At 72.0% G+C, this 54913-nt stretch carries 55 protein-coding genes and 1 pseudogene (2 of these 56 cut by a window edge); 25 read left to right on the top strand and 31 right to left on the bottom strand.

Translation table 11 applies throughout. From position 1 onward, the window contains the following. The 3 genes and pseudogenes from ACZ7PG_RS01905 to ACZ7PG_RS01895 all read left to right on the top strand — a co-directional run. Positions 1-691, top strand: the 3' portion of a protein-coding gene (locus ACZ7PG_RS01905) for an anti-sigma factor RsbA family regulatory protein (protein WP_470237201.1). Its footprint begins 263 nt before the window's first position; 691 of the gene's 954 nt are visible here — the last part of the coding sequence; its start codon lies off the left edge, out of view; the stop codon is at positions 689-691. A gap of 217 nt (positions 692-908) precedes the next feature. Further along, positions 909-1172 (top strand): annotated as a pseudogene (locus ACZ7PG_RS01900) (IS5/IS1182 family transposase); the annotation flags it as partial. Between the two features lie 132 nt (positions 1173-1304). Beyond that, positions 1305-2762 (top strand): NF041680 family putative transposase, encoded by a 1458-nt coding sequence (locus tag ACZ7PG_RS01895; protein WP_470238981.1) that lies wholly within the window; start codon positions 1305-1307, stop codon positions 2760-2762. 8 nt (positions 2763-2770) lie between these two features. Here ACZ7PG_RS01895 and ACZ7PG_RS01890 read toward each other — a convergent pair whose 3' ends face one another. Beyond that, positions 2771-3289: a helix-turn-helix domain-containing protein gene (locus ACZ7PG_RS01890; RefSeq protein ID WP_470238980.1), complete on the bottom strand. Its 519-nt coding sequence runs from the start codon at positions 3287-3289 to the stop codon at positions 2771-2773. A gap of 168 nt (positions 3290-3457) precedes the next feature. Here ACZ7PG_RS01890 and ACZ7PG_RS01885 point away from each other — a divergent pair, with 168 nt between their 5' ends. The 4 genes from ACZ7PG_RS01885 to ACZ7PG_RS01870 are packed head-to-tail and all read left to right on the top strand — an operon-like array spanning position 3458 to position 5976. Continuing rightward, complete coding sequence (locus ACZ7PG_RS01885) at positions 3458-4459, top strand: NADH-quinone oxidoreductase subunit B family protein (RefSeq protein WP_470237200.1); 1002 nt, start codon at positions 3458-3460, stop codon at positions 4457-4459. Further along, positions 4456-4914, top strand: coding sequence for a NifU family protein (locus ACZ7PG_RS01880; protein WP_470237199.1), 459 nt, complete (start codon positions 4456-4458; stop codon positions 4912-4914). The genes ACZ7PG_RS01885 and ACZ7PG_RS01880 overlap by 4 nt, the downstream gene beginning before the upstream one ends. Beyond that, on the top strand, positions 4911-5519 hold the full coding sequence (locus ACZ7PG_RS01875) for a DUF5947 family protein (protein WP_470237198.1): 609 nt from the start codon (positions 4911-4913) through the stop codon (positions 5517-5519). Before ACZ7PG_RS01880 ends, ACZ7PG_RS01875 begins: the two co-directional genes overlap by 4 nt. Positions 5520-5523: 4 nt before the next feature. Continuing rightward, the gene (locus ACZ7PG_RS01870) at positions 5524-5976 is read left to right on the top strand and encodes a mycothiol transferase (RefSeq protein ID WP_470237197.1); all 453 of its coding nucleotides are present in this window, start codon (positions 5524-5526) and stop codon (positions 5974-5976) included. On the opposite strand, the gene ACZ7PG_RS01865 is transcribed toward ACZ7PG_RS01870, so the two are convergent. From ACZ7PG_RS01865 to ACZ7PG_RS01855, 3 genes are read right to left on the bottom strand one after another with little or no spacing between them, the layout of a single operon-like run. Next, positions 5973-6563 (bottom strand): hypothetical protein, encoded by a 591-nt coding sequence (locus tag ACZ7PG_RS01865; RefSeq protein WP_470237196.1) that lies wholly within the window; start codon positions 6561-6563, stop codon positions 5973-5975. The two genes, ACZ7PG_RS01870 and ACZ7PG_RS01865, sit on opposite strands and share 4 nt — an antisense overlap. A 25-nt stretch (positions 6564-6588) precedes the next feature. Then, positions 6589-7512 (bottom strand): MFS transporter, encoded by a 924-nt coding sequence (locus tag ACZ7PG_RS01860; RefSeq protein WP_470237195.1) that lies wholly within the window; start codon positions 7510-7512, stop codon positions 6589-6591. Between the two features lie 34 nt (positions 7513-7546). Continuing rightward, entirely contained in the window at positions 7547-8815 is a 1269-nt protein-coding gene (locus tag ACZ7PG_RS01855) for an alpha/beta fold hydrolase (RefSeq protein ID WP_470237194.1), read from the bottom strand. Between the two features lie 107 nt (positions 8816-8922). Here ACZ7PG_RS01855 and ACZ7PG_RS01850 point away from each other — a divergent pair, with 107 nt between their 5' ends. Both ACZ7PG_RS01850 and ACZ7PG_RS01845 read left to right on the top strand, forming a co-directional pair. After that, positions 8923-9516, top strand: a complete 594-nt coding sequence (locus tag ACZ7PG_RS01850; protein ID WP_470237193.1) for a TetR/AcrR family transcriptional regulator — start codon at positions 8923-8925, stop codon at positions 9514-9516. A gap of 238 nt (positions 9517-9754) precedes the next feature. After that, a complete protein-coding gene (locus ACZ7PG_RS01845; protein WP_470237192.1) occupies positions 9755-10693 on the top strand; it encodes an anti-sigma factor RsbA family regulatory protein in 939 nt (312 codons plus the stop codon). A 2-nt stretch (positions 10694-10695) separates the two neighbouring features. On the opposite strand, the gene ACZ7PG_RS01840 is transcribed toward ACZ7PG_RS01845, so the two are convergent. From ACZ7PG_RS01840 to ACZ7PG_RS01830, 3 genes are all read right to left on the bottom strand, one after another. Continuing rightward, positions 10696-11388 (bottom strand): signal peptidase II, encoded by a 693-nt coding sequence (locus tag ACZ7PG_RS01840; RefSeq protein ID WP_470237191.1) that lies wholly within the window; start codon positions 11386-11388, stop codon positions 10696-10698. Positions 11389-11547: 159 nt separating this feature from the next. Beyond that, positions 11548-12495, bottom strand: a complete 948-nt coding sequence (locus ACZ7PG_RS01835) for a GNAT family N-acetyltransferase (RefSeq protein ID WP_470237190.1) — start codon at positions 12493-12495, stop codon at positions 11548-11550. 55 nt (positions 12496-12550) lie between these two features. Continuing rightward, positions 12551-13018 (bottom strand): glycogen operon protein GlgX, encoded by a 468-nt coding sequence (locus ACZ7PG_RS01830; RefSeq protein WP_470237189.1) that lies wholly within the window; start codon positions 13016-13018, stop codon positions 12551-12553. Positions 13019-13107: 89 nt separating this feature from the next. Here ACZ7PG_RS01830 and ACZ7PG_RS01825 point away from each other — a divergent pair, with 89 nt between their 5' ends. Together ACZ7PG_RS01825 and ACZ7PG_RS01820 are read left to right on the top strand one after the other, a co-directional pair. Beyond that, on the top strand, positions 13108-13827 hold the full coding sequence (locus tag ACZ7PG_RS01825; protein ID WP_470237188.1) for a TetR family transcriptional regulator: 720 nt from the start codon (positions 13108-13110) through the stop codon (positions 13825-13827). Positions 13828-13879: 52 nt separating this feature from the next. After that, positions 13880-14767, top strand: coding sequence for a hypothetical protein (locus ACZ7PG_RS01820; protein ID WP_470237187.1), 888 nt, complete (start codon positions 13880-13882; stop codon positions 14765-14767). On the opposite strand, the gene ACZ7PG_RS01815 is transcribed toward ACZ7PG_RS01820, so the two are convergent. Both ACZ7PG_RS01815 and ACZ7PG_RS01810 read right to left on the bottom strand, forming a co-directional pair. Beyond that, the gene (locus tag ACZ7PG_RS01815; RefSeq protein WP_470237186.1) at positions 14760-16391 is read right to left on the bottom strand and encodes a CotH kinase family protein; all 1632 of its coding nucleotides are present in this window, start codon (positions 16389-16391) and stop codon (positions 14760-14762) included. The two genes, ACZ7PG_RS01820 and ACZ7PG_RS01815, sit on opposite strands and share 8 nt — an antisense overlap. Positions 16392-16479: 88 nt before the next feature. Further along, positions 16480-17154, bottom strand: a complete 675-nt coding sequence (locus ACZ7PG_RS01810; RefSeq protein ID WP_470237185.1) for a TetR/AcrR family transcriptional regulator — start codon at positions 17152-17154, stop codon at positions 16480-16482. A 69-nt stretch (positions 17155-17223) separates the two neighbouring features. Between ACZ7PG_RS01810 and ACZ7PG_RS01805 the strand changes: the two genes are divergently transcribed. Further along, a complete protein-coding gene (locus tag ACZ7PG_RS01805; protein WP_470237184.1) occupies positions 17224-18330 on the top strand; it encodes an FAD-dependent oxidoreductase in 1107 nt (368 codons plus the stop codon). A 15-nt stretch (positions 18331-18345) separates the two neighbouring features. Here the strand turns inward: ACZ7PG_RS01805 and ACZ7PG_RS01800 are convergent, their stop codons facing one another. The 4 genes from ACZ7PG_RS01800 to ACZ7PG_RS01785 are packed head-to-tail and all read right to left on the bottom strand — an operon-like array spanning position 18346 to position 21874. Next, positions 18346-19266 carry a VOC family protein gene (locus ACZ7PG_RS01800; RefSeq protein ID WP_470237183.1) on the bottom strand — a complete coding sequence of 307 codons (921 nt, stop codon included), beginning with the start codon at positions 19264-19266 and terminating at the stop codon, positions 18346-18348. Between the two features lie 16 nt (positions 19267-19282). Further along, the gene (locus ACZ7PG_RS01795; RefSeq protein WP_470237182.1) at positions 19283-20476 is read right to left on the bottom strand and encodes an acyl-CoA dehydrogenase family protein; all 1194 of its coding nucleotides are present in this window, start codon (positions 20474-20476) and stop codon (positions 19283-19285) included. 25 nt (positions 20477-20501) lie between these two features. Next, positions 20502-21035 carry a flavin reductase family protein gene (locus tag ACZ7PG_RS01790; RefSeq protein ID WP_470237181.1) on the bottom strand — a complete coding sequence of 178 codons (534 nt, stop codon included), beginning with the start codon at positions 21033-21035 and terminating at the stop codon, positions 20502-20504. Further along, positions 21032-21874: a fumarylacetoacetate hydrolase family protein gene (locus tag ACZ7PG_RS01785; RefSeq protein ID WP_470237180.1), complete on the bottom strand. Its 843-nt coding sequence runs from the start codon at positions 21872-21874 to the stop codon at positions 21032-21034. Before ACZ7PG_RS01785 ends, ACZ7PG_RS01790 begins: the two co-directional genes overlap by 4 nt. Before the next feature lie 109 nt (positions 21875-21983). Between ACZ7PG_RS01785 and ACZ7PG_RS01780 the strand changes: the two genes are divergently transcribed. Next, positions 21984-22673, top strand: a complete 690-nt coding sequence (locus ACZ7PG_RS01780) for a GntR family transcriptional regulator (protein ID WP_470237179.1) — start codon at positions 21984-21986, stop codon at positions 22671-22673. Beyond that, positions 22670-23710 (top strand): amidohydrolase family protein, encoded by a 1041-nt coding sequence (locus ACZ7PG_RS01775; RefSeq protein WP_470237178.1) that lies wholly within the window; start codon positions 22670-22672, stop codon positions 23708-23710. Before ACZ7PG_RS01780 ends, ACZ7PG_RS01775 begins: the two co-directional genes overlap by 4 nt. A gap of 169 nt (positions 23711-23879) precedes the next feature. Here ACZ7PG_RS01775 and ACZ7PG_RS01770 read toward each other — a convergent pair whose 3' ends face one another. Together ACZ7PG_RS01770 and ACZ7PG_RS01765 are read right to left on the bottom strand one after the other, a co-directional pair. After that, a complete protein-coding gene (locus ACZ7PG_RS01770; RefSeq protein ID WP_470237177.1) occupies positions 23880-24482 on the bottom strand; it encodes a hypothetical protein in 603 nt (200 codons plus the stop codon). A gap of 10 nt (positions 24483-24492) precedes the next feature. Continuing rightward, a complete protein-coding gene (locus ACZ7PG_RS01765; RefSeq protein WP_470237176.1) occupies positions 24493-24918 on the bottom strand; it encodes a DUF6069 family protein in 426 nt (141 codons plus the stop codon). Positions 24919-24980: 62 nt separating this feature from the next. Between ACZ7PG_RS01765 and ACZ7PG_RS01760 the strand changes: the two genes are divergently transcribed. Beyond that, positions 24981-25484, top strand: coding sequence for a MarR family winged helix-turn-helix transcriptional regulator (locus ACZ7PG_RS01760; RefSeq protein WP_470237175.1), 504 nt, complete (start codon positions 24981-24983; stop codon positions 25482-25484). Positions 25485-25505: 21 nt separating this feature from the next. On the opposite strand, the gene ACZ7PG_RS01755 is transcribed toward ACZ7PG_RS01760, so the two are convergent. Next, on the bottom strand, positions 25506-26783 hold the full coding sequence (locus tag ACZ7PG_RS01755) for a vanadium-dependent haloperoxidase (RefSeq protein WP_470237174.1): 1278 nt from the start codon (positions 26781-26783) through the stop codon (positions 25506-25508). A gap of 115 nt (positions 26784-26898) precedes the next feature. Between ACZ7PG_RS01755 and ACZ7PG_RS01750 the strand changes: the two genes are divergently transcribed. After that, the gene (locus ACZ7PG_RS01750; protein ID WP_470237173.1) at positions 26899-27489 is read left to right on the top strand and encodes an RNA polymerase sigma factor; all 591 of its coding nucleotides are present in this window, start codon (positions 26899-26901) and stop codon (positions 27487-27489) included. Next, the gene (locus tag ACZ7PG_RS01745) at positions 27486-28163 is read left to right on the top strand and encodes a QcrA and Rieske domain-containing protein (RefSeq protein ID WP_470237172.1); all 678 of its coding nucleotides are present in this window, start codon (positions 27486-27488) and stop codon (positions 28161-28163) included. The genes ACZ7PG_RS01750 and ACZ7PG_RS01745 overlap by 4 nt, the downstream gene beginning before the upstream one ends. A 4-nt stretch (positions 28164-28167) precedes the next feature. Here the strand turns inward: ACZ7PG_RS01745 and ACZ7PG_RS01740 are convergent, their stop codons facing one another. Together ACZ7PG_RS01740 and ACZ7PG_RS01735 are read right to left on the bottom strand one after the other, a co-directional pair. Continuing rightward, positions 28168-28935 carry an SDR family NAD(P)-dependent oxidoreductase gene (locus tag ACZ7PG_RS01740; protein ID WP_470237171.1) on the bottom strand — a complete coding sequence of 256 codons (768 nt, stop codon included), beginning with the start codon at positions 28933-28935 and terminating at the stop codon, positions 28168-28170. Then, a complete protein-coding gene (locus ACZ7PG_RS01735) occupies positions 28932-29501 on the bottom strand; it encodes a TetR/AcrR family transcriptional regulator (protein WP_470237170.1) in 570 nt (189 codons plus the stop codon). Before ACZ7PG_RS01735 ends, ACZ7PG_RS01740 begins: the two co-directional genes overlap by 4 nt. 120 nt (positions 29502-29621) lie before the next feature. Between ACZ7PG_RS01735 and ACZ7PG_RS01730 the strand changes: the two genes are divergently transcribed. After that, a complete protein-coding gene (locus tag ACZ7PG_RS01730) occupies positions 29622-30503 on the top strand; it encodes an SDR family oxidoreductase (RefSeq protein WP_470237169.1) in 882 nt (293 codons plus the stop codon). Here ACZ7PG_RS01730 and ACZ7PG_RS01725 read toward each other — a convergent pair. From ACZ7PG_RS01725 to ACZ7PG_RS01715, 3 genes are all read right to left on the bottom strand, one after another. Then, positions 30500-31234, bottom strand: a complete 735-nt coding sequence (locus ACZ7PG_RS01725) for a cupin domain-containing protein (protein WP_470237168.1) — start codon at positions 31232-31234, stop codon at positions 30500-30502. The two genes, ACZ7PG_RS01730 and ACZ7PG_RS01725, sit on opposite strands and share 4 nt — an antisense overlap. A gap of 11 nt (positions 31235-31245) precedes the next feature. Continuing rightward, a complete protein-coding gene (locus ACZ7PG_RS01720; RefSeq protein WP_470237167.1) occupies positions 31246-31803 on the bottom strand; it encodes a TetR/AcrR family transcriptional regulator in 558 nt (185 codons plus the stop codon). Between the two features lie 68 nt (positions 31804-31871). Then, positions 31872-32390: a winged helix-turn-helix transcriptional regulator gene (locus tag ACZ7PG_RS01715; protein WP_470237166.1), complete on the bottom strand. Its 519-nt coding sequence runs from the start codon at positions 32388-32390 to the stop codon at positions 31872-31874. 93 nt (positions 32391-32483) lie between these two features. Here ACZ7PG_RS01715 and ACZ7PG_RS01710 point away from each other — a divergent pair, with 93 nt between their 5' ends. After that, positions 32484-33845, top strand: coding sequence for an MFS transporter (locus tag ACZ7PG_RS01710; protein WP_470237165.1), 1362 nt, complete (start codon positions 32484-32486; stop codon positions 33843-33845). A gap of 199 nt (positions 33846-34044) precedes the next feature. Here the strand turns inward: ACZ7PG_RS01710 and ACZ7PG_RS01705 are convergent, their stop codons facing one another. Genes ACZ7PG_RS01705 through ACZ7PG_RS01695 form a run of 3 tightly spaced genes read right to left on the bottom strand, consistent with a single transcriptional unit; the run spans position 34045 to position 36774 of the window. Beyond that, a complete protein-coding gene (locus ACZ7PG_RS01705; RefSeq protein WP_470237164.1) occupies positions 34045-34683 on the bottom strand; it encodes an NADPH-dependent F420 reductase in 639 nt (212 codons plus the stop codon). Then, a complete protein-coding gene (locus ACZ7PG_RS01700) occupies positions 34680-35717 on the bottom strand; it encodes an LLM class flavin-dependent oxidoreductase (protein WP_470238979.1) in 1038 nt (345 codons plus the stop codon). The genes ACZ7PG_RS01705 and ACZ7PG_RS01700 overlap by 4 nt, the downstream gene beginning before the upstream one ends. A gap of 19 nt (positions 35718-35736) precedes the next feature. Next, positions 35737-36774 carry an LLM class flavin-dependent oxidoreductase gene (locus tag ACZ7PG_RS01695; RefSeq protein WP_470237163.1) on the bottom strand — a complete coding sequence of 346 codons (1038 nt, stop codon included), beginning with the start codon at positions 36772-36774 and terminating at the stop codon, positions 35737-35739. Between the two features lie 67 nt (positions 36775-36841). On the opposite strand from ACZ7PG_RS01695, the gene ACZ7PG_RS01690 reads away from it, so the two are divergent. Further along, complete coding sequence (locus ACZ7PG_RS01690) at positions 36842-37309, top strand: MarR family winged helix-turn-helix transcriptional regulator (RefSeq protein ID WP_470237162.1); 468 nt, start codon at positions 36842-36844, stop codon at positions 37307-37309. Here the strand turns inward: ACZ7PG_RS01690 and ACZ7PG_RS01685 are convergent. Then, on the bottom strand, positions 37306-38412 hold the full coding sequence (locus ACZ7PG_RS01685; protein WP_470237161.1) for an acyl-CoA dehydrogenase family protein: 1107 nt from the start codon (positions 38410-38412) through the stop codon (positions 37306-37308). The genes ACZ7PG_RS01690 and ACZ7PG_RS01685 overlap by 4 nt on opposite strands. A gap of 28 nt (positions 38413-38440) precedes the next feature. Continuing rightward, positions 38441-39103 (bottom strand): TetR/AcrR family transcriptional regulator, encoded by a 663-nt coding sequence (locus tag ACZ7PG_RS01680; RefSeq protein ID WP_470237160.1) that lies wholly within the window; start codon positions 39101-39103, stop codon positions 38441-38443. A 129-nt stretch (positions 39104-39232) separates the two neighbouring features. Here ACZ7PG_RS01680 and ACZ7PG_RS01675 point away from each other — a divergent pair, with 129 nt between their 5' ends. From ACZ7PG_RS01675 to ACZ7PG_RS01665, 3 genes are all read left to right on the top strand, one after another. Beyond that, complete coding sequence (locus ACZ7PG_RS01675) at positions 39233-40450, top strand: oxygenase MpaB family protein (RefSeq protein WP_470237159.1); 1218 nt, start codon at positions 39233-39235, stop codon at positions 40448-40450. Positions 40451-40612: 162 nt separating this feature from the next. Beyond that, positions 40613-40789 (top strand): hypothetical protein, encoded by a 177-nt coding sequence (locus ACZ7PG_RS01670; RefSeq protein WP_470237158.1) that lies wholly within the window; start codon positions 40613-40615, stop codon positions 40787-40789. A gap of 26 nt (positions 40790-40815) precedes the next feature. Continuing rightward, positions 40816-42600, top strand: coding sequence for an HEXXH motif domain-containing protein (locus ACZ7PG_RS01665; protein WP_470237157.1), 1785 nt, complete (start codon positions 40816-40818; stop codon positions 42598-42600). Here ACZ7PG_RS01665 and fxsT read toward each other — a convergent pair. The 5 genes from fxsT to ACZ7PG_RS01640 form a co-directional block, all read right to left on the bottom strand. Then, the gene (gene fxsT, locus ACZ7PG_RS01660; protein ID WP_470237156.1) at positions 42597-46808 is read right to left on the bottom strand and encodes an FxSxx-COOH system tetratricopeptide repeat protein; all 4212 of its coding nucleotides are present in this window, start codon (positions 46806-46808) and stop codon (positions 42597-42599) included. The two genes, ACZ7PG_RS01665 and fxsT, sit on opposite strands and share 4 nt — an antisense overlap. Before the next feature lie 4 nt (positions 46809-46812). Then, positions 46813-47829, bottom strand: coding sequence for an AAA family ATPase (locus tag ACZ7PG_RS01655; RefSeq protein WP_470237155.1), 1017 nt, complete (start codon positions 47827-47829; stop codon positions 46813-46815). Beyond that, complete coding sequence (locus ACZ7PG_RS01650) at positions 47829-49262, bottom strand: VMAP-C domain-containing protein (RefSeq protein ID WP_470237154.1); 1434 nt, start codon at positions 49260-49262, stop codon at positions 47829-47831. The genes ACZ7PG_RS01655 and ACZ7PG_RS01650 overlap by 1 nt, the downstream gene beginning before the upstream one ends. 236 nt (positions 49263-49498) lie before the next feature. Next, positions 49499-50833: an MFS transporter gene (locus tag ACZ7PG_RS01645; RefSeq protein ID WP_470237153.1), complete on the bottom strand. Its 1335-nt coding sequence runs from the start codon at positions 50831-50833 to the stop codon at positions 49499-49501. Further along, on the bottom strand, positions 50799-51623 hold the full coding sequence (locus ACZ7PG_RS01640) for a MurR/RpiR family transcriptional regulator (protein ID WP_470237152.1): 825 nt from the start codon (positions 51621-51623) through the stop codon (positions 50799-50801). The genes ACZ7PG_RS01645 and ACZ7PG_RS01640 overlap by 35 nt, the downstream gene beginning before the upstream one ends. Positions 51624-51701: 78 nt before the next feature. Here ACZ7PG_RS01640 and ACZ7PG_RS01635 point away from each other — a divergent pair, with 78 nt between their 5' ends. After that, entirely contained in the window at positions 51702-53153 is a 1452-nt protein-coding gene (locus ACZ7PG_RS01635; RefSeq protein ID WP_470237151.1) for an aromatic amino acid ammonia-lyase, read from the top strand. A gap of 144 nt (positions 53154-53297) precedes the next feature. After that, on the top strand, positions 53298-54913 hold the 5' portion of the coding sequence (locus tag ACZ7PG_RS01630; protein WP_470237150.1) for a N,N-dimethylformamidase beta subunit family domain-containing protein. Its footprint extends 517 nt past the window's final position; the window shows 1616 of its 2133 coding nt (coding positions 1-1616); the start codon lies at positions 53298-53300; the stop codon falls past the right edge of the window.

Here is a 54913-nt window from a genome sequence, read left to right as displayed (position 1 = left end):
GCTGGCCGACGCCCTGCACCGCTACTGGCGGCGGCACCGGTCCACGGCGCCGACCGGCGCGGTCCGCGTCCTCGCCGAGCCCACGCGGGCCGGCAACCCCCGTGACGAGGCGGCGTGGCGGCGGGCCGAAGCGGAGTTCAACGTGACCCTGGTGAGCACCCGCATCTGGATGATCTGCCCGTACGACACCCGGATCCACGACGCCGGCGCGGTCGAGCACGCCCGGCGCACCCACCCCGAATGCGTCGTGGGTCAGGAAGTCCGGCCGTCCGCCGAGTTCACCGCGCTCGGGGAGCCCGGCGAATCCGGTGTCCCAGCGCCGGCGGTGACGTCCGCCGATCTCTTCCGCTTCGAGGGCGATCTGGTCGCCGTCCGGCGGCACGTGCTGGACCGGGCGAGCGCTCTGCTGGGTTCCGAGGACACGGCGACGTTGTTCGGCGTGGCGGTCGGCGAAGCGATCGCCTACCTGCTCGAGCACGGCATCGACCGGGCGGCCGTCTGGGTGCGGCCGGCGGCCGGCCGGGTGGTGTGCACGCTGCACAGCGACCGGCCGGTCGACGGCCCGGCGTTCTACGGCCTCCGGCCCGCCGGCACCGGCCTGTGGATGACCGACCGGATCTGCGAATGGCTCGACGTCAGCTCCGACGCCGCGGGCTGCACCATCGAGCTGGCGATGCCCGCCGAGCCCTAGCGCCGCGAGCCGGAAGCGCCCAGGCGCTGTCCTCGAAGCGGGTGCGGGTGATCTGTTTTGATCTTCGGTTGTGGCGCGTAGGCATGAGCTGACCGATGAGCAGTGGCAGGTGATCCAGCCGTTGCTTCCGGTGTCGGGGAGCGAAGGGGCGTCCGCGGGTGGATGACCGTCTACAACCGGTTCTGGCGCTGGTCGCGCATCAGCACGCCGCCGGCGCAAGGGCTACTCCAGCCGCGCCATCCGCACATACCTGCGCCGACGCCGCATCCCGGCGACCATCCCCGAACGCCGGGACCAACGAGCCAACCGGCTGTGCCGTGGTCGAGCCGGGGGCCGCCCACCGGTCTTCGATCGTGTCGCCTACCGGCGCCGCAACATCGTCGAACGCCGCTTGAACCGACTCAAGCAATTCCGTGCCATCGCCACCCGCTTTGACAAGGCCGCTACCTCTTACCGAGGGTTGATCGACTTCTGGCTTTGAGGACAGGCCCTAGCTTGAGTTTTAACGTCTGCGTGGTCAGCGGAGACCCCTGCTGATCATGAGTGAAGCCCTTGGTCGATCATTCCTCCTGCGACAGAGTGAAGATCGAACCAAGGGCTTCAGTTGACCAGTGTGCATCACGCCGGCGACACCGGCGCGGCCGGGGAGTTATCCGCGCTCCGGCAGGAGTTCTACCGATGCCTGCCCCGGCGGGCGGACGCGTTGTTCGAGCTGACCAAGGCGGTGCTGTGCGCGGACGGCCCGGTGCGCTCGATCGCGGAGTTGTCGCTGGCCGACGAGCACCGCCGCGGCCACGGCAGCGGCTACGCCGTACTCGCCCGCGGACGTATCGACATCGACCGGCTACGCACTGCACTGAGCGCGGTGTCGCTGCCGCGCGCCGCGGACGGGCGGCTGGTTCTGGCGGTGGACGTGACCTGCTGGCTACGTCCCGAAGCCCACACCAGCGGGCAGCGGATCCTGTGTCACACCTACGGCCGTGGCAAGGACCAGCACATGATGGTGCCGGGCTGGCCCTACTCCGTCGTGGTCGCGCTCGAGTCCGGGCGCGGTTCGTGGACCGCGCCGCTGGACGCGGTCCGGCTCACCCCCGGCGACACCGCCGCGAGCGTGACCGCCCAGCAGATCCGCGGCGTCGTGGACCGCATCGTCGCGGCCGGGCATTGGCGGCCGGGAGACCCGGAGATTCTGCTGGTCGCCGACGCCGGCTACGACGGTCCCCGGTTGGCCCACGTGCTGGCCGATCTCCCGATCACTGTGCTGGTGCGGATGCGCACCGACCGGGTCCTGCACCGCCCGGTCCCACCACAGCCGCCCGCCACCTTGGGCAGACCGCGGCGCCACGGCGACGAGTTCGCCTTCGGCGACCCGAATACTTGGGGGCAACCCGATGTCGTCACCGACACCACGACCCGGCTTTATGGTCCCGCGCTGATCCGGGCCTGGGACCGGCTGCATCCACGGCTAACCCACCGCATCGCCTGGGCCGGCCACGACGGTGCTCTGCCGATCATCGAGGGCACTGTGATCCGGTTGCAGGTCGAGCGTCTGCCTTCCGGCGTGATCCCGAAACCTGTGTGGCTCTGGCACTCCCGCAACGGCCTTGACCACGCCGAGGTCGATCTGGCCTGGCAGGCCTTCCTGCGCCGGTTCGACATCGAGCACACCTTCCGCATGCTCAAGCAAACCCTCGGCTGGACCACCCCGAAACTCCGCTCACCCGAGGCGGCCGACCGCTGGACCTGGTTGTTGCTGACCGCCTACACCCAGCTGCGTCTCGCCCGTGATCTCACGGCGGATCTGCGCCGGCCGTGGGAGAAACCCCGACCGGCCACCCGGCTCACCCCGGCCAGGGTCCGCCGCGGGTTTCGGAACCTGCGTCCACATCTCGCGTGTCCGGCGGGTGTCCCGAAACCGTCGCGGCCTGGCCCCGGACGTCCCGCCGGAACACCCAACCACCGGCCTGCGTCACGCCACGACGTCCATACCGTCACCAGCACGAACACCCGAAAACCCAAGCACAGCAAGAACACCAAGTCGAGCAACCCACGACCCTGCCGAACAGGTTAAAACTCAAGCTAGGACACTTCTGTCCCGCGCCGCAGCCGCACGTCGCCGAACCGGTCTTCGATGCGGCGCAGGTCGCGCAGCCGGGGCTCGGTCTGGCCGCCGAGCCAGCGGGTCAGCGTCTTGGCGGACACGTCCAGCTGCTCGGCGGCGGTCTCCTTGGTGATCCCGCGGCGGTGCAGCGCCTCGGCCAGCCACTCGGCGAAGCTGGCGGCCGGCTCCGGCGGCGGGGCGGCGGGACCGGCCGGCCGGTCGTGGGAGGGGAGCACGTCGAACTCGACGCGCCCGGGGTATTTCCGGCAGGAGACCTCCAGCACCCCCGACGGTCCGGCGGCGGTCAGCAGGGCCCGGAGGATCGTGTTGCCGATTTCGCGGTCTTCCGCGTCGGCGAGCGGCGCGTCCCCGAGGCACCGCTGGACGAATTCCCGGATTCGCGGAACCGCGGACGGGCGGGCCGGAAAGATCTTCGTGACGATTTCGACCGGCACCACCTCGATCGACTCGCCCTGCGACCGGCCGGCCGATTCCATTTCGATCAAAGCCCCTTCCGACGACGTCTTCAGTGTAGTCGTCGAAACGCGAAGCGCGGACGCCCGGTTTTGTCCCGCCGCTCGATCAGGAGTGTCCGGCACCCTTGCCGCCCCTGTCCGACGGGACTACGGTAACGGCTTCTCGCGCGCGCGGCGAAGGGGTCAACGATGGTCAGCGCCACGGAGGCCGGTTCCGGAAATCCACCGCCGGCGGTCCATATTCTGTGGATGAATGGCGGGCTGAGCTGCGACGGCGAATCGGTGGCGCTCACCGCGGCCACCCAGCCCAGTATCGAAGAGATCGTTCTCGGCGGCCTTCCCGGTCTGCCGGAGATCGAGATGCACTGGCCGTTCCTCGATTTCCAGAGCGGGCCCGACGGCGGCCGGGACAGCTTCATCGAATGGTGGCACCGCGCGGCCCGCGGCGAACTCGACCCGTTCATCCTGATCGTCGAAGGATCGATCGCCGACGAGACGAACAAGGCCGAAGGCTACTGGAGCGGGTTCGGCACCGATCCCGAAACCGGCCAGCCCGTGACGGCGAGCGAATGGCTCGACCGGCTGGCACCCCGGGCGATGGCGGTCCTGGCGGTCGGCACCTGCGCCAGCTACGGGGGAGTGCACGCCATGGCGGGCAACCCCACCGGCGCGATGGGCGTGCCCGAGTACCTCGGCCGGGACTGGCGGTCGTGGGCCGGGCTGCCGATCGTGTGCGTCCCCGGCTGCCCGGTCCAGCCGGACAACCTCTCCGAGACCATCCTGCACCTGCTGTTCCAGGTGTCCGGCAGCGCGCCGGAGATCGACGTCGACGAAGCGCTGCGGCCGAAGTGGCTGTTCGGGAACACCGTCCACGAAGGCTGCGACCGCGCCGGGTACTACGAACAGGACGAGTTCGCCGACCGGCACGACTCCCCGCGCTGCCTGGTGAAGCTGGGGTGCTGGGGACAGGTGGTCAAGTGCAACGTGCCGAAGCGGGGCTGGATCAACGGCGTCGGCGGCTGCCCGAACGTCGGTGGCATCTGCATCGGCTGCACCATGCCCGGGTTCCCCGACAAGTTCATGCCGTTCATGGAGGACCCGGCCGACGCCGGTGTCCCGACGGCGACGACCAGCGTGGCCGGGTCGGCGATCCGCATCCTGCGGGAGATCCGGATGGCGGGGGACCGGTGACGCCCGCTGTCCGGGCCCGCCTCGGGACACTTCTGGGTGCCCTGCTCGCCGGGCCGCACCGGCGGCCGGCCGAGGAGCTCGTCCGGCAGCTGACGGACCTGTACGGCGACGGCCTGACCCGGGTCGTCGAGATCCTGCGCGAGAACGCCCCGGCGCTGCTCGGCCCGATCGCCGCCGACGACGTCGTCACGGACCTGCTGGTGCTGCACGACCTGCACCCCCTCGACGCGGCCGCCCGGGTCCGGCGGGCCCTGGACCGGCTCGGGGGCGACGTCGGATATCTCGGCCTGCACGACGGGGTCGTGCGCGTGTGGCTCGGCGGCGGGTGTTCGTCCGTGCCCCGGGCGACGGTGGAGGCGGCCGTCCGGGACGCCGCGCCGGAGGTCGCCGGCGTCGAGTTCGTGACGGCTCTGTACGAGATCGGCGTGGGACCGCCGGCGGGGCGGGCGTCATGAGCGTCCACAGTGGATCGTTCCCGGCCGTGCGGGCGCCGCGGGCGGTGCGGCCGGAACGGTGCGAGCTGTGCGGGACGCCGGTGGCCGGCCGCCACGGCCACGTCGTCGACACCGGCCGCCGCGGCCTGCTGTGCTCCTGCCGCGCGTGCTTCCTGCTGTTCACCCGGTGCGCGAGCGAGGAGACCCGCTACCGCGCGGTGCCGGAGCGCTACCTGTGGGACCCCGGGCACCCGGTCGCCTGCCTCGACTGGCGCCGGCTCGGTGCCCCCGCCGGGTTCGCGTTCGTCCTGCGGCGCGGCACGCGCGTCACGGCGTTCCATCCCGGCCCGGCCGGTGCCACCGAGACCGTCCTGCCCGTGGAGCTCTGGGCGGACCTCACCGCGGGCCACCCGCTGCTGGCGGCGGCGGAGCCGGAGGTCGAGGCGATCGTGTTCCGCGGGACGGAACGGCTCACGGAGTGCTTCCTCGTCCCGATCGACGCGTGCTACCGCCTCATCGGCGCGGTCCGCCGGTTCTGGACGGGCGGCGACGGCGGGCCGGAGATGCGCGCTCGCGTCGGCGAGCTGTTCGCGGAGATCGCTTTCCGGGCGAGGCCGCTAACCTGACCGCGTGATCAGCGACGAGGACTACCTGTGGTTCGCCGGCCGGGCCCTGGACGGGATGGCGGCGATCCTGGCGGAGCTGGGCGACGAGCGGGCCAACCGGCGTCCGCCCCTGCCCGGGGCGAACACGCCCTACGCGATCGTCACGCACTGCCTCGGCGTGCTCGAGTTCTGGGCCGGCTCACTGGTCGCCGGTCGCACTGTGGAGCGTGACCGGGAGGCGGAGTTCACCGCGTCCGGCCCGGTGAGCGCGTTGATCGAGCGGGTCGCCGCCGCCAAGGAGCAGCTGCGCGCCGACCTCGCGGTGGCCGAGCCGGCCGCGCCGCTGCGCGGTCCCGCGCCCGTGAAGTACGCGGGCACCCCGGCGGGGCGCACGCAAGGTGGTGCGCTGCAGCACGTTTACGAAGAGCTGGCGCAGCACCACGGCCACCTCGAGCTGACCCGCGACGTCCTGGGCTAGAGCCGGCCGGTGATGACCTTCGCCAGGAGGGTGTAGACCTCGTCGCGGTGCTTGCGCACCTGGAGGTACATGATCCGGTTCTGGTCTTGGCTCCGCTTGCCGGTCACGACCAGTTGCCGGTCGTTGCCCACGTCGCAGAAGAACGCGCCGTCGCCGATCCCGGGCACCGCCGTCGCCGGGCCGGTGCAATCCTTCTCGAAGCTCTCGATCGCCTCGGCCGGGCGGAGGGCCCCGCCCGAGGCGATGATCCACAGGTCGAGCAACCACGGCGACACGTACTTGCCCTCGTAGCGGCACTGGAACTGCGTGCCGGGGGCGAAGGCCGGGTCCGGCGGCTCCTCGGTCGTGATGATGTCCTCACTCGTCTCGAGGATCCGCTGCAGCTCGCGCGTGCCCAGGAACGGGCAGGCCGCCGTGACCTTCGGGGGCGAGGCCGCCGGCGTGAACGGCACGGCCGGTTCGGTGGTGGGCACCGCCGTCGCCGGCCGGCCGGCCGACGACGGCGCGGACGGCAGCGGCGCCGGGATCGAGCAAGCGGTGCAGGCAAGTGCGATGAAGACCGCGAAGGCGGCCCCGGATCTCCCCATTTCGCCAATCTAGCGCGGAAACGGTTCACGGAGGGCCGGAGCGAAGCGGGACCTCGTCGATGCGCCACGCCGCGACGGCCGCGACCGCGGCGGCGAGGGCCGCGACGGTGAAGACGCGGGACATCCCGGTCACCAGCGGGCCGGTGGCCAGCAGCGCGCCGAACGCCGACGTGCCGACCGCGCCGCCGATCGTGCGGAACATGGTCGTGTTCGCCGTCGCCACGCCGATCTCCTCGACCGGCACCGTGTTCTGGGCGATCAGGGTCATCAGCTGCGTGCTCAGGCCGAGCCCGGTGCCGACGAGCACGAGCGCGCCGCTGGTGAGCCAGACCGGGGTGGTGGCGTGGCCGGTGGCGAGCACCGCGCACCCCGCCGCCATCGCCGTCGCGCCGATGATCGGGAAGAGCCGGTACCGGCCGGTCCGGCTGCTCACCCGCCCGGCCACCTGGGACGCGACGACGACGGCCAGCGTCATCGGCAGCAGCAGCGTTCCCGAGCCGGACGCCGACGCGCCCTGCACGGTCTGCTGGAACAGCGGGACGAACGTGATCGTGCCGAAGCTGACCACGCCCACGACGAAGATCACCACGGTCGTCAGCCGGATCTCGCGCCGGGCGAACAAGCTCAGCGGCAGCACCGGTTCGAGGCTCCGCCGTTCCACCGCGACGAAAGCCCCGAACGCCCCGATGGTGATCGGCAGCAGGACCACCAGCGGGCCCGTGCCGGTGGTGAGCAGGAGCAGGCCGGTCACGGCGGTCGTGAGCAGCAGCGCGCCCGCGACGTCCAGGTGCACCCGTCGCCGGGGTGCCGGCGGCACGAGGAGGACGACCGCGGTGGCCGCGAACACCGCCACGCCGAGCGGGAGGTTGAGGTAGAAGGTCCAGCGCCAGCCCAGCAAGCTCGTCACCAGGCCACCGAAGAGCGGGCCGCCGATCTGCCCGGCGGCCATGACGCTCGCCGTCAGGCGACCATGACGGATCCCCTCAGACGCCGAGGATCAGTTCGGCGACGCGGTCCGGCTGTTCGAGCTGCGGCTGGTGCCCGGCTTCGCGCACGACCGTGAACTCGGCGCCTTCGTCGTTCTCGCCTGCGAAAGCGGCCGCGTAGGCGCGTCCGTAGGACAGGTCGGCGATCCCGTCGCTCTCGCCCCAGACGACCCGCACCGGCAACCGCACCGATTCGAGCCGCGCGCGCAGGGCCGGGTCGTGCATGTACGGGTCGCCGGCGTAGCCGTTCAAAGCCTCGGCGTTGCCCCGCATCGCGGCGAGGCGCTCGGGCGGGAGCAGCGCCGGGTCCAGCCGGAAGCGGTCGGGGGAGTGGAAGACGAAGTCGGCGAGCTTGTCCGGCGGGATCGTCGAGAGGTCGGTGACCGGGTGCCCGTCCACGGTGATCCCGACGGCGTCCAGCAGCACGAGCCGGTCGACGCGGGACGTCTCCCCGGCGTCACGGGCGGCCTGTTCGTCGACGCCCATCCGCGCCGCGATCCACCCGCCGACCGAGTTGCCCGCTACGAGGACGTCGGTCAGGCCGAGTTCGCCGAGCAGCCGGCGGAAGGTGCGGGCCAGCCCGGCGACGTCGGTGACGCCGCCGGCGGCGGGGGTGCCGTCGAAGCCGGGGATGACCGGCGTGAGCACCCGGGTGCCGCGCGCCGCGAGGACGGCGGCCAGGCCGGCCACCGACGCGGGGCCCGCGCCGCCGTGCAGCAGCAGGACCGGCCGCCCGGCGCCGCGCTCCTCGACCCGGACGACCACGTCGTCGTCGAGCCGGACGTCCGTGGTCACCGGCGTTTCGCTCGCGTAGGTCGTCGCCGGTTCCGTGTGGTAGCGGGCCATGATCTCGGTGATCTCGTCGCCCTGCGCGGGCCGGCCGGCTGCTTCGGCGAACGCGCGCAGGTCGCGGAAGTACTGGACGTACAGGTCCGGGGTGAACGTGTTGAGGATGACCGCGGGCTCGTCGCCCGGGTTCGCGAAAGTGTGCGGCGCGCCCGGCGGCACCATGACGAGGCTGCCGGCGGGGGCGTCGTGGGTCTCTTCGCCCACGGTGAAGCGGACCGTGCCGCGCACGACGTAGAAGCCTTCGTCGTGCTGGGCGTGCCGGTGCTGCGGCGGGCCGGGCGTGTGCGGGGCGACGACGATCTCGCCCAGGCCCAGCCGGTGGCCGGTGGTGCTGCCGTCCTCCAGGATCCGCAGCCGGATCGGGCCCGTCAGCGTGATCTCGCCGTCTTCGGGCCCGACGATCGCGATGCGTGTCATTGCGCTCCTCATGAGAGTGAACTATCACGAAGAAGGTAAACCCTCATCTGGCCTTCGTGCAAGTGGGCTCTTATGATGAGAGCCGGCTCAGCGGAAAGGCGGCGACGATGGACGGCGGACGGGTCAACCAGAAGCGGCGGACGCGCAACGCGATCCTGGCCGCCGCGACCCAGCTCGTCCGGGACGGCCGCACGGTGACGATGCCCGAGGTCGCCAAGGCGGCGGAGGTGTCCGAGGCGACCGCCTACCGCTACTTCCCGGACCTGGCGAGCCTGCTGCGGGAAGCCGTCGCGGGGACGCTGTTCGACCCGGCCGAGGCACTCGCGCCGCTCGCGGACCGCGCGGATCCCGTCGCCCGCGTCGCCGCTGCCACGGAACACCTGCTGCGCCACGTCCTAAGCCACGAAAACACGGTCCGAGCCATGATCGCGGCGACGATCACCCGCCCCGCCGACACGGCCGCCCGGCCCGGCCTGCGCTTCGGGCTCATCGAGGCGGCGCTCGCCCCGCCGGCCGAGCTGGGCGGGCTCGCCGGGCCGGAGTTGGCTCAGCTGAAGCGCGACCTCGCGGTCGTCATGAGCGCCGAGGCGCTGTTCGGGCTCACCGATCTCCACGGACTGCCCGCCGCGGAGGCGGTGGAGAGCATCGTCCGCACGGCGAGCACGCTCACGCGGGCCGCCGTCGGCGCCGGCCGAACCTGAGCAGCCCTCGGCTGCTGGCCCGGCTGAGGGCGCTCGGCCGCCGTGACCTGGAGGGCGCGGAGAGCCTCCCGGTCGGCGCGGTGGCCCTCGACCTGCGGCGGCACGAGGTCGTGCTGCCGCGCGGGGAGCGGAGCACTCGGCCCGCCGGGGAGGCGGCGTACTCTCGGAGCGTGCAGATGCCGACACGGTGGGACAGGCGGGTTTCGCCGGCCTGCCCCCTGACCGGCGAGCGCGGGTCATGACCGCCGACCCGACGACCGTCCGGGGCCACGACCACGCCGCCGCCCGCTACGGCTCCGACGCCGAGCTGCTCGCCGTCGCCGTCCCGTTCCTCGAAGCCGGTCTGGCCGCGGGCGAGCCGACCCTGGTGTCCCTGGGACCGGAGCGGACCGAGCTGGTGCGCGGGGCGCTTTCCCCGTCGGCGGCGGTGCGGTACCTGACGATCGGCGACGTCTACGCGCGTCCCGCCGCCGCGATCAGGTCCTACCGCGAGCTGCTGGCCGGGTACGTCGCCGAGGGCGCCGCCGGCATTCGCGTGCTGGGGGAGCTCCCGCGCGTCGCGATCGACACGTCGTGGGACTGGTGGGCTCGCTACGAAGCCGCGGTCAACCACGCCTACGACGAGTTCCCGCTGCGCAGCATCTGCGCCTACGACACGCGGACCACGCCGCCGCACGTGCTCGACGACGTCGCCCGCACGCACCCGTTCGTCGCCACGGCCGGCGATCGCCGCCACGGCAACGCCGGTTTCGTCGACCCGCTGGCTTTCCTGGCCGATCCGCGGCCGATGACGCCGCACCCGATCCAGCACACCGCCCCGCTCGTGGAGCTCACCGACCCGCTGCCGTCGGCGGCCCGGCGCGCGGTGCTGGACGTCGCCAAGACCGACCTGCCCGCCGCCGAGATCGACGACCTCGTCCTGGCGGTCAGCGAGATCGTCGACAACGCGGTCCGCCACGGCCGCCCGCCGGTCACGATGCGGGTCTGGGCGGACGCCGCGCACGTGGTCGTGACCGTGCACGACACCGGCGAAGGCCCCGGCGACCCGTTCGCCGGCCTCCTGCCGGCCGACCGTCACATCGGCGGCCGCGGCCTGTGGATCGCGCACCAGATCTGCAGCCAGGTGACGCTGCACCGCGACGACACCGGGTTCACCGCCCGGCTCACCGCCGGCTGAGCTCACCGGATCGTGGACGTCCGGTGCGGACGCGGCGGGTGCGTCGCCCCGCCGTAGGTGGTGGCCCCGAGCGTCACGGCGGCGACGAGCACGGCGGCGCCGGTGGCCGTCACGATGCGCGCCGGGGTGCGCAGCCGGGACCGGGCGCGGGGAATGTCGGCGGTGGTGTGGGAAAGCCTTGCGGTGGCCCACCGGTGGCCCTGGGCGAGCGCGAACACCAGGGTCGCCCCGATGATGAAGAAGTCCGCGACGTTGAAGCTGTACTTGCCGAGCGGGACGAAGTCGATGGCGCCGCGGACGCTGCCCGGTGCGGTGAGGTGGTGCAGCCCGAGGCGGTCGAGCAGGTTGCTGGTCCAGCCGCCGATCGCGAGCGCGGCCGGTGCCCGCAGCAGCACCGGGTGCCGGCGGCGCAGGAGGAGCATCACGGCGGCGGTCAGCAGCGCGCTGCCGGCGAGGTCGAGCACCGCCCCCGTCACCGGACCGGCGTACCAGGCGCCGACGACCGGCCCGACCAGCGGGTTGCCGCCGAAGTTGATGCGCGCGCGGGGTACTTCGCGCCAGGCCCACGCCTTGGTCACCTGGTCCGCGACGACGACCAGGACCAGGGCGAACGCCGTCCACGGCGGCCGGGAGACCTTCGCGCCGAGACCGACCGCTTCGAGCCGGGGCGTCCCGGCGGTGCTGTCATGCGTCATCGCTTCCTCACAGCCCGGGCCTGGCGACCACGGGCCGTGGCCCGGATGGGCGGCGACGGGGCTGCGTGGAATCGCGGGGTTGGGGAATACCCCACCGGCGGCGCCGTCAAACTCCGGGAGCGGGGGAAGCAGTGTCCATTGTGGACTCGGTGAGGCCGCTCAGCCCGCGGTCTTGATCAGCGGCACGTCCCGGGAGAGCTCCCGGAAGCCGACCCCGAAGTACAGCCCGCGGGCCTTGGGGTGGCCGGGCGCGCCGAGGCAGGCCACTGTCGCGTGCCGCGCACCCGCCGCTCGCGCACGGTGCATGCCGTGCAGCATCATCGCCCGGCCCAGCCCGAGCCGCCGGTAGCCGGGGTGCGTCCCGACCGGCTCGAACTCGACGGTCTCGTTCACCTCGTCGAGCCACAGGATCGCCGAGGCCGCCATCGTCCCGTCCGGGGCCTCCACCAGCACGTGCAGATCGCTGCGGTACGCCGGCGTCCGCCGGACGCCCGCGTAGCCTTCGATCGTGTACGACGTCGAAACCCACGCGTCGACGTGGGCCTGGACCACGGCCGCCGGTCCGGCTTCGTCCGCGGTGCGGAACCGGAATCCCCGCGGCAGCACGGGTTCTTCCACGTCCGCGAGGTCCCGTTCGTTGAGCTGCGACCAGGACCCGGTGTCGCCGAGGGCGGCCGGGTCGGTCCGGTAGCCGTGCGCCGCCCAGCGCGTCAGCCCGAACTCGTCGGCCGCGCCCGGCAGCACCGTGCGCTCGATGTCTCCCGCCGTGGCGTCGAACCAGGTGATCACGTCATCCACCAGCTCGGCGTGCTCGGGGTGGACCTGGTACGCCAGGTACGCGCCGGTGACGTCCTTGACCGTGCCGTCGGTGCGCCGCACCCGGCGCGGGAGCTGCGCCCAACCCCAGGCCACCAGCTCGCCGCCGGAGTGCCACAGCCGGCGTGGCCAGCTCGCGCCCTCGGCGGCGTGGCCCCGGCCCCAGTTCCAGGCCAGCTCGCCGTAGGACGCGTCGCTGTTCACCAGATCCGGGCGGGTGGCGGTGATCCGCTGCGCCAGGCCCTGCATGAGCTCGACGTCCGACGCGGTGAGCAGTTCGAGGGTGGCCATAATCGGCCACTGTGTCAGGGCCCGTCGAAGCCGTCGAACCGTTTTCGCCGGGCCGCTACCGGCGCTCGGGGATGCCCGCGAGGACCGCGGTCAGGCTCGGCAGCCACCGCTGCCGCGGGTCCGGCGCCGCGAGCCACTCCGTCGCGACGTCCACGCGCCGGGCGCCGACCGGCAGGGGCAGCAGCGTGCCCCACGCGAGCACCTCGACGGTCCTGGGCAGCGCCGAGCGCGGCGGAATCAGGCCGTCGGTCTCGGCGAGGAGGGCCACGCGGGGGCCGTGCTGGGTGGGGAGGTGCAGGGCCGGACCCTGGCAGCCCGTCGCCGCCAGCCGGGTCAGGACCGGGCCGGCGCTGAGCTTGGGCAGCGTCACCGCGCAGATCCCGTTCTCCAGCGCCAGGAACGGGTGGACGCCACGCCATTTCACCGGCCAGCCGAACAGGCGGCCGTAGTAGGCGTCGACGCGGTCGCCCGCCGGGTCGCCGGGCGGGACGGTGCTCGTCGGCACCTGCTGGTCGAGCGACATCGTCGACGCCTTTCCGCGGGGTGGGGTGGGTGACCGCCAGCGTAACGGCACTCAGTGCCGCTAGCAAGAGCGGCTGCTACCGTCCGGCCATGACGGATTCGCCGCGCCGCGCGCCGGCCACCCGGGTCGGGGCGACCCCCGCGGGCCGGCGGCAGCTGCGCCGCGCCCTCGCCTCCGCGGCCGTGGACCTGTTCGCGGCCGACGGCTACGAGGCCACCACGGTGGACGACATCGCGGCCGCCGCCGGCGTCGGGCGCCGCACGTTCTTCCGGTACTTCGACGCCAAGGACGACGTCCTCTTCGCCAACCACGACGAGATCGTCGCGGAGATGGAAGAAGCCTTCGCCGCCGCCGACCCGGCGCGCGACCCGGTCGAGGTGGCGTGCGCCGCGGTCGGCCTGGTGCTCGACTCCTACGCCGCCGACCTCGACGTGTCGCTCAAGCGGTTCGCCCTGACCCGCACGGTTCCTTCGTTGCGGGACAAGGAGGTCGCGACCGTCGACCGCTACCAGCGCGTGCTCGCGCGCTACCTGCAGGCACGCTACGAGGAGCGGGGCGACGAGGCCGCGAGCCTGCGCGCGGCCGTCGCCGCGGCGGCGATCGCGGCCGCCAACAACCACGTCCTCCGGCGCTGGCTGCGCACCGGCGGCACCGGCGACATCAAGGCCACCGCGGCCGAGGCGTTCGCGCTGGTCGTCGACGCGTTCCGGGCCCCGGGCGGCGAGGCGGCCACGGTGGTCGCGGTGCTGACCACGGCGACGCCGCTGCACGAGGTCGTCGCCCGCGTCGGCGAGGTCCTGCGCGGCTGATCAGCCCTGGCACTGAGTGCCACACCGCCCGTACGCGGTCTACACTCGACCGGTGGCGAAGCGGACGAACGTCAAGCCGACACCGTTCCCCGGGCGGAACGGCGAGGTCCCGTTCAACGCCTCGGGCGTGGTGCGGACGGGTTCCCGGCGGTTCACCTTCGTCGACAACAAAGACCCCGGTGCCTTGTTCGACATGACGTTCGACGCCGACGGGGAGACCGTGGACCGGATCCACCGGCGCCGGCTGGCCGGAGCGGACGGGCTGGGTGACCCCGAAGGCCTCACCCGGGCCGACCTCGACGGCGAGGCCTACCTCATCGTCTCTTCCTCGCTGTCGGTCGCGAAGAACGGCCGGCGCGTCAACGACGGCCTGGTGCGCGTCCGGTACCGCCCCGACGGCGACCTGCCCGCCGAACCGATGCCGGGGTTCCGCGACTGGCTGCTCGCGCACGTGCCCACGCTCGCCGCCGCCGGCCGGGTGGAGCCGGACGCCGGTGGCCTGAACGTCGAGGGCCTCGCCTGGGACGCCCGCGCGGGCGCGCTGCTGTTCGGCCTGCGGGGACCGGCCGTCCCCGGCCGCGTCACGCTGGTGCGGGTCCCGGTCGAGGCCGGCGGGAAGTGGACGACAGCGTCGCTCGGAGCGCCCGCCCTGCTGACCGCCGAGCTGCCCGGATCGACTGCGGCACAAGGCATCCGCGACGTCTCCTACGACGAGCGAACCGGCGGTCTCCTGCTCCTGCTCGGCCGGTCGGCCAGCGACGGCGACGCACCGTTCCGGCTCGGCACGTGGCAGCGCGGCAGCGACCCCGTCGAACTGCTCGACGTCACCTTCCACCGCAGCGCGAAGCCGGAAGGCGTCACGACGTTCTCCCTCGGCGGCGAACGGACGATCCTCATCGTCGACGACAACGGCGGCTACGCGGTCCTCCGGCTCAGGTGAAGTACAGCTTCGACCCCGTCGAGTCCTGGTGGACCCGCGGCCGTCCCCCCGCCGTGGGATCGGAGCCGAAAACCGCGCTCGCCCCGGTCCGGACGCTCGACAGCGTGAAATAGCCGCTGAAGGTGAATTCGTCGTCCCGCGGGTCGACCGGGGTGACCGCGAACTCCTCGGCGTGGTCCGCATCGTCGGCCGCGCGCGTGCTGAGCAGTTTCGTCGTGCTCGCGTGCAGGAGCCGGCCGGAGGCCTTGCCGGTGAGCGACTGCCCGGTACCCAGCGCGTCGAAGCACCACAGATCCGCGTCGTCGACGGCGGCCGGCCGGGGCCGGTGGACGACTTCGAAGCTCCCCGGACTCCCCGGAACGGCTTCCGCGCCGTCGTCGTGCAGGCACTCGTTGGTGACGTCCTCGCGGACGTAAGCCCCGTCGGCACCGGGCAGGCCGCCGCGGAGGTAGCCGGCGGACGTGGCGAGCCGGAGCTGCTTGCGGACCGTGGTGACCTGCGCGGGCACGTCGGGCACGCCGAGCCCCGTCAGCAGTGTCGCCATCCGCTCGAGCAGGGGCTTGAGCACCGTCTCCTGCGTCTGGTAGCCGAACACGCTCTCGCGGTACTCGCGGATCCGGTCGACCAGCTGTGCCCGGCGGCCGGGGTCGTCGCGCACCAGCTGGGCGAGCAGCCCGGCGGTGTCGAGCCGGAAGTGCCGGGCGGGCTGCAAGGTCTGGTCGAGGCCCCACGGGATGAGCTTGAACCGGACGTCGCCGACGCCGGGCGTGGCGACGGCGTCGACGTCGTTGTAGGCGTAGGTGTTGTTGGTGTTGCGGGAATAGCCGTCCCAGTGCTTGAGGAAGAACTCCATCGCGTAGAGGTCGACGAACTGGTCGAGGTCGAACACCTCGCTCGCGCCCGCGAGTCCGTGCGCGGCGATGTGGTCGATGGCGAGCCGCAGGTCGGCCTTGTCCTCGAACTTCGACAGCGATTCCACGCCGATGAGGTCGAACCTCTTGTCGACGAAGTCGTCCTGGTGCTCGAGCTCGTACAGGTTCCCCTTCGTGTTTCCGAAATTGCGTTCGAGGTAGGGCGCCATGATCGGTTCGACGTTCACGAAAACGCCGGGGCCGGTGACGCCGCCAGCCCCTTGGCCGATCGGGGTGCCGTTCACGAGCACGCGGGCGAAGCTGCCGCGGGAATGGGGGAGCCCGGCGAGCTCGAAGAGCCGGTAGCCGAGCAGCTGCCGGACGAAGGAGGAGTCCTGGACCGAGTTGTTGAGCGTCAGGTACCGCGACCCGATCAGCTGCCGGACCGGCGCCTTGTTGGCGTCGAGGAACTTTCCGAAGTCGAGGTGCAGGCACGGTTTGGCACTGTCGATCGAACCGCAGAAGGACTTCTTCTTGATCCCCACGTCGGGAAAGGAGGTCTTGGCGGGGAACCGGGTCCCGGATATCTCGACGGACGTCGCTTTCCGCCACGTGTAACGGCTGCCGCCGGTCCAGTCGAAGTTGCACACGCCGCCGGCCGGCTGTTCGGTGCGCACCGCGTCCCAGTCGGCCGGTGGCATCACGACATCGATCGTGAGCACATTGTCGATCTCGTAGAGGGAATCGAGTGCTCGCTGCTCCTGATCGCCCATCCGGTCAGTGTACGGCGGAATATCCCCGGTTCCCGCTACGGGAAATTCAGCGATTAATTACGCGCCGGATCCCGTTTTCGTGGAGAGGTCACCCCGTTCGGAGGTGGACGGCCGTGATGCCGGCGAGGACGAGGTCCAGGCCGGCGAGGAACTGCTCGCGGTCGTCGTGCCCGCGCAGTTCGGCCGCGACGGCGCGGGTGAACGGGTACTCCTCTGGGTCCAGCGCCTCCCAGGCGTCCGAGACCGCGTCGAGGTACTCGGTGCGGTTCGTGGGGGCGACGACGCTCCGTGCGTTCGTCGCGTTAAGGCCCGCCGCGCCGAGGATGTAGCTGACCAGTGCCGACGTCGTCGTCAGCCGGTGGCCTTCGGGGACGCCCAGCGCCTGGACCTGGCGGCCGACGGTCTCGAAGATCCGTGGGGTCACCGATCCGCGGGAGAGCTGCAAGGCCAGCTGGGTGGCCAGCCAGGGGTGGTGCTCGATCGCGTCGAACAGCCCGAGCGCGACCGCGCGGATCTTCTCCGCCGGCGAGCCGGCGGGGCCGGCCGACAGCGCGGTGGCCAGCACGCCGTCGGTGGCGGCGTCGAGCAGCTCGCCCTTGTTCGCCACGTGCCAGTAGATCGCCCCCGCCCCGGTGGCGAGGCGTTCGGTCAGTGTCCGGAACGTCAGCCCGGCCTCGCCGCTCGCGTCGAGCAGCTCGACCGCCGTCTCGACGATCCGGTCCCGGGAGAGTGCCTCGGTGCGGCGGCGGGTGCGGGGTGTCATGCCTCATCTTGACATGTCTGGAACGGTGTTCCAACATGGAATGACATTCCATAACGCGAAGGAGACATCATGAACGTCACGATCATCGGCGCCGGGCTCGGCGGTCTCGTCCTCGCCCGCGTCCTGCACGTCCACGGCATCCCGGTCACGGTTTACGAGGCCGAAGCGTCCCCGGCGGCCCGCAAGCAGGGCGGACTGCTCGACATCCACGTCCGCACCGGCCAGGCCGCCCTCGAAGCGGCCGGCCTGACGGACGAGTTCCGGGGGCTCGTCCTGGAGGGGCACCAGGCCACCCGGATCCTCGACCGCGACGGCACGGTCCGCTACGACGAGCCCGACGACGGCACCGGCGGCCGCCCCGAAGTGCCCCGCGGGGAGCTGCGGCAGCTCCTGCTCGACTCGCTCCCGGACGGCACCGTCCACTGGAGACACAAGGTCACCGGCGTCCGCGCGGTGGGCGAGGGCCGCCACGAGGTGACCTTCGCCGGTGGCACCACGGTCACCACGACCCTGCTGGTCGGCGCGGACGGCGCGTGGTCGAAGGTCCGGCCGCTGCTCTCCGACGCCACGCCCGAGTACATCGGCCGCTCGTACGTCGAGACCTTCCTGTACGACGGCGACACCCGGCACCCGGCCGCCGCGAAGGCGGTCGGCGGCGGGGCCATGCTCGCGCTCGCCCCGGGCAAGGGCATCCAGGCCCACCGCGAGAAGGGCGGCACCCTGCACACCTACGTCGCGCTGACCGAGCCGGTGGACTGGTTCGGCGACTTCACCGACGCGGCCGCCGCGACCGAGCGGACCGCGCGGGAGTTCGAGGGCTGGGCCCCCGAGCTCACCGCGTTGATCACCGACGGCGACACCCCGCCGGTCCTGCGCCCGCTGCACACCCTGCCGGTCGAGCACCGGTGGGACCGGGTGCCGGGCGTGACGCTCGTCGGGGACGCCGCCCACCTCGCGGCCCCGAACGGCGAAGGCGCGAACCTGGCCATGCTCGACGGCGCCGAGCTCGGCCGGGCCCTCGCCACGCACGACGACGTCGAGGCCGCTCTAGCCGGGTTCGAGCGGGCCATGTTCACCCGCAGCGCCGAGGCGGCCGCCGACGGGAACGAGCTCCACGAGCTCCTCTTCGGCGACGACACACCCCGCGGCCTGCTCGCCATGTTCCGGGGTGAATGAAGCCGTCCGAGGGGATCAGGCGCCGTCGTGGGCGTCGGTCATGAGGTCCGCCAGGTCCTCCGGCGCCAGGAACGACGGCGGGGGCGGCGGGCCCCACGCGTACAGGCTCTTCTCGCCGGCGACGACGCGCGGCTCCCAGAGCTGGTCCTCGAGGATGCAGTCGATGTCGGAGTAGTACTCGGAGAAGTTGCCGGCCGGGTCGCGCAGGTACCAGAAGAAGTTCGAGCCGATGTGGTGCCGGCCCAGGCCCCAGGTGTGGCGCTCCGGGTGGCCCTCGAGCATCGCGGTGGCGCCGCGGCCGACCTCGTCGACGTCGTCGACCTCCCAGGACGTGTGGTGCAGGAAGCTGACCGGCGCCTGCTGCACCAGCACGTTGTGGTGGTCGGTCGAGCAGCGCATGAACGCGGCCAGGCCCGGCGCCTCGTCGCTGACCTTGAACCCGAGGCCCTCGGTGAAGAACCGCTGGGTCGCGGCCTGGTCGGTCGAGCCGAACACGACGTGCCCGAGCTTGCGCGGGCGCACCGCGGACTCGCGCTCGATGCCGGGCGCGCGGGTGTTCGCCCGCCGCACCGCGCCGGGCTGGTTGTAGACCGCGGCTTCCGGTGGTTCCTGGCGGAGGCGCGGGGCCACCGACACGACGACGTCCAGCCCGGTGACCGGGTCCTGGGTGTGCAGCGCGTCGCCGTCGATGCGGCTCTCGACGTCGAGGCGGGCCAGGGACGCGGTGATGCGGCCGAGGTCGTCCGGGTCGTCGGCGCCGATGCCGAGGGTGAGCAGCCGGCGGTGCGGAGTCCGCCGGAGCTCGAGCTGCTCGCCGCCGTCGGCGGTGGCGAACCCCGACGCGGTCGGCGTGAGGCCGAACTCGGTGTAGTACTTGGCGGTCTCGTCGACGTCCGGGACGCCGATGGCGATCTTGGTCAGGCGGTGCAGGCTCATGACAGGTCCCTCTGGGTCAGATGAGCGGGGTGATCTGGTCTTCGCGGCCGAGCAGCGCCTTGCCGTAGAGCTCGTAGTTGACCGCGGGCAGCACGATCGCGTGCCGGGCGGCCACCGCGGAGTCGCGCCAGATCCGCTGCAGGGGGTTGACGTCGGCGAAGCTGCCCGCGCCGTGCGCCGAGAGCAGGATGTCGATCGCGCGGGTGATGTTCTCGACGGCCCAGCCGGTGTCGGCGCGGGTCCGGGCCCGGGCTTCGACGCCCGGGTACGGGCCCGCCGACGCCGCGTCGATGTCGTCGGCCGCGCGGTAGGCGTGCAGGTGGGCGGTGTCGATCCGCATCGCCGCTTCGGCGAGCTGGAGCTGGAAGGCGACGGAGTCCGCCTGCGTCGCGTAGGTCGTGTACGAGATCGGCTTGCGGGCGGCCTTCTCCTTGACCAGCTCCAGCGCCCGGCGGCCGAGGCCCAGCTGCGGCCCGGCCAGCACCAGCGTCAGCACCGGGACGAGCGCGGCGCGGAACAGGTCTTCCTCGGGCTCGCCGTTCGCGTACTGCCCGCCGATGGCCGGGGGTACGGACATCACTCGGTGCTCGGGCACGAAGACGTCGTCGGCGATGAGGCAGTTGGAGCCGGACGAGCGCATCCCGGCGACGAACCAGGTGTCCTCGAAGCCGAGGTCGGTGCGGGGGAGCAGCGCCATGCCCTGGTCGACGACCTCGCCGCGCTCGTCGGTCAGCGGGAGGCCCAGGCCCGCCCAGTCGGCGTGCCACGAACCGGAGTTGTAGTACCAGCGCCCGGTCACGCGCCAGCCACCGTCCACTTTGGTCGTCTCGGCGGTCGGGGCCAGCACGCCGGACACCTTCGCGTCGGGGTTCGCGCCCCAGACGTCGTCCTGGGCCTGGACGCTGAAGAGCCCGGCGAGCCAGGCGCAGACGTTGCTCAGCGCGACGACCCAGGCGGTGCCGCCGTCGGCCTCGGCGACCGCGGACGAGACGTCGAGCATCGCGCGGACGGGGAGTCCGTACCCGCCGTAGCGGCGCGGCTGGGCGATCTTGAACGCGCCGGCGTCGGTCAGCGCGGTGATGCTCTCCTCGACGACCCGCCGGTCGGCCTCGCCCCGGGCGGCGTTCTTTTCCAGCAGGGGCCGGATTTCGGCGATGCGGGTGAGGAGCTGCTCGAGGGTGGGCGCGGGCTGTTCGGTCGCGAGGGTCATGACGGCGGTGTCCTTTCCGGGCGGGTCAGCGGGCGCAGGCGGCGATCTGGTCGGTGATGAGCGGACGCGGCCGCTCGGCGAAGCGGGAGTGGGTGCCGAACGTGCGGTGGGCGTACACGAGCGGCGGCAGATCCGCGCGGCCCAGGCCGGTGACCAGGCCGAACAGCAGAAGGTGGTCGCCGGCCTCGACGACGCGGTCCAGCTCGCACGCCACCCAGCCGGCGGCGTCGCGCAGCCGGGGCAGGCGGGCGTCGGCGAACCACGCCGTGTCGCCGCCGAACCGGTCGGCGCCGCGGGTGGCGAACCGGACGGCGAGGTCGTCCTGGCCCTGGCCGAGCAGGTTCACCCCGAACCGGCCCGCGCCGAGGACCTCGGCCAGCAGCGCCGATCGCCGGTCGAAGGCGACGCTCACCAGCGGCGGGTCGAGCGAGAGCGAGGTGAACGAGCTGACCGTCGCGCCGTGCGGGCGGCCGGCGGCGTCGCTGGTGGTGACGACCGTGACCGGCGCGCAGACCGCGGCCATCACCGCGCGGAACCGGGGTCCGTCCACAGTGGTCACGACGGGTCCGTGAACCGGTGGCGCATCGTGCCGATGCCCTCGATCGTGGTGACGAGCTCGTCGCCGGCGGCCAGGAACCGCTGCGGGTTCCGGGCCATGCCGACGCCGGCCGGGGTGCCGGTGAAGATCACGTCACCGGGCCGCAGCGGCAGGATCGCCGAGAGCCGCGCGACGATTTCCGGCACCGAGAAGATGAGGTCGCTGGTGCGGCCCTTCTGCACGGACTCGCCGTTGACCGTGCAGCTCAGCTCCAGGTTGTCCCGCTCGGCGAGCTCGTCCGACGTGACCAGCCACGGCCCGGTGGGCCCGAAGCCCGGCGCGGACTTGCCCAGGCTGAACTGCGGGGCCGGCCCGGCGAGTTGCACCGTCCGGTCTGAGAGGTCCTGGCCGACCGTCAGCCCGGCGACGTGGTCCCAGCCGTGCTCAGGGGCGACGTTGCGGGCTTCGCGGCCGATCACGGCGACCAGCTCGACCTCCCAGTCCACTGTGGACCCGGTGAGCGCGATCTCGCCGGACGGCCCGGTCAGGCAGCTCGGGAACTTGGTGAACACGGCGGGGGAGTCCGGCAGGCCGAGCCCGGACTCGGCGGCGTGGTCGCGGTAGTTCAGCCCGACTCCGAAGACCTGGCCCGGAGTGGGGGAGGGCGCGCGGAGGTCGGTCTCGGCGAACCGGTCCGGGGTCGTCGCCGGGAGGTCGGCCGCCCAGGTGGTGAACTCGTCCCAGCGGGCGTACACCGCGTGGGGGTCGGCGGAGAAGCGCTGCCCGCTGGCGCGCTCGACGTCGATGGCACCGTCTCCGGTCAGGAGGACGAGCCGGCCGGCGAGGTTGGCGATCCGCATCGAAAGGCCTTTCGGTCGAAGTACCGGTGGCCACTCATACTCTGCCCGCGATATACGACTGTCAAGACAAGAATCGATTCTTGCGAACAGAGTGTGTTATCGTCTCGGCATGGCGAAGAGAGCGGGTGGCGAGAGCCTGGCCGTGTCGGTGTACCACCGGCTGCGCCTGGCGATCCTCAACGGAGAGCTGGCTCCGGGCGAGCGCGTCAAGCCGGCCGAGCTGAGCGCGGAGTTCGAGGTCAGCCTCAGTGTCGTGCGCGAGGCATTGGGGCTGCTGGCGGCCAAGGACCTCGTGCGGGTGGACCGCAACCGCGGGTTCCGGGTCACGCCGCTGTCGATGCAGGCGCTGACGGACCTCACCGAGGCGCGCGCGATCAACGAGGGTTCGGCGCTGCGGCTGTCGGTCCTGCGCGGCGGCGTCACGTGGGAGTCGGAGGTGCTGGCCGCGCACCACCGGCTCGCCGGGCAGACGATGATCCTGCCCGGACCCCCGATGCGGCGGAACGAAGAGTGGGCCCGCGCGCACCTGGAGTTCCACCACACGCTGATCAAGGCGTGCGGCAACGCCGTGCTGCTCGACATCTGCACCCGGCTCTCCGACGCGGCCGAGCTCTACCGTGCCTGGTCGGGCCCCGGCGGCGAGGAGCGGCACCGCGACGTCGCGGGCGAGCACCAGGGCCTGGTGGACGCCGCGCTGGCGCACGACGCCGACCTGGCCGTCGCCCGGTTCGAGGCGCACGTCAACCGCACCAAGGAGATCGTGATGGAGACCAGCTTCAGCGCCGAGCCCGCGTCATGACCACGACGGCCCTGACCGGCGTCCGCGTCTTCGACGGAACCGGCCTGACCGAGCCCGTCACGGTCGTCGTCGACGGCCCGCTGATCGGCGGCTCCGGCGCCACCGACGAGGTCGACTGCGCGGGCGCCACGCTGCTGCCGGGGTTCTTCGACGCCCACGTCCACCTGCTCGCCCCGGACGACCTGCGTGCCCTCGCCGCGCACGGCGTCACCACCGCGCTGGACATGGCGTGCTGGCCCCGCGAGCGCGTCGACTCCTTCCGCGGTCAGGTACCCGACGTCCGCAGCGCCGGCCTGCCCGCCATCGGTCCCGGCGGGAACCACGCGAAGATGCCCGGGATGCCGTCGGAAGCGATCCTCACCGCGCCCGGCCAGGCCGCGGAGTTCGTCGCGCGGCGCGTGGCCGAAGGGTCCGACTACGTCAAGGTCGTCATCGAAGGGGACCTGCTCGACCAGGCCACGATCGACGCCGTGGTCGCCGAGGGCCAGGCACACGGCAAGCTCACGGTCGCGCACGCGTCGTCGGTCGACGCCTACCGGCGCGCCGTGCGGGCCGGGGCGGACGTGATCACCCACGTCCCGCGCGACGGCGTCCTCGATGCCGGAACCGCGTCGGAAATGGCCGCGCGGGGCCAGATCGCGGTGCCCACCCTGACGATGATGGACGCGCTCACCACCAAGCTCGGCGCCGATGGCTACGCGTTCAGCCGGGACTCGGTCACCGCGCTGCACGCGGCCGGCGTGCCGATCCTCGCGGGCACCGACGCGTTCTCCGCACCGATGCTGCCCTTCCCGGTCGTCCACGGCGCGAGCCTGCACCAGGAACTCGCCCGGCTGGTCGAGGCGGGACTGTCCGAAGTGGACGCGTTGCGGGCGGCGACCGACCTGCCCGCCCGGTACCTCGGCTTCCCCGACCGCGGCGCCGTGCGCGAAGGGCTGCGGGCGGACCTGGTGCTCGTCGACGGCGACCCGACCCGGGACATCACGGCGACCGCCGCGATCCGCCGCGTCTGGGCCGCCGGGGAAGTGATCGCGTGAGCGGACTGGTCGCCGCCCCACGCCGAGGCGATCGCGCTCGGGCGGTTCACCCACGGCGGGGAAGTGCTGCCGCTGGTGGCCGAACGCCGCCGGCCGCGGTCGATGCCCGGCTGGCGAGCATCGACGCCACCTGGCGGGAGCTCACCACTCGCAACTGCGGCCGGCCGGCTCAGAGCAGGTCGCGGCCGGCGCGGAAGAACGCCGTCACCTCGCCGGCGAGGTCGCGCAGCGGGCGGGCCGCCCCGAACGGCGCGTTCCAGAACTCGCCCTCCCGCGCCTCGAACGGGCCGACGTACGCGTAGGGCTCGCCCAGGTAGCCGTCGCCGGGGGAGACGCCGTAGTTGACCTCGTCGAGGACGATCGCGACGTCGAAGTGCTCGGGCCACAGCACCGGTGTGACGCCGGGGGCGAACTCGCGCAGTGCCCGGTCCCCGTCGGCGTAGGCCGCGAGCAACGACTTCAGCGCGTCCGCGGCGAAGGTGATCGTCTCGTCGGGACGGACCCCGGGACCGCCCGAGTAGACGCCCGCCGGCTCGCCCGCGTCGAGCCCGGCTTCCGCCGCGACGTCGTCGTAGGTCCGCCCGGCCAAGGTCACCCGGGCGGAGTCCGTCACGAGGTCCGCACCTTCGACGCGCACCGCGGGCCCGGCGACGGTCGCGAAACCGCCGTCGACGACCTGGAGTTCGATGCGCTCGGTCGCGCGGTGCTGCGGGCCCGCCAAGAGCAGCTCCGCGACGCCGTGCAGTGATCGTCTGGTCGGTTCCCAGTCCATCCCGGAGACGTTACCGGGCGACCTGCCCCGACGTCGCCGCCGCCGCGGCCGGCTCGCGCAGGGTCGGGCGCAGCGCGAGGACGACCGCCGTCGTCACCACCAGGTGCATGAGCATCAGCCCGACGACGTTCGCGGCGGTGGCCCCGGCGTTCAGGATCAGCAGGTCTGGCACCCAGGTCAGGACGAGGACCGCGGGGACGACGACGCGCAGCGCCTTCGGGGCCCGGCGGGCGATCAGGATCCAGCCCGCGGTGCCGAGGAGCAGTCCGAGCACGGTCGCCGGCAGGTAGGACGCGGCGTTGAGGCCCATCCCGATCCCGCCGTCGTCGAGTGAGGACGCCGTCAGCGCGAGGACGGTGTTGACCGCGGCGGCCGCCACGACGGCGACCCCCAGGCGAAGGGCCGTGGCGGACGTCCGGGTGGCGGTGGGGGTCATCGCTCCTCCTTGGGTTGCGTGTTAAACCCAAAGATAGGTTGGGTTGCGTGTTAAAGTCAAGCGTGGACGAAACCGGACCGGAGGAGCCGTTCGACCGGCTCGGCAAGGAAGAGCGGCGGGTGTGGATCAACCTGGCCAAGGTGCTGCTGACCCTGCCGGGAGCGCTGGAAAGCCAGCTGCTGCGCGACGCCGACCTCACGCTGCTGGGCTACATGATCCTGGCGCGCCTGTCCGTCGTGCCGGGGGAATGCCTGCGGATGAGCGAGATCGCGGAGATGGCCAACGGGTCGCTGCCGCGGATTTCGCACGCGGTGGCCCGGCTGGAGGATCGCGGGTGGGTGACGCGGGAGGTGTGCACCGGCCAGGGCCGCCGGTTCACGATCGCGACCCTGACCGACGCCGGCCGCGAGCACCTGGCGGCCGCGTCGCCCGCGCACGTGGCGAACGTGCGGCGCCTGGTGGTCGACCCGCTGGGCGACGACTTCGCGCGGCTCGGGGACGCCGTCGAGCGGATCGTCGAGAACCTCGGGCTGCCCACCGAGGTCCTCAAACGGCCGAAAGCCTGACCGGCGTCCCCGCGCCGGCTCTTACGACCGCAGGACGAACGCGGCGACGTCGCCGCCGAGCTGCCGTCCGGCTTCGTGGTCGAGCCGGGTGTGGACGCCGGCGACGATGCGGCTCAGGCCGGCTTCGTCGGCCACGTCCTGGAACGTCGCGAACCGCCGGACGACACCCGGCAGCGCTTCGGACGTCACCGTCAGCGGCCACCGCGGCCCGTACTCCTGCCGCAGCACCAGGGCACCGGCCTGCGAGATCACGCTGTGCGCGCCCGGGTACGCCGGATCCGCCGGCGTGGTGGCGAGGCTGGACCAGTCCGGGACGCCGTCCGTCGCCGGGTTGCCGTCTTCGCCGGCGAGCCGGATCGCGGTGATCGGGCGCCAGATCCGGTAGTGGTACTTGGCTTCGTAGAACGCGATCACCGCGTCGGCGAAGGCCAGGTTCAGCCGTGCGAACACGCGGGCCGCGACCAGGACGTTGCTCCGGGATCCGCCGACGACCGACTGGGCGATCTCGTTCCAGTAGTTCCAGATCGGTGCGGCCCAGAACCGCGCCTGCACCGTGCCGTCGTCGGTGCGGGTGGTGCTGGTGTCACGCCCGGCCGCCGCGACTTCGCGCAACGCCTTCGCGTAGCGGGCGCTCGCCAGCGGCGGGTAGGGCGCGGGCCGGAACCGGTCCGCCCGGTCGAGCACGAACGGCGTCACCGCGGCCCAGTGGGTGAACGCGGCGGGCGCGAACGCGGGCGGCGCCGGCCGGTACTGCCCGGGCGCCGTCCCCGGCGGCAGCACCGGCGGGACCGCGGCCGAGCCGTCGTTCGCGCGCAGGCCGAGCAGCAGCCGGGCGACCAGGTGCCCGGCCCGCACCCCGGCGGTCCGGCCCGCCGGGTGGACCGCGGCGAGCTGCCCGGCCAGCAGGCTCGCGAACTCGCCGGCGCGGGTGGGGTACAGCGCGGCGAGGACGTCGTGGGCCGCTTGCGCCGCCGCCGCTTCCGGAGCGGCCGTGCCCGGGACGTCGACGGTGAACAGGTAGGGCCGCCCGGTCCCGGCCGTCGCGACGACGGCGTCGTGGATCGCCGCGTGCAGCAGGGCGAAGGCGCGGGTCGGGTGGACGGTCGCGGGCTGCAGGCCGGCCGTGCGGACGGTGGCCAGCAGCTCGCGGTTCCAGGCGAGGACGACGTCCGCACCTCCCGGCCGGACCGGGGCCGCCGGCGCGGCGGTGGCCGGCGTCGGCAGGCCCGTGGTCGCGAGCACGGCGGCGGCCGCCCCGCCGGTGACGAGCAGCTGCCGGCGCGACATCGATGTGGTCATTTCTCTCCCCTGGGGTGATCGGATGCTCCGCCTGCCGATACGACCGCCGGTTACGCGTAACCCGGTCGCTTATCCCTCGGGTGGCGGCAAGAATCGGCGGGGGAGAAGGCGGGCGGTGCCGGTGGCACAGAGGTTCCGGCGCAGACGCGCCGAGGGGGACGAGACAGACGCCGGGGGCGCTCCGCCGCCCGCGCGGCTGCACGTGGTCGGCGCGGACGTCTACCCGGACTGGGAGGCGGTCTACCGCGACAACGTCGACCGCCTGTACCGCCTGATGTTCTCGAAGGTGGGCAACCGGCCCGACGCGGAGGACCTCACCACCGAGGTCTTCCTGACGGCGCTGCGGCCGCTGCGCGTCTCGGCGAGCATCGGCGAGGTCCGGGCGTACCTGCTGGCCACCGCGCGGACGGTGCTGGCCGGGCACTGGCGGCGCACGCTCGGCCGGGAGATCACGACCCTGGACGAGGAGCGCGACATCGCGGCGTTCGAAGCCGACGTGATCGACCCGCGGACGCCCGCCCGGGCCGAGGCGATCCTCGGGCGGCTGCCCGAGCGGTACGGCCGCATCCTGCGGCTGCGGTTCCTGCAGGCGTGCTCGCTCAAGGAAGCGGCGGCGGAGCTCGGCATCACCGTCGGCAACGCGAAAGTGCTGCAGCACCGCGCGTTGCGGCAGGCGGCGCAGCTGGCGGAAGGGATGGAGACGTGACCACTCGAGGCGTCCGCCGGTACGTCAAGGACCTCCTGCGCCGGCGTCGGCCGCGCCCGTTCGAAGCCGGTCCCGGTGACGAGGCCGAGCTGCGGACGGCGGTGCTGCTGCGCGCCGCGCGGCCGGGAGCCGGGGCGGCGGGTGAGGAGTTCGTCGCCGGGTTGCACCGGCGGCTCGTCGAGGAGCTCGGGGAGCCGGCGCCCGGGCGGGGCGGCAACCGCCGCCGGTTCATCCAGGTGTCCTCGGCCGCGGCGGTGGCGGCTGCGGCGGGCGCGGGCGTCGAGTACCTGGTGACCTCGGGTGCGGAGCCGGCGGCGGCGCCCGCCGAAGAGACGCTGCGGCCCGAGAACGGCGAGTGGCGGGCCGTCGTCGCCGCGCACGACCTGCCCGAAGGCCGGGTGCTGCCGTTCGACTTCGGCGCGGTGGCGGGGTTCGTCCAGCGCACGGACGGCGAGGTCCGCGCGGTTTCGGCGACCTGCACGCACCTCGGCTGCCGGCTGAACCTCGACGCCCCGGCGCGGCGGCTGAACTGCCCGTGCCACCGGACGTCGTTCGCGGTCGACGGCGCGGTCCTGACGCACCAGCTGCGGGTGACCCCACCGCCGCTGCCGCACCTGGTGGTGCGCGAAGCCGGGGGAGTGGTCGAAGTGCTGGTCCCGTCGGAAGGAGCGTGACCGGTCAGCGCAGGTACGAGGCGCCGTTGACGTCGAGGATCGCGCCGGAGCTCCACGCCGCCTCCGGGGAGGCGAGGTGGACGATCGCCGCGGCGACCTCCTCGGCCGTGCCCGCCCGGCCGAACGGGCTCTGGTCCCGCAGCGCGTCGCCGCCCGGGCCGGCGAGCTTGGACTCCTGGCGTTCGGTGGCGACGAACCCGGGCGCCACCGACGTCACGGAAATCCCGTGCGGTGCCAGTGCGAGCGCCATCGACTGGCCGAAGGCGTGCAGCGCCGCCTTGCTCGCGCCGTAGGCCGGGTGCTCGGGTTCGCCGCGGAACGCGCCGCGCGAGCCGACGTTGACGACGCTGCCCGGGCGGCCCCGCTCGATCAGGTGCCGGGCCACCGCCCACGTGACGTTCGCGGCGCCGAAGAGGTTGACGTCGAGCGTGCGCCGCCACGCCTCGACCCACTGGTCGTAGCCGACCTCGGCGACGGCGTGCCGGTTCTGCTCGGTCGGGGCCTGGGCGGCGTTGTTGACCAGGACGTCGACGCGGCCGAGCGTCGCCACGGCTTCGTCGACGACCTTGCGCGCGGCGGCGGGGTCACCGAGGTCGCCGGGGATGCTGGTGTGCCCGGACCCTTGCAGTTGCTCAAGGGTGGTCTCGGCGTCGTCGCGCCGGGTCGCGTAGTGGACCGCCACGCGGTAGCCGCGCGCCGCGAAGGCCACGGCGGTGGCCCGGCCGATGCCGCGCGAGCCGCCGGTGATCAGGACGCCTTGCCGCTCGGTCATCGTTCGCCTCCGGTCGACAGGGCCCGCAGGTCGTCGAAGGCTTGCGAGAGATGGACGTCCAGGGTCCGCGACGGGTCGTCGATCCAGGCCTGGGCCGCGTGGTGGAAGGTGGCCCAGCCGGTCTGCGCGGCCAGGGTGGCCGGCCCGCTTTTGACGGCCCGCTCGCGCAGGGCCGCCGCCAGAGCGTCGGTGAGGGACGCGTGTTTGGCCAGCTCGCGTTCGCGCAGCGCCGGGGTCGCGGCGATGATCGCCAGCCGCGGCTCGGAGAACGGACGGTTGGCTTCGAGGATCCGCGCGGCCTTCCGGAACGCGCGCAGCAGGATCTCGAACGGCGTCAGGCCGTCGGGCGCTTCGGCCACCGCCTGGGTCATCGTGTCGCGCAGGTCGGCTTCGCCGTCGAAGAGCACTTCGCGCTTGTCCGCGAAGTGCCGGAAGTACGTGCGTTCGTTGACGCCGGCCCGCGCGGCGATCTCCGCCGTGGTGGTCCGGTCGAACCCGCGTTCCCCGTACAGCTCGAGCGCCGCCTGCTGGAGACGGCGGCGCGCTTCCGCTCCGCTTCGTGGCACGGGCCGAGGCTACCGCATTCCGCCAGTGACTGGCGTCACGTTGCGCCAGTGTCTGGCACTACGCGTACTGTCAGCGACTGGCGCTAAGTAGTGCCAGTGACTGGCATTAAGGAGAGCGTTGTGCATGTCTTCGTCACCGGCGGTTCCGGCCAGACCGGGCCCACCGTCGTCGCCGAGCTCCTCGCGGCCGGCCACGCCGTCACCGGCCTCGCTCGCTCGGAGGCCGCCGCCACCCGGCTGGAGTCGTTGGGCGCCAGCGCATTCCGCGGTTCCCTGGAAGACCTCGACCGCCTGCGCCGGGGAGCCGACGCGGCCGACGGCGTCCTGCACATGGCCTTCGGCGGCGACTTCGCCGATCCGGACGACCTGACGCGGCGCGACACGGCCGCGATCGAGACACTCGGCCGGGCGGCGGCGGGCAAGCCGTTCGTCAGCACGTCGGGGACGCTGGTCCTGCCCGGCGGCCGGGAGACCACCGAGCGGGACGAACCCGACGCCCACGGCATCGCCGGCTTCCGCATCCCGGGCGAGCAGGCGTGCCGGAGGTTCGGCGGCACCGTGGTCCGGCTCGCGCCGACCGTCCACGGCCCGCGGGACCACGGCTTCATCCCGATGCTCATCGCCACCGCGCGCCAGACCGGCGTGTCGGCGTACGTCGGCGACGGCGGCAACCGCTGGCCCGCGGTCCACCGCCGGGACGCGGCGATCCTGTTCCGCCTGGCCCTGGAGGGGGCGCCCGCCGGGAGCGTGCTGCACGGGGTCGCCGAAAACGTGCCGTTCGAAGCCATCGCAGCGACGATCGCCCGCAAGCTCGGCGTTCCGGTGGCCTCGGTGTCGCCGGAGGAGGCCGCGACGCACTTCCCGAGCCCGTTCATGGCGCGGGTGTACGGCTTCGACGGGCCGGTTTCCGGTGTGGACACCCGGCGGCTGGTCGGCTGGGCGCCCACGCACCAAGGTCTGCTCGAAGACCTGGAAACCGGCGACTACTTCCCCGCGGCCTAGCTGTCGAGCGGGTCGAGGCGCGGGGTTTCGCCCGGTCCCACGGGGAAGTGGGCGATGAACGTGACGCCGTTCTCCTGCGCGTCGAACCGCGCGATCCGCGTGGCTTCCGGCTCGTAGAAGACATCTCCGGGCCGCAGCACCGACGCGGGCTCGCCCTCGATCTCGTACACCGCCGAGCCGGCCTCGATGCTGCCGAACACCGGTCCATTATGGACGTGCAAACCCGAGCCGTGGCCGGGGGCGATCGTGATGCGGCGGATCTCGACGTGGTCGACCACGCGGGGCGCCGGAAGCTGTTGCTCCAGCACCAAAGTCCGGGTCACGGGCGGTTCGGCGGCGGCCGTGACGTCGACGCCGGCCACCGTGTCGCCGAACTCCGTCGCGGCACCGTCCTCGGGGATCTCCTCGATCGCCAGGTGCGTCATCGACGACGTGTCGGTCGCGCCGTGCCAGTGCCATTCGCCGGCAGCTACGCGGACCGTGTCGCCGGGCCGGAGCAGCTGGGCCGGGCCGCCTCGGCGTTGCACGTACCCGGTGCCGTCGGTGACGACCAGGACCTGACCGAGCGGGTGCCGGTGCCAGCGCGTGCGGGCGCCGGGCGCGAACTGCACGCGGTCGACCCGGGTCCGCGACGGACCTTCGGGGACGGCGAGCGACGTGACCCACGCGCTGCCGGAGATCACGTCGGCGGGCGCGGGAGCGCTGACCGGGGGAACGGGGAGGACGTGCACGAAAGGACTCCTCAGAGGACGGTGAGCAGGGCGAGGACGCCGGAAACGGCTTGGTCGAACGGTTCGGGCGCGGCCGCGGCGCGAGCCAGCACGTAGCCGCCCTGCAGGACGGCGACGACGGTGGCGGCCAGGGCCGCGCTGTCCAGGCCGGCGGGCAGCTCGCCCGCGGCCCGGCCCTCGTCGAGAACCTCGGCGAGGCGGGCCCGCAGGCGCGTCAACGTCGCGTCGACCGGCGCGCGCAGCTCCGGGTCGGCGACGATCTCGGGGTCCTGCGTGAGCCGGCCGATGGGGCAGCCCCTGAGCACTTCGCGCTCACGACGCAGGTACGCGGTGATCCGTTCGACGGCGGTCCCGGGCGTGCGCAGCTGCGCCTCGGCGGCCGCCAGCAGCTCGTCCGCGCTGCGCCGCACGGCTTCCAGCGCGAGCTCCCGCTTGCCGGAGAAGTGGTGGTACATGCTGCCTTGCCCGGCGCCGGCGTGCTGCTGGATGGCCTTGGGGCTGGTGCCCACGTAACCGCGCTCCCACAACAGCTCGCGGGTGCTGTCGATGAGCTGCTTCCTGGTGTCCACGCCGAGGACTGTACATACTAGTAGGTACAGAATCCAGAGCGCCGTCCACGTTGAGGGGTGACCAAGGCTCAGTGCACGGGCTGGAGAAGGCGCCGCGGGTGCGCGAGGATCGCGCTGACCTGGCCGTCTTCCGGCGACGGCGGGGTCAGTCCCGGGCCCGGCGTCATCACCGTCTCGGCGAGCGGTACCTCGTCGCCGCACCGCAGGCAGGCGCCCGACTGTGCCACTTCGCCCTCGCAACCCGCGTGGACGTACACCCGTCGCCGGCCGCCCGGCGCGTAGTGCTCGTCGCCCCACGCCGACAGGGCGCGGACGGCCGGCCAGAGTCCCCGCCCCTTCGCCGTCAGCTCGTACTCGCTGCGCTTGCCGGGTCCCGGCACGCGCTCCAGCACGCCTTCGGCGATGAGGAACTCCAGTCGTTCGGTCAGGACCGCGCGCGGAATGCCCAGGTGCTCGGCGAAGTCGCTGAAACGGCGGACGCCGAAGACGGCGTCGCGGACGATCAGCAGCGTCCAGCGTTCTCCGACGACCTCCAGGGCGCGGACCATCGAGCAGGCCTGGTTGGTGTACTCGCGGGGGAGTGCCATGCGACCAGTCTGCCACAAAAGAGTTCGTTCATCGAACCAACCGTGCTAGCCTCTCGGCGAAAGAGTTCGGTGACCGAATCAATGGGAGTCCGCATGGCCAGCCGTCCCGGTGCCGTCCTCGTCGCCTCCGGCGGCGCGACCCTGCTCGCTCTCTTCGTCTTCACCGCGCCGCTCTCGATCGTCCCGGCCGTGGCCGGCGGCCTCGGGGCCGGCGCGGTCGCGACGTCGTGGATCCTCAGCTCGATGAGCCTCGGGCTGGCGGTCGCGCTGCTGCCGGCCGGCGCGATCGGCGACGACTTCGGCCGGCGGCGCGTCTTCGTCGCCGGGGCCGTCGTGACGGCCGTCGGGTCCGTGCTGTGCGCGGTCGCGCCCGGGCCGCTGACGTTCATCGCCGGCCGGGTCGTCGAAGGCCTCGGCGGTGCCGCGCTGATCGCGTGCGGCCTCGCGGTGCTCGGGCCCGCGTTCCCGGACCCCGCCGGCCGCGCCCGCGCGAGCGGCCTGTGGGGCGCCTGCGTCGGCGCGGGCATCGCGATCGGCCCGCTGGCCGGCGCGGCCCTCGACCACGACTGGCGCGTGCTCTACGTCGTGATCACGGCGCTGTCGCTCGGGGTGGCCGTGCTCGGGCGGGTCCTGCTGGAAGAGTCCGTCTCCGGGCGGGCCCGGACGGTCGACCTGCCCGGCGCGCTGCTGCTGGGCGGCGGCCTCGCGGCGCTGCTGGCCGCGTTGACCGAAGGCCGGCAGGGCTGGACGAGCCCCCTCGAGCTGGCCCTGATCGCGGCGGCGGTCGTGCTGCTCGCCGCGTTCTTCGCCCACCAGAACTCCTCCGGCGGCGGCATGCTCGACCTGACGCTCTTCCGCCGCCCGGCGCTGGTGTCGGCGACGGCGGGCGCGTTCGTGGCCGGCGCCGGCGTCACCGCGCTGATGGCGTTCCTCTGCACGATGCTCGAGAACGGCCTCGCGCTGCGTCCCCTGACAGCGGCGCTGGTGGTGCTGGCCTGGTCGGCGACGAGCGTGGCCTCGGCGCTGCTGACACGCCGGCTCCCGGTCACCCTCTCCGGCGGCGCGCGGATGAGCGCCGGCCTGGTCGTGGTGGCCGCGGGACTCGTCCCGCTCGCGTTCGTCACCCCGGGCTCGGGGCCGGCATTCCTCCTGCCGGGCCTGGCGGTGGCGGGCTTCGGCACGGGCATCGTGAACGCGTCACTGGGGCGCGAAGCGGTGGCGAGCGTGCCGCCGCAGCGGGCCGGGATGGGCAGCGGCATCAACAACACCAGCCGCTACGTCGGCGCCGCGCTCGGCGTCACGGTGGTCAGCGTGCTGGCCGTCCACGCGACGCCGGCCGCATTGACCGCGGGCTGGAACACCGCGGTCCTCGTGGGCATCGCGGTGTCCCTCGTAGGCGCCGCGGCGATCGCGGCCCTGACCGTCCGGGCCAAGCGGGCTGTGGTCGTGGCCTGAAGCGCCTCGGCAGCCGGACTGGCTTCGGTGCTCAGCGGAGTGGCCGCTGCACCATCGCCGACCACCGCACCTACCGCGGCGCGAACCTGGGGGCCGCCGCGGCGTGCGGTCGATGCCGGCTGGTGGGAGCGCAGACCGAGCAGCACTTGCGGGCCGCGCTCGGCACCCGGGACCGACCGGCCACGCGAACGCGACCTTCCTACGAGGCGCCGGCCGAAGCGGGGAACCGGTCGAGCATGACGCGCAGCTCGCCGGCGCTGACGTTCGCCCCGAAGGCCTCGGCGCCGGGCTCGAGCCGCACCCCGTCGGCCAGGGAACCGGCGACCAGCGGGTCGAAGCCCAGCGCGTCGACCAGGTCCGCCACCCGTGTCACGTCGGCCGGGTCGTCGCCGGCGATCGCGATCGCCTTCCGGCCCGGTGTCCCCGCTGGGCGGGCCTCCTCTTCGAGGTCGTGGTACCCCATGTGGTTGAACGCCTTCACCACCCTCGCGTCGTCCAAAAAGGACTGAACGGTCACGCTGGTCGACACGCGCAGGTCGTCGCGGACGCCGTCGACCTCCCACCAGTAGTTCATCGCGTCGACGACCAGCTTCCCGGCCAGCGCACCGGCCGGGAGCGTGCGGTACTTGCCCAGTGGCAGCGCGAGGATGACGACGTCCGCTTTCGCCGCCGCCTCCGGCGCGGTCGTCGCGACCGCGCCGGGCGTGAGGACGTCAATCGTGAGCGCGATCTTCTCCCGTGTGCCCGAGCCCGCGACGAGCACGTCGTGCCCGGCGGCGAGCGCGAGCCGGGCCAGGACCGTGCCCACCTTGCCCGCGCCGAGGATGCCGATGATCATTTCGCCTCCGAAAGGATGTCGCGCACCATCGGGATCACCCGGGTGCCGTACAGCTCGACCGCGCGCAGGCGGGCGCTCGCCGGTTGCGACCCGGAGCTGTAGATCAGGTCGAACCGGCCGACGCCCAGCTCCGCGACCGCGCCGGCGATCTTGCGTGCGACGGTCTCGGGGGAGCCGATGTAGAGCGAGCCGTGCTCGATCTCGTGGTCGTACTCTTCGCGCCGGATCGGTGCCCAGCCCCGCAGCGCGCCGATCCGGTCGCGGATCACGCGGTAGCGCGGCCAGAACACCTCGCGGGCCTGCTCGTCGGTGTCGGCGACGAACCCGGGGGAGTGCATGCCGACCGGGTGGGCGGTGGTGCCGAACTGCGCGGCGGCCCGGCGGTACAGGTCGAGGTAGGGCGCGAACCGCCCCGGCGCCCCGCCGATGATCGCCAGCATGAGCGGGAGGCCGTGGTGGGCGGTCCGGATGACCGACTGGGGCGAGCCGCCGACGCCGACCCACGTGGACAGCCGGCCGGAGTCAGTCTTGGGGTAGACGTCGGCGTCCGCGAGCGCCGGCCGGTGCTTTCCCTGCCAGGTCACGGGTTTCTCGTCGAGCAGCCGCACGAACAGGTCGAGCTTCTCCTCGAACAGCGCGTCGTAGTCGCTCAGGTCGTAGCCGAACAGCGGGAACGACTCGGTGAACGAACCCCGGCCGAGGATGACCTCGGCGCGCCCGTCCGAGAGGGCGTCGACCGTCGCGAAGCGCTGGAACACGCGGACGGGGTCGTCCGAGCTCAGCACGGTGACGCCGGAGGACAGCCGGATCCGCGACGTGCGGGTGGCGATGCCGGCCAGCACGGTTTCGGGCGTGGAGATGGAGTATTCGGGGCGGTGGTGCTCGCCGAGGGCGATCACGTCCACCCCGATCTCGTCGGCGAGGACGGCTTCGTCGACGACCTGCCGGATCGCGGCGGCGTGGGACAGCGGCCGGCCGGCGTCGTCCTCGGGGACGTCGCCGAACGTGTCGAGGCCGAACTGGAGGTCGGTCAGGTCAGGCAGGTCAGGCAGGTCAGGCACGGGAAGGCTCCTTCGCGAGCAGTTCGCGCACCCGCGGCGCGACCTCACGGCCGAGCAGCTCGATCGTCCGGGCGCGAGCGGCCCGCGGCAGGTGCATGATGTCGTACTTGAGGTCGAAGCGGCTCAGGCGCAGGTCCCGCGCCACGGTCGCGATCTTGCGGGCGACGGTCTCGGGGGAGCCCACGAACAGGGCGCCGGTGTCCACTTCGGACAGATAACGGTCGCGGTCCGGCGGGTAGAAGCCGCGTTCGGCGGAGATCCGCGCGACGACCGGCTGCCAGTACTGCCACCACGTCTCGACGGCTTCTTCGTCGGTGTCGGCGACCAGGCCGAGCGAGTGCTGGCCGACCGGCTGCGGTGCCTGCCCGAACTGCTCGAGCGCGCGGTGGTACAGCTCGACGTGGCCGGCGAACCGCTGCGGCCGTCCGCCGATGATCGCCAGCATGAGCGGAAGGCCGTAGCGGGCGGCGCGCACGACGGAGTCCGGGCTGCCGCCGACGCCGATCCAGGTGGGGATCCCGCCCGGGCGCATCCGCGGGTGCAGCGTCTGGTTCGTGAGTGGTGCGCGGACGTCGCCGGACCAGGTGACGCTGTCCTCGCGCTGCAGCCGCACGAACAGGTCGAGCTTCTCCTCGAAGAGCCGCTCGTAGTCGGCGAGGTCGTAGCCGAACAGCGGGAACGACTCCGTCGCCGAGGCCCGGCCCAGCACCAGCTGGGCGCGTCCGTCCGAGACGGCGTCCAGGGTCGAGAACTCCTGGTAGAGCCGCACGGGGTCGTTCGTGCTCAGGACGGTCACGGAGGTGCCGAGCTGGATGCGCTCGGTCGCCGTCGCGATCGCCGCGAGCAGGACGGGGGTCGCGCTGTCGTTGTGCCCCTCGCGGTAGTGCTCGCCGACACTGAAGACGTCCAGGCCCGCCGACTCGGCCAGCCGCGCCTCCTCGACGAGCAACCGGACGGTTTCCGCGTCGCTCAGCGCGCGGCCACCGTCCGTGGCGACCTCGCCGAACGAGTTCAGTCCCAGTTCGAACACCGTGACTCCTTTGATTGACACGTCAATCATCTGCTCGATATGATTGACGTGTCAACTAGGAGGCAGGGTGACGGAGACGACACGACGCCGGCGCGTGCTGCCGACCACGGAAGAGCTGCGCGTCTGGCGCGGGTTCATCGAGACGGCGGAAGCCCTGCGCGCCGAACTGGGCGCGCGACTGCAGGCGGAGTGCGCGCTTTCGCCGGGGGACTACGCGGTGCTGCTGGCGCTCAGCGAGGCGGACGAGCGGCGGCTGCGGTCGTCACAGCTGGCCGACGACATCGGCTGGGAGCGCAGCCGCCTGTCGCACCACCTCGGCCGGATGGAGAAGCGCGGCCTGATCCGCCGCGAGGAGTGCCGGACGGACAACCGCGGCGCCGAGGTGGTGCTGACGGAGGAAGGTGCGGCGGCGTTCCGCGCGGCGACGGTCCCGCACCTGACGGCGGTCCGCGAGCTGTTCGTGGACGCGCTGACCCCGGAGCAGCTCACCGGGGCGGGCGAGATCGCCGCGGCGCTGCGGGCCAGGCTCGGCTAGAGGCCGTACGTCTTGCCGATGATGTCGCGCTGGATTTCGCTCGTGCCGCCGTACACCGTGGACACCACCGTCGACCGGAGGAGGCGTTCCATGCCGTACTCGGTCGCGTAGCCGTAGCCGCCCATCATCTGCATTCCGTCGAGCGCCATGGCCTTCGCGAACTCCGTTGCCTTGAGCTTCGCCATGGATGCCTCCCGTGGCAACGGTTTCCCGCCCGAAGCGTCGATCTTGCGGGCGACGTCGTGCACCAGCAGGCGCGTGCATTCCAGCTCGGTCGCGTGGTCGGCGATCCGGTGCCGCAGGGCCTGGAACGAGCCCACCGGACGGCCGAACTGCCGCCGCTCGCGGACGTAGGACACCGTGTCGTCGAACGCGCGGCGGGCCGTGCCGAGCATCAGGGCCGCCAGGATCATCCGCTCGAGGTTCAACCCGGCCATCAGCTGCCGCCAGCCCTGGCCGACCTCGCCGACCACCGCGTCCGCCGGCAGGGCGCAGCCGGTGAAGTAGAGGTCGTTCACCTCGCGCCCGCCCATCGTGTCGATGCCGTGCACCGCCAGCCCTTCGACGCCCGCCGGCACCGAGAACATCGTCAGGCCGTCGTGCTTGCCGCCGTCGGCGGACGTGCGCGCGACCAGCAGGATGTGCCGGGCGAGGTGCGCGTTGGAGCACCACGTCTTCTGCCCGTCGATGACCCAGCCGCCGTCCTGGCGGGCGGCCTTGCACGCCAGCGCTCCGACGTCGGAGCCCGCGCCGGGCTCGGACATCGAGACGGCCAGCACCTCGCCGCGGAGGAAGTCGCCGAGCACCGCGCGCTTGCGGTCCTCCGAGGCGAACTTCTCGTACGACGCCGCGGTGATCACCGACGTGGCGAACCCGCCGATCGGTGCCTGGTGGTAGGCCGTCGTCTCCAGGAACAGCACCAGGTCCAGCATCCCCTGGCCGGCCCCGCCGTACTCCCGCGGGACGGCGACGCCGAGCCAGCCGAGCTCGGCCATCTTCCGGTACAGCGCGTCGTCGTGCGGGGTGGTCCGTTCGCCCACCTCCCGGCGGCAGAAGTCGTCGACGGCGGCGACGAAGTCGCGTTGCTCGGTGGAAAGGCTCACGAGTGCTCCCGGCGGTAGGGGTACGAGCTCAGGCTTCGAGCATGGGGACGAGGTAGCGGCGGGCCAGCGCGGCCAGCTGCGCCTCGTCGTCGAGGTCGATGACGTGGCTGGGGATGGCGAGGAAGGAACCGGACATCCGGACCATCAGCTCGGCGACGACGTCGGCGTCCAGCTCGGCGCGCACGGTCCCCGCGTGCTGCTCCTGCCGGAGCTGGCCGGCGACGAACGCCCGCACGGTGGCCAGCGTGCGCCCGTCGTCGGTGATCATCGACGACGCGAGCAGGCCCGGTTCCGCGGCCATCAGCCCGCCGATCAGCGGGTTGCCCCGGATGGCGCGCAGCGAGCTCACGAAGCCGAGCACGACCCGGTCGGCGACCGTCTCGGCCTGCTTGATCTCGACGAGGAACCGGTCGAAGTAGCGGCGGTACTCGCGGCGCACGACGTGCTCGACGAGCGTGTCCTTCGTCGCGAACCGCCGGTAGACGGTGATGCGGGAGAGCCCGGCGCGCTTGGCGACGTCCTCCATCGTGGACCGCTGGATGCCCATCCGGCAGAACTGCTCGTAGGCCGCGTCGAGCACGCGGACGCGGATGTCGTCGGCGTCGTCGACCTGTTCGACGGCGTCGATGTAGGCGCGCTCCAGCAGTGACTCCGCGCCCGGGGCACCGATGAACGGCTGGTCCACAACCACCTCCTGATCCTTCCACTCGGGGGCTTGCAGGGGTCAGCACATCATGCTCTGATACAAGGAGGCAAGTCGCGTATCACTGTACCTGAATGTTCGAGCATCACTGTTGATCTCGGCTCCGGAGGAGAAGCGATGGCCAAGGACGAAGTCAGCCGGCGGCTCGCGTTGAAACGCGGCGGGACGCTGGGAGTGCTGGGCGCGGTGACCGTGGCGTCGCCGGCGTTGTGGACGTGGCCGGCGGCGGCGTCGGTCGCCCGGACCGGGGCGGGCGCGGATCCCCGGTGGGTGTGGGACCCGGAGGCCGACGCGCTGCTCGCGTCGGTCATCGACCGCGGGGACGTGCCGGCGGTGAACGCGCTGCTGCGGACGTGGAAGAAGAACGGCCAGGCGCTGCCCGAAGGCCTGCCCGCCGACGTCCGGGACTTCGTCGAGCGGGCGCGGCAGCTGCCGTCCTGGGCCGACTCGGGCAAGCTCGCCAAGTCGTTCGCGTTCACCGAGAAGCGGGGGCTCTACCTCGGCATCCTGTACGGCCTGGCGAGCGGGATGATCAGCACGGTCATCCCGCACGAGGCGCGCGCGGTGTACTACTCCAAGGGTGGCGCGGCCATGAAGGACCGCATCACCAAGACCGCCAAGCTCGGCTACGACATCATGACGCGCAACGCCTTCGCCCCCGACGGCGAGATGATCGTGACTTGCGTGAAGACCCGGCTGGTGCACGCAGCGGTGCGCCACCTGCTGCCGCAGTCGCCGCAGTGGACGGGCACCGCCGACCAGACGGTGCCGATCAGCCAGCGCGACATGCTCGTCACGTGGCACAGCCTGCCGACGACCGTGATGGGGAAGCTGACCTCGTGGGAGGTGCCGATCCCGCGCGCGGAGTCCGAGGGGTTCCTGCACTCCTGGCAGCTGACCGCGCACATGCTCGGCATCATGGACGAGTACATCCCGGCGTCGTGGACCGAAGCGAACACCCAGGCCGAGCAGATCCTGACCCCGGTGCTGGCGCCGACCGACGAGGGCATCGCCCTGGCCGACATCCTGCTCAACCTCGGTTCCACTGTGGACGGTGGCGTGCTGAGCACGCACGTACTGGGCGCGTTCACACGGTTCATGCTCGGCGACCAGATCGCGAACTGGCTGCACATCCCCCGCGAACCGGTCTGGGACCCGCTGCTCGACGTGGCCTGGGGCCCGTTCATCGCGGTCCGCGAGGGCCTGCTCCCGTTCCCGCTGGCCCCGGCGGCGTACTGGACGTTCGACGAGATCATCCGCCAGGCGACGCTGCTGTTCCTGTCCGAGGGGAACCCGATCAGCATCGAGATCCCCGACGCGAACCGCCCGTCCTGACCCCGGCGTCGTCGATCCTGGGGGAGGGATCGACGACGCTCCTTCCTCGCTCGATCTTCCGCCGGCGTGCTGGTCCGACTCGCCGAGTGGTTGCCCGCGAACGCCGCACCGGGTTGCACTATGCTGGCGTTCCCGGTGACGGGGCGTGAGGGAGGACCTTGAATGGGACAGTTGCGGGGCGAAGTTACGACGACCATGGTCGACCTGAGCACACTTCCCCTGGCCCATTTGCGCACCAGTGACGATCCGGCGTTGGTCCGCAGCCTGAAGCTGGTCGCGGGACGGACCGAGTGCGGCAAGATCGGCGTTCTCCAGAACCAGGCGCCGGACGCCCGCTGAACAGCGGTGTAGGGGATACGCACCCGGTGCTGGACACCCACCGGGTGTCGATGGCGAGTTTCGACGCCATGGCCACGGGCAAGAGCGACGTGGTCCTAGCCGGACAGCTCAAGCAGGCTGATCGCAGCAGGCGGCTGACGTTGCTGCGCGCGGTGCTCGACCGGGTCACCGAGCTCGCGTCGTCGCTGGGTCCGCTGACGTCGCTGGACGAAGCCTGGGAACTGCTGGTCGCTTCGCAGCAGCGTGATCCCTCCGCGACGGATCTCGTCCTCACACATCCGCACGTCGGCCTGTGGCCGGCGAAGATGCTCAAGCGGCTCGCGAGCGGCGGCAGGGACCCGGGCGCTCCGCCGCTTTGGGCTGAACTGGGCGATCTCCACCGGCTGGCGGCGGCCGCGGCGATCCGCGCCGGGCTCGAGTTCCACTGCGGGGTTCCGGTGTGGCGTGGCCGGATCATGCTGCCCACGTTGGGCCTCGCCGAAGTGGGCGGTGATCGAGAGTGGGAAGTCGCGCAGGTGCACGCCGAACGCGACGAGGTCCTCGTGCGGGGACGAACCGGCAGTGTGGCGGTGCCTGAGAACAGGTCGACCGATGGTGTGGGCTGGCTCGCGGTACGCACCTTGCGGACCGACGAAGCCGCGTTGTGGCTCGACGACATCGATCCGTACCGCGCCTTCGGCGAACCTGTCGCGCCACGCCGGCTCGAAGTCGATGAACTGACGTCGTGGTCGGAGGCGTTGCAGGGCACTTGGCGGCTGCTGGCCAAACACCATTCCGAGACGGCGTCCGAGCTCGCGGCAGGGCTCACGACCTTGGTGCCCCGGGCCACGGCGGTGGACCGGTTCACCCCGTACAGCGCGTCGCACAACGATGTCTTCGGTTCCGTGGTCCTCTCCCTGCCGCCGGATCCGGTGACCTTCGCGGAGATCCTGGTCCACGAGTTCCACCACAACAAGTTCGGTGCCTTGTCGTCGCTCGTCGATCTGCTCGAACCGGGCGCCGACGACGCTGCCCGCCTCTACGCCCCCTGGCGCGACGACCCGCGCCCGCCGGGCGGCCTTTTGCACGGTGCCTACTCCTTTCTTGGCGTCACCGCGTTCTACCGCGACCACCATCCGGTGGAGACGGGCCCGGGTGCCCGAGCCGCGCAGTTCGAGTTCGCCTACCGGCGTGAACAGACGGCACACGCGGTGAACACGCTGCTCACCGACGCGGTCCCGTCGGAACTGGGGCGGCGGTTCCTTTCCACCGCACGCGAACGGCTGAGCTCGTGGAGCGGTGAGCCGGTTCTGGACGACATCGCACGTGCGGCCGAACGGGCGAATCTCGACCACTGGTTGTGCTGGCGGTTGCGCCACTTGCGAATTCCGGACGTGGTGGCGGGTGACCTGGCTCAGGCTTGGCTGGAAAACCGTCCGAGCCCGGCCCTCCCTGCAGCGCCACCGGTTCTGGTGCCGGAGCCGGGGAGCGCGGAAAGGGCTCGGCTCGAGCTCACGCGGACGTGGGTCACGGAACCCGGCCGGTACGATGCCTACCAGGCCGAGCCCGCTCTGGCGACGGTCGACATCGCCGGCATCTCCACCGCCGACCTGGCCCTGTTCGACGGCGACGAGCAGACCGCGGCCAAGCTCTACGAGCGTCAGATCGAGGAGTCTCCCGACTCTCGTCCGGCGTGGGCCGGTCTCGCCCTGGCCACTCGGCTGCCTGCCTTGCTGACCCGGCCGGAGCTGGTTCTCGCAGTCCACGGTGCAGTCCGGGCCCGCAGCGAGGACGCCCTGAGCGCGGTTCGGCTGGCTCGCTGGCTCGGCTAGATCTGCATCACGTCGATGTCGCAGTTGGCGCGGTGGTTGAACTGCGCGTCGGTGGTCGCCGGGTGCTCCGAGCCCAGAACCCGGCGTAACCGCTGAACGGCGTTCAGCTGCAGGCGGTCCGCCTCGTCGGTGCGGCCGAGTCCTCGGAGGTCCAGTGCCTGGTTGACCAAAAGCGCCAGGGTCGACGGATGATCTGGCCCGAGGACGCGCCCGGAGCGTTCGACGGTCGCCTGGTCCAGTGCGTAGGCGCCTTCGTAGTCGCCTGACTCGGCCAGGTTGCTCGCATGGTTCGTCGCGCAGACCAGCGTGAACGGGTGATCCTCGCCGAGGGCTTCCGTCATGTCGGCGAGCGCCCGTTCGTCCATCCGACGGGCCTGCTCGACTGAACCGAGCAGACGCAACGTGACGGCGAGGTTGGTCGCAGCCGCGACGCTGAAGGGATGTTTCTTGCCCCATGTCGCTTCGTAGAGACCCTTGACGTGGTCGCCGAGCCGCCTGGCTTCGGCCAGGTTGCCGTCCTGTCGGTGCTCGATGGCCAGGTCCATGGTCGCCGACATCGCGTCCGGATGTGATTCACCGTATTTGGTGACCAAGCCGTCGGTGGCCTCCATGGCCAGGGTGAGGGCCGTTCTTTCGCGATGGTGGCCGGCCCGGCGGTAGGCGATCGCAAGGTTCTTGATCGCCGACAGCGTCATCGGGTGCCGGCTGCCGAGCTGCGCCCGCATCCGGCGAACAGTGTCTTCCTGCTCGGTGCGCGCCCGCAGGTAGTCGCCGGTCTCGCGCAGATCCACCGACCAGTTGTCCAGCGTCAGCAGCGTGTGCCGGTGGTCCGTACCCAGAACGGTTTGCTTGCGCAGTGCCGTCTCCTCGTCCAGGTCTCGGGCTGCGGCGAAGTCACCGACCAGGCGGAGGCTTAGCGCGTAGTTGTTGGCTGCGGCGAGCGTATCCGGGTCGTCCTCACCGAAACGTTCGAGCGCACTTCGGTACGCGAATTCGTTCATCTGGCGTGCCCGTTCGAAGTCGCCTTTCGCCCGTAGATCCGAGGCAACGCCGTGGATCGTGAGCAGTGTCTCTTCATGTTTTTCGCCGAGCGTTTCCTGCATCAGCGCGAGCGTTCGCTCGGCGACGGTGCGGCCTTCTTCGAACCGGCCGAGCGCGCGGAGCATGCGCCCCCACCACCGTGAGACGACGAGGGTGTCGGGGTGCTTTTCGCCGAGCTTTTCGTTCCAGAACTGCGCGTAGTCCGAAGCCATCTCCAGCGCGCCCGCCGGGTCGCCGAACGCGAAGAGGTAGTTGACCGCGTTGATCGCCATCCGGCGCACCCAGCGGTCGGTGCAGTTGCGGGCGTCGACGGCCCGGATGTGCGGGAGCAGTTCGGCGTAGCGCGACCAGTAGTCCACCGAGTCGGGCTGCTTCGGGTCGCGGTTGGCGAGCAGCAGGTGGGCGGTGTGGCGCACCCGGTCCTGGTCGTCCGGCCCGAGTTTGTTGCGCAGCACCAGCTGCACGAGGCGGTGCAGCTGGAGCGTGTCGCTGCGGTGGTCGATCTTGGCGAGGCTGTAGCGGTTGATCTCGCGGATCGCGCGGCCCAGCTGGATGGGGTCGCCGAGGGTCTGCTCGAGCGCCTCGGTGGTCGGGACGTTGCGGACACCGCTGAACATCGCCCGCGGAATGGGTTCCGGCGAAAAGAAAGCACACACTTCGAGCAGTTCCAGCGCGCCGGGGTTCTCCTCGCGCAGCCGGTCCAGCGAGACGTTCCACGCGGCTTCCACCGCGACGTCGTAGTCCGCCGGCGGCCGGGACTGGAGCAGTTCGGTGCGCTTGTTCTCGAACAGTTCCAGGTACTCGTCGGTGGCCATGCCGGTTTCGGCGCGCCAGGCCGCGGCCTGCTCGACGGCCAGCGGCAGGTCGCCCAGCACCGTGGCCAGCCGGTCGGCGTCCTCGTCGGCCAGGTCGTGGTTGCGCCGCTGGAGCAGTTCCCGGCTTTCCGAACGCCGGAAGACGTCGACCTCGACCGCCTGCGAAACCTCGGACCACTGCGGGTTCCGCGACGTCACGAGGATGTGGCCCTCACCGCGCCGCGGCCAGAACCGGCGGACGTCCTCGGGCCGGTCGGCGTTGTCGAACACCAGCAACCAGCGGCGATACGGCTCGCCGCCGCCCAGCGCCTCCAGTACGGCGGGCACCGCGGTGTCGACGGACTGCTCCACCGGAAGGTCGAGCCGCTTCGCCAGCTTCACCAGTGACGCTTGGATTTCCGACGGGTTCTCCGAGGGGATCCACCAGATCAGGTCGTATTCTTCGGCGTGCTGGTAAACGTATGCGACCGCGATCTGCGACTTGCCGATACCGCCCATACCGTGCAACGCGCTCGGCAGTACCGCCGTACGGGTCGACTTGGCCAGCTCATCTCGCAGCGCCCGAAGGATGTCCCCGCGCCCGATGAAGTTGACGTTGCGCAGCGGAACGCCACCCCAGACCGCAGGCTGCTGGACGGAGCGGCGGGCCTCCGTGTCCGGCTCCGATCCGGTCGTGCTCACGGATGAAGCCAATCCCCGTGGTTTGATGGGCTCGGCCAGGCGGTCGGACGGTACGGAGGGTGCCGTGCCGTGATCGCGGCCGGTGTCGGGTCCTCGCGTCATTCCAGGACGGGCATCATCGCGGGAAATCCGAAAGCGTTCCAAGGCCTCGCCCAATCGGTTCGCCCGCCGGACGTACGGTCCCGACAACGCTCGCAGCACATCACGTTGGACGGCGAGCAACGGCTCGGTGTGCGACGTGATCCCCGGAAGCCGCGAGTCGTCGGGGGCCCGCAACACGTCGCGCAGGTTGGCCACTGCCGGCTCTTGCGGGCCGAGCACGTCGGCCACCACACGTAGGACACGCGCGGTGTCCGCGCGAGACACCGTCGCCAGCAGGCCCCTGCGCAGTTTCGGCCCGAAGTCGTATTCGACAGCCGAGCTTTCCCCGTTGGGGCCTGGCGGAACCCTGTGCAACAGCCGCCCCAGCTGTATTTCGGCCAGATGCGCTGATCGGGAGTTCGGCATCATGGTGCCTTGCACCGCTCGGATCACCCTCGTTGTCAGTGGAGCGGCAGCCAGCAGTCCGGCGAGCCGAATCGCGGGTTGGGTGGCGGTCGCGAGGAATCGGTCGAGCCTTTCCTCGGCGGACAGGGCTTCTTCGGCCTGACCTGCTCCGATGTCCTCGGTAGAGGGCAGGTCGTCCTCCGACGACGGGACGAGCACGGGGAGCCGGACGCAGGTGGCACCCGAAACCAGCTCAGCCCAGCGGCGCAGGTGCCGTGGTGCGAGTTCCAGTACCGGAATCGAGTTCGCCGTGCCGGACAGGATGGTCTGCAGCGTCCGGGGCGCTACCCGTACACCGGTCCAGCTCCAGCGGTCGGCCGGGAGAAGGTGAACTAGTGTGACGGGGCACGTCCGTGCCCACATCTCCATGGTCTGCATCATCGACCCGCTGCGCCAGGCAACGCCGACACAGTCACTGAGCACGACGATGAGCCGCCGCCCGGTCGGGTCGGACAACTGCGCGGGTTCGCTGCCGGTGCCCGGAGCAGTCTCCACGGACCACACGGAGGGGGCGTCCGTGTCCACCGAGACCGTCTTGACGTCGGAAAACGCGCCCTGCCGCTCGAGCAAGGCACGAAAGGCCCGCGAAGTGCTTTCCCACAACCGCATGGACGTACTGCGATCGGTGACCAGGACGACCTCGAACGGATGGCCCCGCGAGGGCCGGTCGACGGGCAGCCAGACTCCGGTTTCGGCGGCCGCGACCGCCGTCTCTTCTTCGTCCAGTTCGGTCTGGTGGTTGAGCCGGACGAGGCGGTTCAGCGGACGCAGTGCCTCAGCCAGCCCCCTGGGCAGGCTCGGTGGAACCAAGCGGGCAGGCGGGGCCGCCGGAGGTTTGCGAATCCGTGGCCGTACCGGCACCGGTTCGACGGGGAGCGGTTCCGGGTGATCGCCGGGCCGGGCCGGTTCCGGCCGGACCGGCGGCGGGTGGTCGGTGGGAGGCTCGGGCGGTTGTCCGGGTGCTGGCTCCGGTTCGGGCGGCTGTGGTGGTGGGCGCTCGGGCCGCGGGTGCGTTTCCGCGCGCGGTGGTTCGTTCGCCGCGATGCGAGCGGCGAGCCAGACCGCATCGGCGATCTCGTCCGCGTTGAGTGCCTCGCTGGCGAGGCGGTCGACCGGTTCGGCCATCGCTTCAGTCCGTTCCCCGGACGTTGAGGCGCCGCCACAGGGTGTCGCGCAGCACCTCCCAGTTCGCGTCGTGCTGATGCGCACCGGAGGTCGTCAGGTGCAGGGCGTTGAGCAGTTGGTCGTTGGCGAGGCCGCCTTCCTGCCCGCTGCTGGCGAGGAATTCGTGGATCAGGTCGTCGCTGCGTGGCGGCACGTCGCGAAAGTGCGCGGCGACCATGCTCACGAGCTGCTCGAAGCCGGGTTGAGGCATGTCAAGCCGCAGGCAGCGGCGCAGGAACGCGGGTGGGAAGTCCCGTTCGCCGTTGCTCGTCACCACGACGACCGGGAACGCGCGGCACTGCACGTGCCCTTCGCGCACCGTCGCCCGGCCGCCGCGGTCGTGAGTGAAGACGGTGACTTCCGGCTGGGTGGCCGCGATCCTGGTGAGGGGCTGGATTTCGAAGTCGCCGTCCTCGAACACCGCCAGCAGATCGTTCGGCAGATCGATATCCGACTTGTCCAATTCGTCGATCAGCAGCACGCGCGGCCGTTCGTAGGGCAGCAGCGCGGTACCGAGCGGGCCGAGGCGGACGAACCCGCCGATGTCAGCGCCCTCGTCGGTCGAAGCGGCTTGGACGCGGCCGATGGCGTCATAGGTCCACATCCCGTCACGGGAGATCGTGCGGCTGCTGATCGGCCAGCGCAGCACCGGTCCGAGCCCCAGTTCGCGCGCGATCTTGTAGGCCAGGCTGGACTTTCCGGTGCCGGGGTTGCCGGTGATCAGCAGGGGGCGGCGCAGGTACAGCGCGGCGTTCACGGTCAGGACCTCTTCGAGGATCGCATCCCGTGCCGAGGCTATGGCGGGTACGCCGAGTCGCCGGACGAACTCGGTGTCGGAGCCTGGGGGTACTGGCAGGGCTGGGCCGCCGTCGAAGGTGCGCCAACTGGGCGGTTCGGGTAGCGCGGGAGCGTCCTCGCCGGCCGGCGGTGGCAGCCCGTGACCGCGGTAGACGCACCATGGTGGGATCTCGGCACCGCTCATCAGGCGGGCACCTCCTCGATCGGGGCCGCGGGGGGATCCTGCGGCTCGACGGGTCGTTCCGGGTCGTCCCACAGCAGTGAAACCCGGCTGCCCACATGGGAATCGGGCCGGGCAACCTGCCGCGCCCGGCTTCGCAGCAGCCGTAGACGTTCGGTGAGCTCGGGCAGGAATTCGTACAGCGACCTGACCTCCGCCTCGAACATCGTGCGCGCGGCTTCGGTGCGGTGCCAGATCATCACCGGTATCCCGGCCCGCACGCCGACCAGCACCTCGCCGGGAACCAGGCTGTCCGGCATCGAACGCAGCACGAGTGAGACGGCCTTCTTCTGCTCGGCCAGCTTCGCGTCGAGCGCGGCGAGGTGCCGCAATTTCGCGCCGTCGCTCCACAGCCAGTGTTCTTCCGGATTCGTCAGTTCGGCAGGAATTTTCTTCAGCAGGTCCCAGCGCCGTCGCCATTCGCGGTGCCAGCGCGGCGAGCGCGCGCGGTCGAGGCTACGGAGAACCACCTGGTAGTGCAGGCCGAGCGGACGCGGCAGCGAGCTGCCCGCTTCCAGGTCCCACTGGTCGACGGGCAGGTTCAGCAGCGAATAGGGGAGCAGGAACTCGATCCGGATCGCGGCGGCGTCCGCGGCCCAACCGGTCTCGGCCTCGGCGACCAGTTGGGCCACGTGCGCGCGGACGGCGCCGAGGTCGCCGGTGAACGGCCCACTGCGCCGCGGGCGCCAGCCGGTCGGATCGTTGTGCCGCCAGTGGACGACGACGAGCATGTCGGTGTCGAGGAGGTCCGGTTCGATGCGGACTACCAGGTAGGCGACGACGTCCTCCGGCGTCTCGGGTTCGGTGGCCTGCGCCAGCCGGACTGCGCTGATCTGCTCGGTGACGCCCAGGAGCGCGGCCTGCCGGTCGTTCCAGTCGCGCAGGCCTTCGGCCCGCAGCTCGTCGGCGGCCGCTGCTAGGTACTCGACGAACAGCAGCAACGGCGGAATCCCGTCCGGCTGGGCGTTCATCCGTTCGAGGGTCGCGAGGGCGTCCGCAGGCCGGTGGTCCGCCGAGATGAGCTCGGCGGCGGACCCGGCGGCCGCGCGCACGAGCTCGGCCAGCCGGCCGCTCGGATTTTCGCCCAGCAGGTTCAGCAGTTCCCGCCGGTCGCTGTCGGTGACGAGATCGAGAGTGGCCATGTCTTCGACGGCGGATCGGGCGCGCTGAACCGGGATCGACCCGGGCTCCATCTGCTCGACGGCGTCGACGAACGCCGCGAGCGCCCGCGGGTGCTGCCGCCGGCAGGCCTGCACGATGCCGATCAGGCTGGCCCGCGTCGTCGGCAGGTCCTCCACGACCAGCGGCATGCCGAGGTGATCGGCCAGCAGCTCCAGGCAGAGCCGCCGGCAGCCGGGGTCACGCAGGGACGGAATCTGTTCGAGACAGTCGATCAAGAAGCCCAGGGAACTCGGGAAGTCTGAGCTGTTCCATGACGTCAAGCCGCCACTCCCTCTCCCGCGGACCTAACGAGATATCCCAGCCGGACCCGTGAGGACAACCACTGGCGTGCGATCTCAACCGGACGGCCTATTGCCGGCCGCCGGACGGCCCTGTCGTGGGCACTGCCACGCGCTCTGGGTGACGGTTCGGGAGAACCGGGGGAGAGGGGAGCCCGGTTCTCCCGCGAGCCTCAGTCCAGCATGGAGTTCTTCGTCTCCGGGGCCCACTTCACCGACACCACGAGCCCCACGACTAGGACCAGTGTCAGGATCAGCATCGTCGGGGAGAAGCCAATCCCGTCCAGTGCCAGCGGGAGCAGGAACGTGCCGATCGCCGAGCCCACGCGGCTCAACCCGTTCAGCAGGCCCACGCCCGAACTGCGCAGGTCCGTGGGGAACAGCTCCGGCGGGTACACCTGGTCGAGGTTGACCGCCGCCGACATGGTGAACGTGAAGACCAGGAACAGCGGGAACAGCAGCGCCGTCGGGGCGTCCGGCCAGAGCGCCATCGGGGCCATCGTCGCGATCAGCACCACGAACGACCAGATCGTCAGGCCGCGGCGGGTCATCTTCGCCACCAGCCACAGGCCGCCGAAGCTGCCCAGCAGCAGGAACAGGTTCAGTACCCCGTCGCTGGTCGTGTCCTCCTCGCCGATGCCGATCTTGAGCAGCACCAGCGGCAGGAACGTGTAGATCGCGAAGTACGGGATCACCTGCGCGTTGTAGAAGATCGCGCCGAACGCCGTGGCGCGGCGGTACCGCTTGCCGAACAGCTCGCGGTAGCGCGCCCGCCGCTCCGGGCGGTGGGTGGCCACCAGCCGCTCGAACGCGGCTTCGTCGCCGCGCAGCCGGCGCACCACCGCGCGGGCCTGGTCGAGGCGGCCCTGCGTGAGCAGCCAGCGCGGCGACTCCGGGACGCCGATGCGCAGCAGCACCACGGCGATCGCCGGGACGCAGCTCGTCGCGAGCAGCCAGCGCCACGAGTCGCCGCCCAGGGAAACCAGGTAGTTGCCCAGGAAGAACGCCGCGACGTAACCCACGGTCCACAGCACCGTCAGGGATGCCAGCAGCCCCCCGCGGTACTTGCGCGGGACGAACTCCGCGACGAGCGTCGGCCCCAGCGCGTAGTCGGCGCCGATGCCTATCCCGATCAAGAGCCGCAGGATGAACAGCTGCACGGGATCCTGCACGAAGAACTCCGCGGCCGACGCGACGGCGATCAGCAGGAAGTCCAAAGTGTACAGTCGCTGGCGGCCGATCTTGTCCGCCGCCCAGCCGACGAGCACGCTGCCGAGGAAGATCCCGATCAGCGCCGACGCGCCGAGCAGTCCTTCCCACACCGCGCCGAAACCGAGCGAGGAGGCGATCACCGGCAGGGCGATGCTGATGATGCCCAGCTCGTAGCCGTCGGAGTAGTTGGCGCAGAACGTCAGCGCCGTGATGCGCAGGTGGAACCGGTTGAGGGGGACGTCGTCAAAGGCCGTGTCCGCTTCACTCGGGGAGGAAGAGGTCGTGCTCTGCGGCATAGTCTTCGAAGCCTTCCAGTCGTTGCCGGGCCGTGGCGCCGGCCGCGTCGGCCATCGCCTCGACCAGCGCCACGGTCAGCGAGACCACCGCGGCGTGGGAGTCGAACACGAACTCCGACGCGACACCCGCGCTCAGCACGTCGTCGGCGAGGGGGGTGAGCGCCGTGACGGGCCGGTCCGTGATCAGCAGGGTGCGCAGGCCCAGCGCGCGGGCCTGCTCGAGCGCGGCGGCGCTTTCCCGCGGGTAGCGGGGGAGCGCGACCAGGACCAGCGTCCGGGCGCCGCACCGGTGGGCGTGGCGCAGGGAGTCGCCGAAGACGCTGCCGGAGTCGGTCAGCAGCCGGACGTCCGGGTGGATCTTCGTGGCCAGGTAAGCGAAGGAGGCTGCCTGCGCCGACGAGACGCGGTAGCCCGTCACGACGAGCGGGACGGACTCCATCAGCCCCGCCGCGAGCGTCCGCAGCCGGGTGTCGTCGGCCAGCTGCGTCCGCAACGCGCCGAGGTTGCGGAGATCGGCGTCGATCGCGTCCTGGAACTTGTTGCCGCCGCACTCCGGCTCGGGCTCGGCCGCGGCTTCGCGCAGGTAGCGGCGGAACCCGGCATAGCCGTCGAAACCGAGCAACGCGACGAACCGGGTGACCGATGGCTGGCTGACCTGCGCGTACTCGGCGAGCTCGGCGCTGGTGAGCGCCACGGCCTCGGCCGCGTGGTCGGCGAGGTAGCTGGCGATGCGCCGCTGCGCCGGGGTCAGCCGGTGGGCGGTGAGCAGCTCGTGCAGCGACCGGGACACTCGGGCCTCCGTCCTTGTGTGAATGAGTAGTTTCATGTCACCTTAGGAATGAATGAAAACTTGTCAAGAGAGGTGGCGATGACCGACACCAACCGCATCGAGATCAGCGGGACCGGCCTGCGGTGCGCCGACGTGGTGCGCGTGGCCCGGCGCAGCGCGTCGACGGAGCTCGGCGCCGACGCGGTGAAGCGGGCGGAGGCGGGCTACCAGCTGGCCGTGGAGCTGGGCGCCAAGCGCGCGGTCTACGGCCGCACGACCGGGGTCGGCGCCAACCGGCACACCGTCGTCGACCCGGAGTCGGCCGACCACCACGGCCTGCGCCTGCTGCGCAGCCACGCGGGCGGGACCGGCGAGCCGCTGCCCGACGACGCCGTGCGCGCGGTGATGGCCATCCGCCTCAACCAGCTCGCCGCCGGCGGCAGTGGCGTGCACCCGCGGCTGCTGGAGGTGCTGCAGACGGCGTTGCGCGTCGGCGCGCTCCCGCACGTCCACTCGCGCGGCGCCATCGGCACCGGCGACCTCGCCCAGCTCGCGGAGATCGCCCTGACCCTGGCGGGGGAGCTGCCGTGGGCGGCGGGCGACCTCGACCCGGTCGCGATCAGCCCGGGCGACGCGCTCGCGTTCATCTCCAGCAACGCCGCCACCCTCGGCGAGGCCGTGCTCGCCTGGCACGACCTGAGCCGGCTGCTCGCCGCGAGCCACGTCGTCACGGCGCTGACGTTCTGCGCGCTCGGTGGCTCGGCCGAGGCGTACTCGGAACGCGTCCACGCCGCCCGCCCGCACCCGGGCGCCGTCCGGTGCGCGGCCGAACTGCGCCGCCTGCTCACCGCCGCCGGCGACCTGCCGGAGGGTCGCCGGCTGCAGGACCCGTTCGGGCTGCGCGCGTTCCCGCAGGTGCAGGGCCCGGCGCTGGACGCCGCGGCCGCCGTCGAACGCGTCCTGGCCATCGACATCAACGCCGCCGCGGAGAACCCGCTGATCGACGTCGAGACCGAGCAGGCCTACCACCACGGCCAGTTCTCCACCGCGTACGTCGCGCTGGCGTTCGACCAGCTGCGCGCGGCCCTGCACCACGTCGCGGAGCTGTCCACCGCGCGCCTCGGCGACCTGGTGGAGCCCGACCTGAGCGGGCTGCCGCCGTTCCTCGCCGAGGGGCCGGCGGGCAGCTCGGGGATCATGATCCTGGAGTACGTCGCGCACGACGCGCTGGGCACGCTGCGGCACGCGGCCTCGCCGGTCACTCTCGGCACGGCCGTGATCTCCCGCGGGCTGGAGGACCACGCGAGCTTCTCCACGCACGCCGTCCGCAGCACGGTCGCCGCCACCGCCGCGTACCGGACGGTGCTGGCGTGCGAGCTGCTCGGCGCGGTGCGCGCGCTGCGGCTGTCCGGCGCGCCGCTGCCGGACACCCCGCTACGGGAGGCGTTCCGCCTCGCCGACGGGGGCCTGCCGCACATCCCGGAGGACCACCCGCTCAGCGCGGAGATCAAGCAGTCCGAGCGCTTGCTGGACCGCCTCGCCGTGCTCTGACAATTGCGACAGCCGGCGCAGATCGCCACCCACGGTTGCGCTTATCGGGTAGTCGTCACCCGATCGTGTAAACCTCCACGGCCTCTCGTGCGCTTGAGAGGTAGGCGTCCGCGAGGGGCGTACGCCGAAAGCGTGGGGGTGAGCATGGGATTCATCACCGGTCGTGAAGAACTTCCGATCAGCGAAGCCGAAGTGCCCGAAGGCTACCGACGGGCGAACGAAATGCCGGCGGCCGCCGCGGCGGCGGTCTCGGCGGCCGACCCGCACCAGCGGTGGAGCCGGTTCGTCGGCGGTGGCGACGGCATCCTCTACGGCGTCCAGGCGGACGGGGCGCTGTACTGGTTCCGGCACAAGGGCTGGTCCACCGCCGCGTTCGACTGGGCGGGCGGCGGCTTCGGGGTGCAGATCGGCTCCGGGTGGCAGGACTTCGTCACGGTGCTCGGCGACACCGGCGGCGTCCTCTACGGCGTTCGCGGGGACGGGACCGTGCTGTACTACCAGCGGATCGTCACCGACCTGGAGACCGGCGCGGGCTCCTGGGCCAACGGCGGCACCGGCGTCGTCGTCGGGACCGGGTTCGACGCCTACCCGCGGATCTTCGGCGGCCCGGGCGGGGTCATCTGGTGCGTCGACGCCGACGGCGTCCTCCACCGGTCGCGGCGGATCAACGGCACCTTCGAGACGCCCGAGGCGCTCGGCGGCGGGTTCAACGTCGCGCGTTACCTGTTCGCCGACACGGGGAACGTCATCTACGCCGTCGGCGGCACCGGCGCGCTCACCTGGTTCCGCTACCGCGACGGCGAGGGCTGGGCGAACGACGGGTCGCCCATCGTGATCGGCGACAGCGACTGGTTCGAGCTCATCCGCCGGGACCTGTTCACCGGCGTCGCCAACGGCGCCATCTACCTCGTCCGGATCGACCACTCGACCGTGCCGGGTGACGACGGCGACCTCATCGAGCTGCGGATGACCAACTTCCAGACCGTCGACATCGACGGCGGGGCGCAGTGGATCAACAACTCGACCGGCCAGCTGGTCGGCCAGGGCTTCACCATCGAGCGCAGCGCCGGGCTGCAGGGGTACGCGCAGCGGCAGAGCGTGCCCGCCGGCGGCCGGGTGTCCATCGCGCTGTCGACGGCGTTCGGCTCGGTCACCGCGCAGCTCGTGCGCGTGGTGCCCGGCGGGGACACGCCCACGGCCGTCACCGGCACGACGACCGTCACCGGCGGGATCCAGGCGCTGCCGTCGAACTACCGCTCGGCCGGGTGCGGCTGGGCCGAGCGCTACGGCGTCGCCATCCCCGCCGGCTGGCCGTCCGGGGTGTACTCGGCCCGGTTCACCGGGCCGTTCGGCCGGGTGCAGCACATCCCGTTCGTGGTGCGGCCGGCGGCACCCGCGCAGAAGATCGCGGTGGTCCTGCCGACCAACACCTACCACGCCTACAACGGCTGGGGCGGGCACGACCAGTACTCCGAAGGCCAGCCCGGCGTCCGGCGCGTGATCTCGTTCCTGCGGCCCAGCTACGACTGGCTGATCGCGCCGAAGGGGCAGTACGACAACGAGCTGTGGAGCGACCTGGAACTGCTGCGATGGCTCAGCGGCGAGCAGATCGGGTTCGACTGCTACACCGACCGCGACCTGCACACCGGCGGCTGGCTCTCGTCGTACAGCGCGATCGTGCTCGGCGCGCACCCCGAGTACTTCTCGATGACCATGCGCACCAACCTGGCGAACTACATCGCGGCGGGCGGCAGCGTCAT

The organism is Amycolatopsis sp. NPDC114504 (assembly GCF_055633595.1).
The sequence above is the reverse complement of the archived record's forward strand: the minus strand, read 5'-3'. Positions and strand labels throughout refer to the sequence as shown.

Coding starts and splice junctions, on each gene's coding strand:
- ACZ7PG_RS01855 (WP_470237194.1), bottom strand. CDS start 8,815: ATGACACGCATCGCGATCGTCGGGCCCGAAGACGGCGAGATCACGCTG.
- ACZ7PG_RS01710 (WP_470237165.1), top strand. CDS start 32,484: ATGGCCAGCCGTCCCGGTGCCGTCCTCGTCGCCTCCGGCGGCGCGACC.
- ACZ7PG_RS01645 (WP_470237153.1), bottom strand. CDS start 50,833: ATGCCGCAGAGCACGACCTCTTCCTCCCCGAGTGAAGCGGACACGGCC.
- ACZ7PG_RS01770 (WP_470237177.1), bottom strand. CDS start 24,482: ATGGACTGGGAACCGACCAGACGATCACTGCACGGCGTCGCGGAGCTG.
- ACZ7PG_RS01890 (WP_470238980.1), bottom strand. CDS start 3,289: ATGGAATCGGCCGGCCGGTCGCAGGGCGAGTCGATCGAGGTGGTGCCG.
- ACZ7PG_RS01805 (WP_470237184.1), top strand. CDS start 17,224: ATGAACGTCACGATCATCGGCGCCGGGCTCGGCGGTCTCGTCCTCGCC.
- ACZ7PG_RS01655 (WP_470237155.1), bottom strand. CDS start 47,829: ATGAGCGGTGCCGAGATCCCACCATGGTGCGTCTACCGCGGTCACGGG.
- ACZ7PG_RS01675 (WP_470237159.1), top strand. CDS start 39,233: ATGGCCAAGGACGAAGTCAGCCGGCGGCTCGCGTTGAAACGCGGCGGG.
- ACZ7PG_RS01775 (WP_470237178.1), top strand. CDS start 22,670: ATGACCACGACGGCCCTGACCGGCGTCCGCGTCTTCGACGGAACCGGC.
- ACZ7PG_RS01885 (WP_470237200.1), top strand. CDS start 3,458: ATGGTCAGCGCCACGGAGGCCGGTTCCGGAAATCCACCGCCGGCGGTC.
- ACZ7PG_RS01825 (WP_470237188.1), top strand. CDS start 13,108: ATGACGGATTCGCCGCGCCGCGCGCCGGCCACCCGGGTCGGGGCGACC.
- ACZ7PG_RS01780 (WP_470237179.1), top strand. CDS start 21,984: ATGGCGAAGAGAGCGGGTGGCGAGAGCCTGGCCGTGTCGGTGTACCAC.
- ACZ7PG_RS01715 (WP_470237166.1), bottom strand. CDS start 32,390: ATGGCACTCCCCCGCGAGTACACCAACCAGGCCTGCTCGATGGTCCGC.
- ACZ7PG_RS01705 (WP_470237164.1), bottom strand. CDS start 34,683: ATGATCATCGGCATCCTCGGCGCGGGCAAGGTGGGCACGGTCCTGGCC.
- ACZ7PG_RS01795 (WP_470237182.1), bottom strand. CDS start 20,476: ATGACCCTCGCGACCGAACAGCCCGCGCCCACCCTCGAGCAGCTCCTC.
- ACZ7PG_RS01845 (WP_470237192.1), top strand. CDS start 9,755: ATGACCGCCGACCCGACGACCGTCCGGGGCCACGACCACGCCGCCGCC.
- ACZ7PG_RS01765 (WP_470237176.1), bottom strand. CDS start 24,918: ATGACCCCCACCGCCACCCGGACGTCCGCCACGGCCCTTCGCCTGGGG.
- ACZ7PG_RS01740 (WP_470237171.1), bottom strand. CDS start 28,935: ATGACCGAGCGGCAAGGCGTCCTGATCACCGGCGGCTCGCGCGGCATC.
- ACZ7PG_RS01810 (WP_470237185.1), bottom strand. CDS start 17,154: ATGACACCCCGCACCCGCCGCCGCACCGAGGCACTCTCCCGGGACCGG.
- ACZ7PG_RS01670 (WP_470237158.1), top strand. CDS start 40,613: ATGGGACAGTTGCGGGGCGAAGTTACGACGACCATGGTCGACCTGAGC.
- ACZ7PG_RS01785 (WP_470237180.1), bottom strand. CDS start 21,874: ATGCGGATCGCCAACCTCGCCGGCCGGCTCGTCCTCCTGACCGGAGAC.
- ACZ7PG_RS01835 (WP_470237190.1), bottom strand. CDS start 12,495: ATGGCCACCCTCGAACTGCTCACCGCGTCGGACGTCGAGCTCATGCAG.
- ACZ7PG_RS01840 (WP_470237191.1), bottom strand. CDS start 11,388: ATGACGCATGACAGCACCGCCGGGACGCCCCGGCTCGAAGCGGTCGGT.
- ACZ7PG_RS01755 (WP_470237174.1), bottom strand. CDS start 26,783: ATGACCACATCGATGTCGCGCCGGCAGCTGCTCGTCACCGGCGGGGCG.
- ACZ7PG_RS01830 (WP_470237189.1), bottom strand. CDS start 13,018: ATGTCGCTCGACCAGCAGGTGCCGACGAGCACCGTCCCGCCCGGCGAC.
- ACZ7PG_RS01875 (WP_470237198.1), top strand. CDS start 4,911: ATGAGCGTCCACAGTGGATCGTTCCCGGCCGTGCGGGCGCCGCGGGCG.
- ACZ7PG_RS01800 (WP_470237183.1), bottom strand. CDS start 19,266: ATGAGCCTGCACCGCCTGACCAAGATCGCCATCGGCGTCCCGGACGTC.
- ACZ7PG_RS01815 (WP_470237186.1), bottom strand. CDS start 16,391: ATGGGCGATCAGGAGCAGCGAGCACTCGATTCCCTCTACGAGATCGAC.
- ACZ7PG_RS01865 (WP_470237196.1), bottom strand. CDS start 6,563: ATGGGGAGATCCGGGGCCGCCTTCGCGGTCTTCATCGCACTTGCCTGC.
- fxsT (WP_470237156.1), bottom strand. CDS start 46,808: ATGGCCGAACCGGTCGACCGCCTCGCCAGCGAGGCACTCAACGCGGAC.
- ACZ7PG_RS01635 (WP_470237151.1), top strand. CDS start 51,702: ATGACCGACACCAACCGCATCGAGATCAGCGGGACCGGCCTGCGGTGC.
- ACZ7PG_RS01850 (WP_470237193.1), top strand. CDS start 8,923: ATGGACGGCGGACGGGTCAACCAGAAGCGGCGGACGCGCAACGCGATC.
- ACZ7PG_RS01860 (WP_470237195.1), bottom strand. CDS start 7,512: ATGGCCGCCGGGCAGATCGGCGGCCCGCTCTTCGGTGGCCTGGTGACG.